Annotated in this window: 47 protein-coding genes (1 of these 47 running past the window's edge); 22 read left to right on the top strand and 25 right to left on the bottom strand. The window is 55.9% G+C overall.

Annotated elements, in window-relative coordinates:
* From ACY692_RS04975 to ACY692_RS04955, 5 genes are all read left to right on the top strand, one after another.
* Nucleotides 1-847, top strand: the 3' portion of a protein-coding gene (locus tag ACY692_RS04975) for a class II glutamine amidotransferase domain-containing protein (RefSeq protein WP_462324241.1). It extends 221 nt beyond the left edge of the window; only the last 847 of its 1,068 coding nucleotides appear in the window; its start codon lies off the left edge, out of view; its stop codon occupies nucleotides 845-847.
* Nucleotides 811-2,445 (top strand): glutamate synthase-related protein, encoded by a 1,635-nt coding sequence (locus ACY692_RS04970; protein ID WP_462324239.1) that lies wholly within the window; start codon nucleotides 811-813, stop codon nucleotides 2,443-2,445. The genes ACY692_RS04975 and ACY692_RS04970 overlap by 37 nt, the downstream gene beginning before the upstream one ends.
* A 359-nt stretch (nucleotides 2,446-2,804) precedes the next feature.
* Complete coding sequence (locus ACY692_RS04965; RefSeq protein WP_462324238.1) at nucleotides 2,805-5,189, top strand: FAD-dependent oxidoreductase; 2,385 nt, start codon at nucleotides 2,805-2,807, stop codon at nucleotides 5,187-5,189.
* Between the two features lie 372 nt (nucleotides 5,190-5,561).
* Entirely contained in the window at nucleotides 5,562-6,845 is a 1,284-nt protein-coding gene (tyrS, locus tag ACY692_RS04960; protein WP_462324237.1) for a tyrosine--tRNA ligase, read from the top strand.
* Between the two features lie 86 nt (nucleotides 6,846-6,931).
* Entirely contained in the window at nucleotides 6,932-7,537 is a 606-nt protein-coding gene (locus tag ACY692_RS04955) for a PAS domain S-box protein (protein WP_462324236.1), read from the top strand.
* Nucleotides 7,538-7,601: 64 nt separating this feature from the next.
* On the opposite strand, the gene fdhF is transcribed toward ACY692_RS04955, so the two are convergent.
* The 11 genes from fdhF to ACY692_RS04900 all read right to left on the bottom strand — a co-directional run bounded on the left by fdhF (nucleotide 7,602) and on the right by ACY692_RS04900 (nucleotide 23,558).
* Nucleotides 7,602-10,376, bottom strand: coding sequence for a formate dehydrogenase subunit alpha (fdhF, locus tag ACY692_RS04950; RefSeq protein ID WP_462324235.1), 2,775 nt, complete (start codon nucleotides 10,374-10,376; stop codon nucleotides 7,602-7,604).
* Complete coding sequence (locus tag ACY692_RS04945) at nucleotides 10,369-12,363, bottom strand: FAD-dependent oxidoreductase (protein ID WP_462324234.1); 1,995 nt, start codon at nucleotides 12,361-12,363, stop codon at nucleotides 10,369-10,371. The genes fdhF and ACY692_RS04945 overlap by 8 nt, the downstream gene beginning before the upstream one ends.
* Before the next feature lie 257 nt (nucleotides 12,364-12,620).
* A complete protein-coding gene (locus ACY692_RS04940; protein ID WP_462324233.1) occupies nucleotides 12,621-13,796 on the bottom strand; it encodes a murein transglycosylase domain-containing protein in 1,176 nt (391 codons plus the stop codon).
* 43 nt (nucleotides 13,797-13,839) lie between these two features.
* On the bottom strand, nucleotides 13,840-14,913 hold the full coding sequence (gene leuB, locus ACY692_RS04935) for a 3-isopropylmalate dehydrogenase (RefSeq protein WP_462324232.1): 1,074 nt from the start codon (nucleotides 14,911-14,913) through the stop codon (nucleotides 13,840-13,842).
* A gap of 133 nt (nucleotides 14,914-15,046) precedes the next feature.
* Entirely contained in the window at nucleotides 15,047-15,541 is a 495-nt protein-coding gene (locus ACY692_RS04930) for a 3-isopropylmalate dehydratase small subunit (protein ID WP_462324231.1), read from the bottom strand.
* A 143-nt stretch (nucleotides 15,542-15,684) separates the two neighbouring features.
* On the bottom strand, nucleotides 15,685-16,944 hold the full coding sequence (leuC, locus tag ACY692_RS04925) for a 3-isopropylmalate dehydratase large subunit (protein ID WP_462324230.1): 1,260 nt from the start codon (nucleotides 16,942-16,944) through the stop codon (nucleotides 15,685-15,687).
* The gene (locus tag ACY692_RS04920; RefSeq protein ID WP_462324229.1) at nucleotides 16,929-18,464 is read right to left on the bottom strand and encodes a 2-isopropylmalate synthase; all 1,536 of its coding nucleotides are present in this window, start codon (nucleotides 18,462-18,464) and stop codon (nucleotides 16,929-16,931) included. The genes leuC and ACY692_RS04920 overlap by 16 nt, the downstream gene beginning before the upstream one ends.
* Before the next feature lie 202 nt (nucleotides 18,465-18,666).
* A complete protein-coding gene (gene pssA, locus ACY692_RS04915) occupies nucleotides 18,667-19,428 on the bottom strand; it encodes a CDP-diacylglycerol--serine O-phosphatidyltransferase (protein WP_462324228.1) in 762 nt (253 codons plus the stop codon).
* 39 nt (nucleotides 19,429-19,467) lie between these two features.
* On the bottom strand, nucleotides 19,468-20,115 hold the full coding sequence (locus tag ACY692_RS04910) for a phosphatidylserine decarboxylase family protein (protein ID WP_462324227.1): 648 nt from the start codon (nucleotides 20,113-20,115) through the stop codon (nucleotides 19,468-19,470).
* A gap of 372 nt (nucleotides 20,116-20,487) precedes the next feature.
* Nucleotides 20,488-21,762, bottom strand: a complete 1,275-nt coding sequence (locus ACY692_RS04905) for a CgeB family protein (RefSeq protein ID WP_462324240.1) — start codon at nucleotides 21,760-21,762, stop codon at nucleotides 20,488-20,490.
* 557 nt (nucleotides 21,763-22,319) lie between these two features.
* Entirely contained in the window at nucleotides 22,320-23,558 is a 1,239-nt protein-coding gene (locus ACY692_RS04900; RefSeq protein WP_462324226.1) for a glycosyltransferase family 9 protein, read from the bottom strand.
* Nucleotides 23,559-23,824: 266 nt separating this feature from the next.
* Between ACY692_RS04900 and ACY692_RS04895 the strand changes: the two genes are divergently transcribed.
* Together ACY692_RS04895 and ACY692_RS04890 are read left to right on the top strand one after the other, a co-directional pair.
* A complete protein-coding gene (locus tag ACY692_RS04895; RefSeq protein WP_462324225.1) occupies nucleotides 23,825-25,156 on the top strand; it encodes a hypothetical protein in 1,332 nt (443 codons plus the stop codon).
* 101 nt (nucleotides 25,157-25,257) lie between these two features.
* Nucleotides 25,258-25,920 carry a DUF2238 domain-containing protein gene (locus ACY692_RS04890; RefSeq protein ID WP_462324224.1) on the top strand — a complete coding sequence of 221 codons (663 nt, stop codon included), beginning with the start codon at nucleotides 25,258-25,260 and terminating at the stop codon, nucleotides 25,918-25,920.
* Between the two features lie 298 nt (nucleotides 25,921-26,218).
* On the opposite strand, the gene ACY692_RS04885 is transcribed toward ACY692_RS04890, so the two are convergent.
* The 7 genes from ACY692_RS04885 to hysB form a co-directional block, all read right to left on the bottom strand.
* Nucleotides 26,219-27,124: a DUF362 domain-containing protein gene (locus tag ACY692_RS04885; protein ID WP_462324223.1), complete on the bottom strand. Its 906-nt coding sequence runs from the start codon at nucleotides 27,122-27,124 to the stop codon at nucleotides 26,219-26,221.
* A gap of 237 nt (nucleotides 27,125-27,361) precedes the next feature.
* Nucleotides 27,362-27,793 (bottom strand): hypothetical protein, encoded by a 432-nt coding sequence (locus ACY692_RS04880; protein WP_462324222.1) that lies wholly within the window; start codon nucleotides 27,791-27,793, stop codon nucleotides 27,362-27,364.
* A 127-nt stretch (nucleotides 27,794-27,920) separates the two neighbouring features.
* Nucleotides 27,921-29,294 (bottom strand): DUF711 family protein, encoded by a 1,374-nt coding sequence (locus ACY692_RS04875; protein ID WP_462324221.1) that lies wholly within the window; start codon nucleotides 29,292-29,294, stop codon nucleotides 27,921-27,923.
* Nucleotides 29,295-29,360: 66 nt separating this feature from the next.
* Nucleotides 29,361-29,909: a glycine cleavage system transcriptional repressor gene (locus tag ACY692_RS04870; protein WP_462324220.1), complete on the bottom strand. Its 549-nt coding sequence runs from the start codon at nucleotides 29,907-29,909 to the stop codon at nucleotides 29,361-29,363.
* 20 nt (nucleotides 29,910-29,929) lie between these two features.
* The gene (hysD, locus tag ACY692_RS04865) at nucleotides 29,930-30,400 is read right to left on the bottom strand and encodes a NiFeSe hydrogenase maturation protease (protein ID WP_462324219.1); all 471 of its coding nucleotides are present in this window, start codon (nucleotides 30,398-30,400) and stop codon (nucleotides 29,930-29,932) included.
* 176 nt (nucleotides 30,401-30,576) lie between these two features.
* Entirely contained in the window at nucleotides 30,577-32,073 is a 1,497-nt protein-coding gene (gene hysA, locus ACY692_RS04860) for a NiFeSe hydrogenase large subunit HysA (RefSeq protein ID WP_462324218.1), read from the bottom strand.
* A gap of 34 nt (nucleotides 32,074-32,107) precedes the next feature.
* Nucleotides 32,108-33,040, bottom strand: a complete 933-nt coding sequence (gene hysB, locus ACY692_RS04855) for a NiFeSe hydrogenase small subunit (protein WP_462324217.1) — start codon at nucleotides 33,038-33,040, stop codon at nucleotides 32,108-32,110.
* A 504-nt stretch (nucleotides 33,041-33,544) separates the two neighbouring features.
* On the opposite strand from hysB, the gene ACY692_RS04850 reads away from it, so the two are divergent.
* On the top strand, nucleotides 33,545-34,903 hold the full coding sequence (locus ACY692_RS04850; RefSeq protein ID WP_462324216.1) for a M23 family metallopeptidase: 1,359 nt from the start codon (nucleotides 33,545-33,547) through the stop codon (nucleotides 34,901-34,903).
* On the top strand, nucleotides 34,900-35,553 hold the full coding sequence (locus tag ACY692_RS04845; RefSeq protein WP_462324215.1) for a YqiA/YcfP family alpha/beta fold hydrolase: 654 nt from the start codon (nucleotides 34,900-34,902) through the stop codon (nucleotides 35,551-35,553). Before ACY692_RS04850 ends, ACY692_RS04845 begins: the two co-directional genes overlap by 4 nt.
* Before the next feature lie 89 nt (nucleotides 35,554-35,642).
* On the opposite strand, the gene ACY692_RS04840 is transcribed toward ACY692_RS04845, so the two are convergent.
* The 4 genes from ACY692_RS04840 to ACY692_RS04825 all read right to left on the bottom strand — a co-directional run bounded on the left by ACY692_RS04840 (nucleotide 35,643) and on the right by ACY692_RS04825 (nucleotide 39,989).
* Nucleotides 35,643-37,037, bottom strand: a complete 1,395-nt coding sequence (locus ACY692_RS04840) for a glutamate decarboxylase (RefSeq protein WP_462324214.1) — start codon at nucleotides 37,035-37,037, stop codon at nucleotides 35,643-35,645.
* Between the two features lie 71 nt (nucleotides 37,038-37,108).
* Nucleotides 37,109-38,569 (bottom strand): amino acid permease, encoded by a 1,461-nt coding sequence (locus tag ACY692_RS04835; protein WP_462324213.1) that lies wholly within the window; start codon nucleotides 38,567-38,569, stop codon nucleotides 37,109-37,111.
* A 329-nt stretch (nucleotides 38,570-38,898) separates the two neighbouring features.
* The gene (locus ACY692_RS04830; protein WP_462324212.1) at nucleotides 38,899-39,513 is read right to left on the bottom strand and encodes a hypothetical protein; all 615 of its coding nucleotides are present in this window, start codon (nucleotides 39,511-39,513) and stop codon (nucleotides 38,899-38,901) included.
* On the bottom strand, nucleotides 39,510-39,989 hold the full coding sequence (locus tag ACY692_RS04825; RefSeq protein WP_462324211.1) for a septal ring lytic transglycosylase RlpA family protein: 480 nt from the start codon (nucleotides 39,987-39,989) through the stop codon (nucleotides 39,510-39,512). The genes ACY692_RS04830 and ACY692_RS04825 overlap by 4 nt, the downstream gene beginning before the upstream one ends.
* 277 nt (nucleotides 39,990-40,266) lie before the next feature.
* On the opposite strand from ACY692_RS04825, the gene mutY reads away from it, so the two are divergent.
* From mutY to ACY692_RS04810, 3 genes are all read left to right on the top strand, one after another.
* Complete coding sequence (gene mutY, locus ACY692_RS04820; RefSeq protein ID WP_462324210.1) at nucleotides 40,267-41,358, top strand: A/G-specific adenine glycosylase; 1,092 nt, start codon at nucleotides 40,267-40,269, stop codon at nucleotides 41,356-41,358.
* Nucleotides 41,359-41,610: 252 nt separating this feature from the next.
* Nucleotides 41,611-42,912 (top strand): ATP-dependent 6-phosphofructokinase, encoded by a 1,302-nt coding sequence (locus ACY692_RS04815; RefSeq protein WP_462324209.1) that lies wholly within the window; start codon nucleotides 41,611-41,613, stop codon nucleotides 42,910-42,912.
* Between the two features lie 62 nt (nucleotides 42,913-42,974).
* A complete protein-coding gene (locus tag ACY692_RS04810) occupies nucleotides 42,975-44,030 on the top strand; it encodes a hypothetical protein (RefSeq protein ID WP_462324208.1) in 1,056 nt (351 codons plus the stop codon).
* A 31-nt stretch (nucleotides 44,031-44,061) separates the two neighbouring features.
* Here ACY692_RS04810 and ACY692_RS04805 read toward each other — a convergent pair whose 3' ends face one another.
* The 3 genes from ACY692_RS04805 to ACY692_RS04795 form a co-directional block, all read right to left on the bottom strand.
* Nucleotides 44,062-44,205, bottom strand: coding sequence for a hypothetical protein (locus tag ACY692_RS04805; protein WP_462324207.1), 144 nt, complete (start codon nucleotides 44,203-44,205; stop codon nucleotides 44,062-44,064).
* Complete coding sequence (locus ACY692_RS04800; RefSeq protein ID WP_462324206.1) at nucleotides 44,202-44,951, bottom strand: SIR2 family NAD-dependent protein deacylase; 750 nt, start codon at nucleotides 44,949-44,951, stop codon at nucleotides 44,202-44,204. Before ACY692_RS04800 ends, ACY692_RS04805 begins: the two co-directional genes overlap by 4 nt.
* A 118-nt stretch (nucleotides 44,952-45,069) precedes the next feature.
* A complete protein-coding gene (locus ACY692_RS04795) occupies nucleotides 45,070-45,651 on the bottom strand; it encodes a DedA family protein (RefSeq protein ID WP_462324205.1) in 582 nt (193 codons plus the stop codon).
* Between the two features lie 254 nt (nucleotides 45,652-45,905).
* Between ACY692_RS04795 and ACY692_RS04790 the strand changes: the two genes are divergently transcribed.
* From ACY692_RS04790 to ACY692_RS04745, 10 genes are all read left to right on the top strand, one after another.
* Entirely contained in the window at nucleotides 45,906-48,341 is a 2,436-nt protein-coding gene (locus ACY692_RS04790; protein ID WP_462324204.1) for a hypothetical protein, read from the top strand.
* A gap of 7 nt (nucleotides 48,342-48,348) precedes the next feature.
* The gene (locus tag ACY692_RS04785; RefSeq protein WP_462324203.1) at nucleotides 48,349-49,290 is read left to right on the top strand and encodes a phosphatidylserine decarboxylase; all 942 of its coding nucleotides are present in this window, start codon (nucleotides 48,349-48,351) and stop codon (nucleotides 49,288-49,290) included.
* Nucleotides 49,291-49,351: 61 nt separating this feature from the next.
* On the top strand, nucleotides 49,352-50,389 hold the full coding sequence (locus ACY692_RS04780; protein ID WP_462324202.1) for a prolipoprotein diacylglyceryl transferase family protein: 1,038 nt from the start codon (nucleotides 49,352-49,354) through the stop codon (nucleotides 50,387-50,389).
* A gap of 450 nt (nucleotides 50,390-50,839) precedes the next feature.
* Nucleotides 50,840-51,325, top strand: coding sequence for a transcription elongation factor GreA (greA, locus tag ACY692_RS04775; protein WP_462324201.1), 486 nt, complete (start codon nucleotides 50,840-50,842; stop codon nucleotides 51,323-51,325).
* A 131-nt stretch (nucleotides 51,326-51,456) separates the two neighbouring features.
* Nucleotides 51,457-52,446 (top strand): Lcl C-terminal domain-containing protein, encoded by a 990-nt coding sequence (locus tag ACY692_RS04770; RefSeq protein WP_462324200.1) that lies wholly within the window; start codon nucleotides 51,457-51,459, stop codon nucleotides 52,444-52,446.
* A 713-nt stretch (nucleotides 52,447-53,159) separates the two neighbouring features.
* The gene (locus ACY692_RS04765; RefSeq protein WP_462324199.1) at nucleotides 53,160-54,566 is read left to right on the top strand and encodes an anthranilate synthase component I family protein; all 1,407 of its coding nucleotides are present in this window, start codon (nucleotides 53,160-53,162) and stop codon (nucleotides 54,564-54,566) included.
* The gene (locus ACY692_RS04760; protein WP_462324198.1) at nucleotides 54,547-55,149 is read left to right on the top strand and encodes an anthranilate synthase component II; all 603 of its coding nucleotides are present in this window, start codon (nucleotides 54,547-54,549) and stop codon (nucleotides 55,147-55,149) included. Before ACY692_RS04765 ends, ACY692_RS04760 begins: the two co-directional genes overlap by 20 nt.
* A gap of 250 nt (nucleotides 55,150-55,399) precedes the next feature.
* Nucleotides 55,400-56,398, top strand: coding sequence for an anthranilate phosphoribosyltransferase (trpD, locus tag ACY692_RS04755; protein WP_462324197.1), 999 nt, complete (start codon nucleotides 55,400-55,402; stop codon nucleotides 56,396-56,398).
* Nucleotides 56,388-57,155: an indole-3-glycerol-phosphate synthase gene (locus ACY692_RS04750; protein ID WP_462324196.1), complete on the top strand. Its 768-nt coding sequence runs from the start codon at nucleotides 56,388-56,390 to the stop codon at nucleotides 57,153-57,155. The genes trpD and ACY692_RS04750 overlap by 11 nt, the downstream gene beginning before the upstream one ends.
* Before the next feature lie 203 nt (nucleotides 57,156-57,358).
* On the top strand, nucleotides 57,359-57,671 hold a 313-nt coding region (locus ACY692_RS04745; protein WP_462324195.1), incomplete at its 3' end, for a phosphoribosylanthranilate isomerase.

The following is a 57,671-nucleotide window of genomic DNA, read 5'->3' as shown; positions in this document are numbered from 1 at the left end:
CCGGGATGTCTATCTTGCCAGGGCCTATGAAAAACCCGAGGCCTGGAAGCATCTCTCACAGGAAAAGCAGGAAGAGGAGATGGTCCGCATCCGGCTCGAACTGCGGCGCATGGGTGAAGAAAACAACGACATGACGGTGTTCAGCTTCTGGCCGGACACGATCATGATCAAGGAACTCGGCGATCCCATGGCCATCGGCAGATATCTGCAACTCGACCGCAAAGAGTTCTACGCACGGGTGATCATGGCCCAGGGCAGGCAAAACACCAACTACGCCATCAACCTGTACGCCTGCCATCCCTTTTTCATCCAGGGCATCTGCACCATGACCAACGGGGAGAATACCGCGTTCGTGCCCATCCGGGAATTTCTGGAATCGAGGAACATCCTCGGCTATGAAGGCTACCAATCCGACTCCGAGGTGTTCACCCATATCCTCCATTTCACCCTCAAACGCCTCGGCCTGGACATCGGCAGTTACAAGCACATCATCACTCCCCTCAAGGACAGTGACATCAGCAACCATCCCGATGGCCCGTTCCTCAAGCAGCTCAAGGAAACCTGCCGCAAGCTGATCATCGACGGCCCCAACTGCATCATCGGGTGTCTGCCCGACAAATCCCTGTTCATGGTCCAGGACAGCAAGAAGCTCCGCCCGGGTGTCGTGGGCGGCAAGCCCGGCATCTACGCCTTTTCCTCGGAGGTCTGCGGACTCGACGCCGTGCTCCCTGACCGGGACGTTTCCAAGGACATCCAGCCCATGCATCTCGATACCGTCATCGTACCCCCAACCCGCCAGGAGATCCGCATATGTCGCCAAACAGACCCATTACACCTTCAACACTAAGCCCCAAGGACCTTCCCTGGCAGATCGACTGGAACAAGTCCAAGTGCACCTTGTGCGGCCAGTGTACCACGGTCTGTCCGGTCAAGGCCATCGAGCTCGGGGTATTCCGCAAGAGAAAGGTCAAGACCCCCATGGGGCTTCTGACCCCGCCCAGGAACGAATATTCCATCTATTACGGGATCCGGCAAAAAACCGATCCGGCCTTTTCGTGCATCGGGTGCGGCATGTGTTCCATGGTCTGTCCCAACGGGGCGATCATGCCCATGCGCAATGATGAAAAAGAAAAACTCAGTTTTCACAAAAACGCCGGGGGCAAGCCCATGACCCGGGGCGGCAGACGCAACGACAACGATTCCGTGCTGGACCGGATCAAGTTCATCCGCATCTCCATGCTCACTGACCCGGCCCTGGACGCGGGACGGCACGAATTCAACCTGCGCACCCTGCTCGGCCGCGTCCTACCGCCCGAGGAAGGTCTGAAAACCTTCCAGGAACAGGGCTGGACCCCGCCTGTCAGGGAGATCTATCCCCTGGTCATCGGCGGCATGTCCTTTGGTGCCCTGTCCCCGAACATGTGGGAAGGGCTGCAGATGGGCGTGGCCTACCTGAACGAGGAGATGGGCATACCCGTACGCATCTGCACGGGTGAGGGTGGATGCCCGCCCAGACTTCTGCGTTCCCGGTTCCTCAAGTACGTCATCCTACAGGTCGCCAGCGGCTATTTCGGCTGGGACGAGATCATCCATGCCATCCCGCACATGAAGGAAGACCCCTGCGCCATCGAGATCAAGTACGGTCAGGGCGCCAAGCCCGGTGACGGCGGGCTGCTCATGTGGCACAAGGTGAACAAACTCATCGCAGCCATCCGCGGGGTACCCACCGGGGTCAGCCTGCCCAGTCCGCCCACCCATCAGACCCAGTATTCCATCGAGGAGTCCGTGGCCAAGATGATCCAGTCCATGAGCATGGCCTGGGGGTTCAGGGTCCCGGTCTATCCCAAGATCTCGGCCTCTTCCACGTCCATGGCCGTTTTGAACAATCTGACCCGCAACCCGTATGCCAGCGGCCTGGCTATTGACGGGGAAGACGGGGGAACCGGTGCGGCCTACAACGTGTCCATGAACCATATGGGCCACCCCATCGCCTCGAACATCCGCGACGCCTACCTGAACCTGGCAAAACTCGGCAAACAGAACGAGATCCCCATCTTTGCCGGAGGTGGAATCGGTAAAAACGGCAACCTGGCCGCCAATGCCGCGGCATTGATCATGCTCGGGGCCAGCGGCATCCAGATCGGCAAATACATCATGCAGGCCGCGGCCGGCTGTCTGGGTTCGGAGTCCGACCGGTGCAACGTGTGCAATACCGGGGTCTGCCCCAAGGGGATCACCTCCCAGGATCCGCGGATCTACCGACGTCTGGACCCGGAAAAGGTGGCCGAACGGGTCGTGGAAACCTATCTGAGTTTCGATACGGAACTCAGAAAGATCATCGCCCCGCTGGGCCGGTCCACCTCCCTGCCCATCGGCATGTCCGACGGTCTGGGCATCAACGACAAGCCCGCGGCGGATCGGCTGGACATCAAATACGTGGTTTAAACGACGGTGTTAGGTTTTAGGTGTTAGGTGGTTAGGAAGGAAGAAGGAGACGGGAGGCGGAAGAAGGGAAAAGTGAATGCTTAGCGAGTTTGCGAGCCTCAGCAGACCTTATGCGGAGCTGACAGGAAAGACAGCTGTTTTTTAGGATTCGACACCCCTGTCTCCGGATGATCCCGGTACAATTTGTTCTGGTTTCGGGCGAACACCGCCTCCCGTCTCCCGTCTCCCTTCTCCTGCCTGCTGTCTCCAGCCTGCTGTCTTCCCGTCCTTCGCCGTTACCTAAAACCTAACGCCTAACACCTAAAACCATCACACCTCCACCGCGAACTTAACAAATTATACATCAACGAGCCCCTACCATGACAAAAACAATACACATATCAGGCCTGCAAAACGGCGAGCGCATCGAATCCCGCATCATGGAGGAACAGATCCAGAACGCCGTGAACACGGGCGCCCGGATTCTCGAAATCGAGGCCCTGGGACAGCACGGCATCGGGGGGAGACTTCCCGTGAGCGAGCAGGAGCCCGTGCACATCACCATTACCGGTTCTTCCGGTCAGCGGACCGGGTCCATGGGCTTTCCAGGAACCTTCATCGATATCCACGGACCGGCCTCGGACGATATCGGCTGGCTGAACGCCGGGGCCGAGATCACGGTCCGGGGCAACGCCTCCAACGGGGCGGCCAACGGCATGGCCCAGGGTAAGATTTTTGTCGCCGGGTCCATTGGTGCCCGGGGCATGACCATGACCAAGCGCAACCCCCGGTTCGATCCGCCCGAACTGTGGATCAAGGGGTCGGCCGGTGACTATTTCGCGGAATTCATGGCCGGGGGCATCGCAGTCGTCTGCGGTATCGACGGACAGACCCCGGACAATATTCTGGGGTATCGCCCGTGCGTGGGCATGGTCGGCGGGAAGATCTATTTCCGCGGCCCCAACCAGGGATTCAGCGAGGCCGATGCCAAGCTCGTGCCCATGGATGACGCAAACTGGGACTGGCTGTCGGCCAACATCAAAATCTTTGCCGACAGGATCGAGCAGCCCGGGATCATCGAGAAACTGACAAACCGGGACGAGTGGCAGATCATCGAGGCCAGGATGCCTTCGGAAAAGGTCCGGAAACGCAGGCGGTCCATGGCCGAATTCCACAGCAGAGTCTGGGACCAGGAACTGGGCCGTGGCGGTCTTGTGGGCGATCTGACCGACCTCGACCGTTCACCCATTCCGCTCATCACCACTGACAGTTTACGCCGATTCATTCCGGTATGGGAAAATCACAAGTACATGGCTCCTTGTCAGGCGAGCTGTCCCACGGGCATCCCGGTCCAGAAACGGTGGCAGCTCATCAGGGAGAACAAACCCGAACAGGCCATCGACATGGCCCTCAGGTACACCCCCTTCCCGGCCACAGTCTGCGGATATCTCTGTCCCAATCTGTGCATGCAGAACTGCACCCGGCAGATCCAGCGCATGTCCCCCATTGACGTCCATGTCCTTGGTCAGAAGTCCATCGAGGCCAGGATGCCCGAACTTCCCTCCCGCACGGACAAGAGGATCGCGGTCATCGGCGGCGGCCCGGCCGGAATATCCGTGGCATGGCAGCTACGCCTGGCCGGGCACAACGTGACCGTGTTCGACCGGGACACGACCCTTGGCGGCAAGATCACCTCGGCCATTCCGGAATCACGCATCCCCACGGAGGTCATGGAGGCAGAGCTCGCCCGGGTCCGGGAAGTCATCGAGCACATCCAGCTCAAAGAGGACATGAACGCTGAAAAATTCGCCGAGCTCCAGGCCGACTCCGATTTCGTGGTCGTGGCCTCGGGAGCATCCTCCCCGAGAACCCTGCCCATCCCGGGCAAGGAACATCTGACCACGGCACTTGATTTCCTGAAAAAGGCCAAGGCCGGAACCATCCAACCCGGCAAGCAGATGGTCATCATCGGCGCGGGCAACGTGGGCTGTGACGTGGCCACCGAGGCGGGACGTCTGGGCTGCAGGGACATCACCCTCATCGACATCCAGGAACCCGCCTCCTTCGGCAAGGAACGTGAAGAAGCTGAAAAATTCGGAGCCACGTTCAAATTCCCCTGCTTCACCAAGGAGATCACCGACAAAGGCGTCGTCCTGACCACAGGCGAGCTGGTGCCCGCTGACATGGTCATCGTATCCATCGGCGACCAGCCCGAACTCTCCTTCCTGCCCAAGACCGTTGCCACACAGCGGGGCTGGATCACGGTGAACGACGTCTTCCAGACCACCGATCCCAAGGTGTTCGCCATCGGTGACATCGTGAAACCCGGTCTCATCACCGACGCCATCGGCGCGGGCAGGCAGGCGGCCATCACTATCGACTCCATGCTCACGGGGAAGCGGCCCGAAGGCGATCCCGCAACCATGCTGGAACACACGGCCACACGCCTCGAGTACATCCAGCAAGACGGGGAACAGTCGGAAATGATCGACTATTCCCGCATGACCCTGGAATACTTCAACCCCAGAGTGACGGACTTCGAATCCCTGGACCGCTGCGCCGAAGAGTGCTCATCCTGCGGATCGTGCAGGGATTGCGGCCTGTGCGAGGCCATCTGTCCCAGAACGGCCATTTCCAGGAATGCTCTGGAAAACGGGGGATTCGAAATGGTTTCCGATCCCAACCGGTGCATCGGATGCGGTTTCTGCGCGGATGCCTGTCCGTGCGGGATATGGAATCTGGTTCCCAATACGCCGATGGGGTAGAACTACGGTTTTAGGTTTTAAGTTTTAAGTTTTAGGTGGTTAGGACGGGGGACGGGAAACGGGAGAAGGGAGACGGGAAAGAACCTACAACCTAACACCTACGCCTAAAACCGCCCTTAATCCGTCCTCTCCTTGACATGTAACCACCCACCGCCTATGCAGGGCATGATTTTATTGATCAAATCTCAACCACACAATTGAACATGCACATCTCCGGCATTTTCTACCCATACTATTATTATTGTATGAACATGATGTCGGGGGTATGCTGACCTGAACCATAAGGCCGCACACCACCTCGTTGCGGTCATACATATCTCAAAAGGCCGTGACGAAAGCACGGCCTTTTTTATTACCAAGGAGAGCGACCAGATGAACGTGCTTGAAGAACTTGAAAAACGGGGATTCATCGAGAACAAGACCCACGACAAGGAACTTGCCGACTACGTCGAAACCGGCAATGCCACCTGCTATGTGGGGTTTGATCCCACGGCATCGAGCCTCCATGTAGGGCATCTCATCCCCATCATGTCCCTGACCCATATGCAGCGTCATGGCCACCGGCCCATCGCTCTGGTGGGCGGGGGAACGGCCCGGATCGGCGATCCCAGCGGACGGACCGAACTCAGGCAGATGATGACCTATGAAACCATCGCGCAGAACGTGGCCGGGATCAAGAAACAGCTGTCCAATTTTCTGGACTTCTCCGAGGACAAGGCCGTCCTGGCCAATAACGCCGACTGGCTGGCCAAGCTGGAATATATCCCCTTTCTACGCGAAATCGGCCGCCACTTCAGCGTCAACCGGATGATCAAATTCGAGAGCTATAAGCAGCGTCTCAATTCTGAGGAAGGGCTCAACTTCATAGAATTCAACTACATGCTCCTTCAGTCCTACGATTTCCTCAACCTCTTTGACACCCACACATGCCGGTTGCAAATGGGTGGTTCCGATCAGTGGGGCAACATTGTTGCCGGGATCGAACTGACCCGCAAGATGCGCCAGGAATCCGTGTTCGGCATGACCTTCCCCCTGATCACCAAGAGCGACGGGTCCAAGATGGGCAAGACGGCCCGGGGCGCGGTCTGGCTCGATCCGAAAAAGACCTCCCCTTACGAATACTTCCAGTTCTGGGTGAACACCCAGGATGCGGACGTGGCCAGGTTCATGAAGCTGTTCACCCTGCTCCCTCTGGAAGAGATCCGGGAGGTGGAATCCATCGAGGACGCAGCCATCAACCGGGCCAAGACCATCCTGGCCTACGAGGCCACCAAACTGGCCCACGGCCAAGAAGAGGCGGACAAGGCCCAGGCCGCGGCCGCATCCATGTTCGGGGCCAAAGAGATTCCCGCCTCCCTGCTGCCGTCGAGCACGGTTCCCCGCAAGGCCATGAAGACCGAGGCGTCGGTGCCCTCTTCAACCATGACTGCCGAAGAACTCGAACCAGGGATCCCCGCGTTCAAGCTCTTTCAGACGACCGGACTCTGCGCATCCGGCGGCGGGGCCAAACGGCTGATCAAGCAGGGCGGAGCGAGCATCAACGGGAACAAGGTCACCAGCTTCGACCAGTCTGTTACCAGTGCGGATATCGAAGCAGGCTGCCTGCTCCTCAAGGCCGGCAAAAAAAGATTTCACAAAATCGAGATAACCGGATAGTTTTCCAATAATTCACGGAAGATGCCGGGAACCTTCCGCCCCGGCATCGCTCCTCTTTCCAAATCAACATCATCCAGCCCACGACAATGACAAACCAGGACATCTACACCAGCCTCTTCCAGAACAGCCACTCGGTCATGCTCATCATCCACCCCGAAACGGGGAGGATCATGGACGCCAATCTCCAGGCATGCCGGTATTACGGGTATACCTGGGAGGAACTGACCGGATTGTCCATCATGGATATCAACATACTCAGCCCGGATCAGGTCAGGGAAGAAATGCAACGGGCCAAGCAGGAGGCCAGGAACCATTTCCTTTTTCCGCACATGCTGGCGAGCGGGGAGGTCAGAGATGTCGAGGTGTTCAGCGGCCCCATCACGGTCAGGGGAGAAAAACTCCTCTACTCCATTGTCTATGACATCACGGAACGGAACAAAAAAGAAAGGGAACGAGAAGAACTGATCGAAAAGCTGGAAAAGGCCCTCAAGGAGATCAAACAGCTCCAAGGGATCATTCCCATCTGCGCGTCCTGCAAAAATATCCGCGACGACCAGGGGGCCTGGAAACAGCTCGAAGAATATATTTCCGACCATTCCGATGCCGAATTCAGCCACGGCATCTGTCCGGAATGCGCCGAGAAACTGTATCCCGGCCTCAACCTCGGCAACCAGGACGACAACAAGGATTGATCCCCAAAAACACCAATGTACATTTTGTAACATACACGTTCCGCAGGGGCAGCCCCACGTGCCTCTACGTCTCCTCTTCACCAATCCTTTCAATCCGCACCGCACATTCCTTGAACGCCGGAATCCCGGAATCCGCATCCGTGATATCGCCGGTCAACCGGTTGATGGGCACCTCCCTGAAATGGAAGGTCGCAAAGACCTGTCCCGGGGCCGAACGATCCGTCAACACGCATCTGGCCGTGACCTCTCCCCGACGCGACACGATTCTGACCACATCTCCATCCACCAGCCCCAACCTTGCCCCGTCATCCGGATGGATCTCTACCCGCTCTTCCCTGGCCATCTGATCGAGCCCCTGTGAACGCCGGGTCATGGTCCCGGTATGATAATGATATCTCGATCTCCCGGTTGTCAGATAAAAAGGATACTCCGCATCGGGCACCTCGCCGGGCTCGTTGTACTCGATGCCGAACATGTTCGCCCTGCCTCTGGGAAATCCTCTGGCATACAGGAACCGGGTCCCCGGATGCTCAACATCCGGACACGGCCATTGCAGACCGCCCTCCTCTTCCAGACGCCCGTAGCTGATCCCCGCATAGGTCGGCACGACCCGCCGGATTTCCTCGAAGACCTCCCAGGCAGAATCATGATTCCAGGCTCCAAGCGCGTCCGGATTGCCCTTGAGACGCAGGACTCTCCCGGCCAGCTCGGCAATGATCTTCCACTCGGCCCGGAATCCGTTTCTGGGGCTGACAGCCCGGCGCACCCGCTGCACCCTGCGTTCCGTATTGGTGAACGTCCCGTTCTTCTCGGCAAAGCTCACACCCGGCAAAACAACATGGGCATGGCTGGCCGTCTCCGTGAGAAAGATATCCTGAACCACGAGAAAATCGAGATTACCGATCCCTTGGACCACATGATCAACGTCGGCCTCGCTCAGGACCGGATTTTCTCCCATGATGTACATGGCCTTGACGTCACCCGAACGGGCTGCACCAAACATCTTGGTTGCCGGCAATCCGGGACGGTCGAGCAATGATGTTTGCATTCCCCAGACATCACCAAACCTTGCGGTGGCCATGCCCGAACCCACAGGCACATACCCCGGCAGAACACCCGGCAGCGCTCCCATATCACAGGCCCCTTGGACATTGTTCTGCCCTCGCAAGGGGTTGATCCCGGTTCCGGGCCGGCCGATCTGGCCGCAGGTCAGGCAGAGATTGGCCAGGCTCTTGACGTTGTCCGTGCCGCGTTCGTGCTGGGTGATGCCCATGGTGTACAGGATCATGGCCCTGGGAGACCGGACATACGCAAGGGCTGCCTTGACGAGGTCATCGGCCGGGATACCGGTCATTCGTTCCACACGGTGCGGGGTGTAGCCGGCAACGACATCTCGGAGTTCATCCAATCCTTCGCAATGTTTTCCGACAAAAGACCGGTCCCACAACCCCTCCTTGAAAATGAAATGGAGCATCCCGTTGATCCATGCCACGTCCGTACCCGGCCGGGGACGTAGCCAGACATGGGCGGAACGGACCAGCTCGACCTTTCTGGGATCAATGACAATGAGTCTGGCCCCCTTGCGTTCCACGGCCCTGCGGATCTTGGCCGCGATCAGGGGATGGGTGGTGGTCGTGTTGCTCCCGGCCACCAGAATGCAATCGGTCTCTTCCAGTTCCGCCATGGAATTGGTCATGGCTCCGCTTCCCAGTGCCGCGGCCAGACCGGCCACGGTGGGGGCGTGTCAGAGCCTGGCGCAATGGTCCACATTGTTGGTCCCGAGAACCGTGCGGAAGAATTTCTGGAACAGATAGTTTTCCTCGTTGGTGCACCGGGCCGAGCTGAGACCTGCCAGAGAATCTGGGCCATGATCGCGCATGATCTCGTGAAATCGCCGAGCCGTCAGGTCCAGAGCCTCATCCCAGGAAGCCTCACGAAAAGATCCGTTTTCCCGGATAAGGGGCGTGGTGAGCCGTTCCCGAGCATGGATAAAATCCAGACCGAACCGCCCCTTGGTGCACAGGGAGCCGTCATTGACCCCGCCCCGGCAGGACGAGGCACCCTGGACACGATCATTGTACACCCGGAGATCCATTTCACACCCGCAGCCGCAATAGGGACACACGGTTCTGACCTTTTTCACCCGTGCCCCGGCCGGAATCTCGTCGAGAACATGGGTCTCGGTCAGCCCATTGACCGGACACACGGCCATGCACTCTCCGCATGACAGACATTCGATTCCAAATCCCTTGTCCTGCGTGATCGGCCCGATGGTAACCCCGGCTCCGCGGCCCACAAAGGAGAGCACCCCCTGCTCGCAGATCTCCTCACAGGCCTTGACGCACCGGCCGCACAAAATGCACCGGTCCGGATGGTAGGTGATAAGGGGCGTTGCCCCATAGGTAACAGGCCCTTTGGGGACCGGACAAAAGCCCATCTGGTCGATCTCTGCCTGGGTGATCCCGTAACACCGGGCCAGATCCTGAACACGACAGTCCCCGTCCAGTTCGCAGGTATCGCACTCCAGACGGTGGTCCATGAGCAGCAGAAGCAGGGTGTCCCGGCGGAGTTTTTCCAGCTTCGGGGTATGGGTCCGGACGACCATACCGGACCTGGCCGGGGTGGTGCATGCGGCAACGGGGGAATCGCTCCCCTCCACCTCCACGATGCACAACCGGCACGACCCGATAGGCTTGAGCCGTTCGTGGTAGCACAGGGTCGGGATGTGGATGCCGTTTGCCCGGGCGACTTCGAGGATGGTCTGGCCGCGGAGTCCCTCGCAGGGGATGGTATTCAGGGTGATGGAGATATCCTTTGTCTTCGTCTGTCTGCTATTCATGAGCACGCTCCTCTTCCCTGCCGATCATCACGATCCTGTAACAGCGCAGACATCGGTCCGCCTCGAGCAGGGCGTCTTCAGGGGGAATGGCCTCTTCAACCTGGTCAAAATCCCTGATCCGTTCACACACCTTGCGCTCACGCATCTTCATCCTGTCGAATCCCCGGGCCGGCCGATCGACGACGTCCTGGTCCAGCCTGGCCAGGAGGTTGTAGAAATACCTGAGTTGTTCGTCCCATTCCATGGCATGGGGGACCCCTCTGATATGCTGATCCATGGCGCGTGCGGCCCGTTCTCCGGCAGCCAGGGCCTCGACCAGGGTGGCCGGTCCCGAGGTACAGTCACCACCGGCAAAAATGCCGGGAACACTGGTTGCCATGGTCAGGGGATCGACCTGGATGGTCTTCCACGGCGTGGTCTTAAGGGCACACGCTTCCTCCATCCAGGACATGTCCATGCTCTGCCCGATGGCCGGGATGACCATATCGCATGGGATGACGAATTCCGAACCGGAAACGGGCTCGGGTCTGCGCCTGCCCTTGTGGTCGGGTTTTCCCGGCTGCATACGCACGCACTCCACACCCTTCACCCCGTCATGATCGCAGAGGATACGCACCGGATTGACCTGGAAATGGTAGTTCACCCCTTCTTCCTCGGCCTCGTGGATCTCCACCTTGTCCGCGGGCATGGCGGACCGATCCCGCCTGTAGACCAGATGAACCCCGTCGAACCCGAGACGCAGGGCCGAGCGGGAGCAGTCCATGGCCACGTTGCCGCCCCCCACCACAAGGGCCTTTCTGCCCCGGCGTATAGGTCTTCCCAGGTTGATCAGACGCAGGAATTCCACGCCGAGGATGTAGCCCGAGGGATGCTCCTCTTCCCCGGGAATACCCATGGGACGACCGTTCTGGGTGCCAATACCCAGGAAGACGGCGTCGAATGTGTCATGCAGTTCCTGCAGGCCGACATCCCTGCCCAAAGCGGTCGAGTACCGGATGGTGGCCCCCATATTTTCGACGCCCCTGATTTCCTCGCGAAGAATCGCACGCGGCAGTCTGTAGTCGGGAATCCCCAGGGCCGCCATGCCGCCGGGTTCCTCCATGGATTCGAACAGGGTGACCCCGTACCCGCGCTGGAGCAGGACATAGGCGGCCATGATCCCGGCGGGACCACTGCCCACGATGGCCACATGACCGGCCCGCGGCGAAACATCGCATGGAACAGGCCCCGGACGTACGGCCGCCTCGAGTTCCACATCGGAGACAAATTGCTTGAGGTGCTTGATGTCCACGGGATTGTCCGAGATGCCCCGCCGACAGGCCTGTTCGCAGAACCGCACACATACCCGGCCGCACACAGCAGGCAGGGGATTATGTTCGCGAATCACGGCCAGAGCCTGGGCATAGCGAGCCGAACGGATGAATTCGATGTATCTGGGAACATCCAGATGCACGGGACAGGCCTCGATACACGGGGCCGTGACCTTGAAGTCATACTTCCCGCGGTCTCTGCGGACCGGATTGACCACCGCGTCCAGAAATCGGTCCCGGAATTCGCTGATCAATTCCCTGACCGTGACAATGGATTGATGCCCCACCTCGCACATGGAACCGGCCCGCACCACATCGATCATCCGCTCGATGGCAGTGAGATCCTGTTCCCGGCCGTACCCGTCGCAGATCCTGGTCAGCAGATCGGCAATGATCCGCGTCCCGGTCCGGCATGGCAGACACTTGCCGCAGGATGTCTCCTGAATCCTGCAGGCATAGGCCCGGGCCATATCCACAGGATCGGCATTCGGACCGATCAAGAAAAAACCCTTCCACCCGGCAAGACAATTCATCTTCCTCCCGGGCACCCCCCTGCTCATCTCACAGAGTTCGAGAAGAATGCTCTGGGTCTCGGCAGGCAACGATTCCATATTCTCACCGCCATACCGGGTACCGTTCCAGTAGCCGAACAGGGTACGCGACCTAACAGGATTCATTGTATCTCACTTCACTCATTATCGTTTTGGAGAAAGTACATTTGAAGTGCGCAGTACGCAGAAAAGATGTAAACAGTGGTTTTATGTTCTAGGTGGTTAGGAAGGAAAAAAGAAGACGGGAGGCGGGAAACAGGAAAGACAACTGATTTTTAGGATTCGACAGCGGCCTGTCTCCGGATGATCCCGGTACAATCCGTTTTGGTTCCGGGCGGACACCGCCTCCTGCCTCCCGTCTCCTTTCAATCCTAAAACCGTCCCTACAACTTCACAAATTCCTTCTTGGCCGAAACAACCTTCTGCACATATCTCCGGGTCTCCAGGGCCGGGAGATCGGCCACCAGGGTCTTGTAGACCTCGCCCGGATGCATGCGGTTGATCTTGGCCGGCGCCCTGTCCCGATTTTTGGAAAAGGTTCTGAGCACGGAACCGGCCCCTCCGTTGTACGCCGCGATGACGCAATATTCCCGGGAGACAGGGTCGGTGATCTTTGCCAGGTATTTGTAATTGAGGATATGCAGGTAGGCTGCCCCGTACCGGATGTTGTTCCCGGGCTCAAACAAAAAATCCCGGGAGGGAACCCCCTGGTTGTCGTCGAGGAACCCGGACACATCCTGGCCGGCCGTTGCCGGAACGATCTGCATCAATCCGTAGGCCGGAACATGGCTGACCGCGAACGGGTTGAAATCGCTCTCCGTCTTCATGATCGCATACATCAGGTTGGGGCTGACATTGTATTTTCCGGCACACTCCAGAACATGGGGTTTGAACTTGCGGGCACGGACCAGAAGATGGTCCTTGACCATGGGGATGGTCACATAATGGATGGTTTTCCTGTGCCCATCGGCGGTGATCTTCCGTGATTCCATCTCCTCGCGGACAAGAACATCGGCAAACCGGTTGGCCCGCCATTCCCAGCGAACAGGCTTACCGTCCCGGTCCAGGACCTCCCCGTACAGAAACGGGCTCTCGCCGAGGACCACGGATTTGTCCGAGTACAGATCCACACCCCGTGGATCACTCGGAGTGAGCAATACGGTGACAAGGGCCTCGTGCAGACTCGAGGCGGGCTGCTTTTTATCCAGGGTTTCCACGGTAACGGTCCCCTTGTCGAAATCCACCCGTGCCCGAGCCATATAATTCTGGGTGTACTTCACATAGGTCTTGGCCGTCGGCTCTCTGGTCTCCTCCTCCCCCCACTCCGGCGTGACCGCCTTGCGGAACCGGTCGAGCATGTCGGCGAATTCCTTCAACCGGGCAGCCACTACCTGTGGATGGGAGACATAATAGACGCCCTTGCGCACGGCCAGTCTTCCGACCGCAGTGACATCCCCGGAAACAGTCGCAGTGGTCACGGAAAGGATCTCTCGGGTGGAGCATGAGGAAATAGACAAAAGATACAAAAAGATGAGGATGTGGATAAGGATTCGTTGCATAGCAATGTCGAGTCCTCCGTTCCCCCCTGTCTCCCTCCCTTTCCTATATCTCCCCAGCAACAAGATCTCCCATCTTCTCACCGCCGACCAGAGTCTGGCCGTCTTCCATGATATCGCCGGTTCGGTATCCGGCCTTGAGGACATTGCGGACGGCAGTCTCTATGGTCTGGGCCTCGTCCTGCATATCAAAGGAGTAACGCAACATCATGGCCAAGGAGAGGATGGTCGCCAGGGGGTTGGCCTTGTCCTCTCCGGCAATGTCCGGGGCCGAGCCGTGGATGGGTTCATAGAGACAGGGACTGCCCGCACCCAGTGAAGCCGAGGGAAGCATACCGATGGACCCGGTGAGCATGGCCGCCTCATCGGAAAGGATGTCCCCAAAAAGATTGCCGGTGACAATGACGTCGAATTGGGACGGATCACGCACCAGCTGCATGGCTGCGTTGTCCACGTACATGTGGGTCAGCTCCACCTCGGGATAATCGGCCGCAATGCGGACCACGGTCTCCCGCCACAACTGGGAGACCTCGAGCACATTGGCCTTGTCCACGTTGCACAGCCGCTTGCCCCGCTTCATGGCCGTCTCGAAACCGATCCGGGCGATGCGTTCTACTTCGGAAAGCTTGTAGACCATGGTGTTCAGGGCAGCCTGCTCCCCGTCACGGGTCTCGAATCCCTTGGGTTCGCCAAAATAGATCCCGCCGGTGAGTTCCCGGATGACCATGATGTCGATCCCCCGGGCCACGATGTCGGGCCTTAGAAACGATGCCTGGGCGAGCTCGGGGAAAAGCATGGCAGGACGCAGGTTGGCGAACAGTCCGAGCTCCTTGCGGATGGCCAGAAGCCCCCGTTCGGGCCGGATATCCCGCTCGATTTCGTCCCATTTGGGACCGCCGACCGCGCCGAGCAGAACCGCGTCGGCCCGCTTGCATGTTTCCACGGTTCCGTCCGGAAGGGGAACGCCCTTGGCATCGATGGCCGCCCCGCCGATGAGGGCGGTCTCGGTAGTCAATGAATGGCCGAACCGTTGGTTCACGGCCTCAAGCACCTTCATGGTCTGGGCAACGATCTCCGGACCGATCCCGTCACCGGGAAGAAGAGATATGTTTTTTTGCATGATGGACCTCGGGGAAAGAAAAAAAGGAGATAAGATATAGGATAGATGGTGCCGTATCTGACACTGGATACGTGGATTCACCCGTCTGGCCTTTGAAAATACGGCATCTGCACATAATCCCGCTACACGTTCCTTACGCAGATTTCTGCCGCTTCACGTATTCGATGAGCCCCCCCCCCTGCAGGAGTCCCTGCATGAACGCGGGGATGGGTTGGAACCGGATTTCGGTTCCCTTGGTCACATTTTTGATGACCCCTTCCTCGACCTGGATATCCAGCCCGTCCCCGTCGTCGATCCCGTCTATCTGATCGCCGACTTCAAGAAGAAGCAGCCCCATGTTGAACCCGTTGCGGTAAAAAATACGGGCAAAGCTGTGGGCCACGACCACGGGCATGCCAGCGCCGAGAATGGCCAGGGGAGCGTGTTCCCGGGAGGAGCCGCACCCGAAATTCTCTCCGGCAACCATGATGTCGCCCTTTTTGACCCGATCGACCCAGCCCGGGGCCAGCCCCTCCATGCACGCGGCCCCGAGTTCCTTGACGTCCGAAGTGACCAAGAACCTGGCCGGAATGATGGCATCCGTATCGATATGGTCACCGACCTTATGTACCTGTCCGGAAAAATGCATTGTTTCTCCTTGGTTGAATACGGTTTTACGTTTTGGTGTTAGGTGTTAGGTGTTCTCCTGCCTCCCGTCTCCGTATCTTCCTCAACCCTTACCCCTTCACATCCTTTCCCTAAAACCTAAATCTTAAAACCTGAAACTGCTGTTTATATCGCCTCAGGATGCACGATCTCCCCGGCAACCGCAGTGGCCGCGGCGACATCGGGACCTGCAAGATAGACCTCGGCCTGCAGGCTGCCCATGCGGCCCTTAAAATTCCTGTTGGTCGTGGCCAGACATTTTTCGCCGCCGGCCAGGATACCCATGTGACCGCCCAGGCAGGGGCCACAGGTGGGGGGGCCAACAATGGCACCAGCGTCCATGAACGTCTCGACAAGCCCCTCCCTGAGGGCCTGTTTGTAGATGCCGGGAGTGGCCGGCAGGACAACAAAGCGGACTCCCTTGGCCACCTTTTTGCCCTTGATGAGTTTGGCTGCCCGGCGCAGATCCGAGATGCGGCCGTTGGTACACGAACCAAGGACCACCTGATCCACCCTGGTATTGCGCACCTCGCTGACCGGTTTGACATTGTCCGGCAGATGGGGACAGGCGATCTGTGGGGCCATGCCGGTCACGTCGATATTGACCACCTGAGCATACGAGGCGTCCGTGTCCGGGGCCAGAGGCCCATCTCCGCCCCGCCCATGGTCACGCGTATAATTCAGGGTGGTCCCGTCCACGGGAAAGAGCCCGACCTTGCCCCCGGCCTCGATGGCCATATTGGCCATGGTCATCCTGCCCTCCACCCCCATGGTGTCGACCACGGAACCGCCAAATTCCAGGGCCCTGTACAGGGCACCGGAAACCCCGATTCTTCCGATCAGATTGAGTACCAGATCCTTGCCCGTAATGAACGGTCCCGGGTCGCCGGTGATCTCCACTCGAATAGTCTCGGGAACCTTGAACCAGGTTTCTCCCAGAGCCATGGCCGCGGCAACATCCGTGCTCCCCAGCCCCGTTGCAAAGGCACCCAGTCCGCCGTAGGTGCAGGTATGGCTGTCGGCCCCGACCACGATGTCGCCCGGCCCGACGATCCCCAATTCCGGAAGCAGGGCGTGCTCGACTCCCACCTCCCCGCCTTCATAGTAGTGAACGATTCCCTGGGCCCGAGCAAATTCCCGAACGAACTTGACCTGTTCGGCCGAGGCAATGTCCTTGTTCGGGGTAAAATGGTCGCAGACCAAAACCACTTTGGAGGTATCAAAAACCCTGTCCACCTCCATGGCCTTCAGGGACTTGATGGCAAGGGGTGCGGTAATATCATTGGCCAGGGCCAGCGAAATTGCGCATTTCACGATCTGGCCCGGACCGGTGATCTTCTCGCTGCAGTGGGCCTGAAGGATTTTTTCAGCTAAGGTCTGGTGCATATGATCTCCTCTTCTTCCTTTTTTGCCAATCGATTGAGTGCATTGATATACGCCTTGGCGCTGGCAATGATGACGTCGGGGTCGGATGCCCTGCCGACCGATGTTTTCTCCCCCTCGCCCAGTTTGACCGTCACCTCGCCCAGGGCATCGGAACCGCCGGTGATGGCATTGACGCTGTATCTGAGCAGATCGGGCTGCGTATCCACAAGCTGACAAATAGCGTTGAATACAGAATCGATGGGCCCTTCTCCGAACCCGGCCAGCTGTTTTTCCTCGCCGTCGATCTCCATTTTGATCACCGCCGTGGGAATAGCCATGTTCCCGGACATGGCGCTGAGATAGATCAGACGATACTTGTCCGGCAACCTGAAGACCTCTTCAAGGACCACCGCCTCGATATCCTCGATAAATACTTCCTTTTTTCTGTCCGCCAGCTTCTTGAAGGCCGCAAAGACGATATCCAGATGCTCTTCGGAGAGTTTGTAGCCCAACCCCTCCAAACGTTCCTTCAGGGCATGCCGTCCTGAATGCTTGCCCAGAACCATATCCGTTGTCGTCCGGCCGATATGCTCGGGGGTCATGATCTCGTAGGTCTGTCGATTCTTGAGAATCCCGTCCTGATGGATACCCGATTCATGGGCAAAGGCGTTGTCTCCGATGATCGACTTATAGGGCGGGATGGGTTGACCGATGATCATGGAAAGGAGGCGGCAGGAAGGATAGATCTGCTCCTTCTTGATCTTGTTGGTCAATCCGTAGACATCGGAACGGACGTCCAGGGCCATGACCAATTCTTCCAGGGCCGCGTTCCCGGCCCGCTCACCGATCCCGCAAAGGGTCACCTCGGCCTGCCTGGCCCCGGCACCGATGGCCGCTACGGTGTTGGCCACCGCCAGACCAAGGTCATTGTGACAATGTACACTGAAGATGGCTTGATCACTGTTGGAAACATTGTTCAAGAGATAGGTGATGAGTTCCCTGAATTCTTCGGGCTGGGCATAGCCAACAGTATCTGGAATATTGATCACCTTGGCCCCGCAGGAGATGGCCAATTCAACGATCCTGGCCAAAAATTCCGGATCGGACCTGGAAGCATCCTCGGCTGAGAACTCTACATTGGAGGTCAAGGAGGCGGCATGTGTCACGGCCTCTCTGGCCATTTCCAGGACCTGGTCCTTGTCCTTGCGCAGCTTGTGCCGCATATGGATGTCCGAGGTGGCGAGAAAGGTATGGATACGCGGATCTGCCGCGGCCCGTATAGCCTCCCAGGCCCTGTCGATATCAGGCTTGATGGCCCGGCAGAGTCCTGCAACCTGGCACTCCCTGACCTCTGCGGCGATAGCCCGAACCGACTCGAAATCTCCGGGACTGGCTGCCGGAAATCCGGCCTCGATGATGTCCACGCCGAGATGTTCCAGCTGACGGGCCAAGCGGATCTTTTCCCGCAGGTTCATGGTGGCTCCGGGAGACTGCTCGCCGTCACGCAATGTGGTGTCGAAAATGAAGATGCTCTCTTCCATGGTTTCCTCCGGCTTGGGTGGTGAGAATAGAGGCATGCGAAGATGATCGTTTTGGATACGACTATGGAATTGTCAGGTGCCCCCTGTCCGAAAACACCTTCTTAACAACGACCGTCCGCATGCTCAAAAAAAAAGACGAGAAGGAATGGTTCCGACTCGTCTCGCTCCAACTATGTTGGTGGTGCAGATGTGCTGAGCTAGTTTATGATAGCTTGGCGGACGGTCTCCGTAGTTTGTAGGACCGTAGTAGGGGTAGAATAATGTAGGAATAAATGGGCCCGGAAAGAATATAGCCAATAAAAAAGACGAACCCGAGCAGCTTCGGTTCCGAAGCCACCAGAACAAAAAGCATGATCACGGTCACCGTGGCGCTGAAACGATGGGCCTTGACCACCTCGAAATCCTTGAAAGAAGCATAGCGGACATTGCTGACCATGAGCAGGGAGAGGACTATAGCCAATCCGACACAGAATGCGGGTAACACGGTCGTTGCCACGTTTTCAGGCAGATAGGGGGCAAAAAGGACAAGACAGGCCAGGGTGCAGGCGGAGGCAGGAATGGGCAGCCCTACAAAAAATTTCTTGGAGACCACGTTCACCTGGACATTGAACCGGGCCAGACGCAACGCCCCGCAAACGATGAGCATAAATGAAGAAACGAGCCCCAAACGGCCAAAAGCGTGGGTCTGCCAAAGGTTGATCATGATCGCCGGGCTGACCCCGAAGGCGACAAGATCGGCCAGAGAATCGAACTGGACCCCGAAATCCGAGGCGGAATTGGTCAGCCGAGCAACCTTTCCATCCAACCCATCAAAAAGACAACTGAACAGAACGGCCAGTGCGCATTTTTCTATCTGCCCGTCAATCGCCCACAATATGCCCAGAAAGGCCGTGAACAGGCTGGCCGTTGTCATGAGGTTGGGCAGGATATAAAATCCTTTGTGGATGGGTTTCTGGCTGGGCATGATCAATATTCGCTCGTGAATGTTCTCTGGAAGATAGGGTTAAACGTGTTTTTTTGAGGCCAGGACGGTCTGCCCGGCAAATACGGTATCGCCGATGCGTATGGTTGGCTCATAGCTACCCGGCAGATAAAGGTCAAGCCTGGATCCGAACTTGATCAGACCGAACCGTTCCCCCCGGGCTATGCTATCGCCGGATTCCGTCCAGCAGATGATCCGCCTGGCAATGAGACCGGCTATCTGGACCACGGTCCAGGACTTGCCGTCCTCGTCCATGATCCTCACGGCGTTGCGCTCATTATCAGTTGAGGCCTTATCGAACGAGGCGTTGAAGAACTTGCCCGGATAATAACGGATCTCGTCGACGGTCCCGTCCACCGGAGCCCTGTTTACGTGGACATTGAACACGTTCATGAACACGCAGATGGTCGTACGCTCCTTGCCCGTAAAGGGATCGCGCATGGTCTCGATCTTGACCACCTTGCCGTCGGCCGGCGAGACGGCCACGCCCTTTTCCTGGGGGGGGACCCGCTCGGGATCGCGGAAAAAATTCATGACAAAAAAGAGGAGCACAAAGGCGAGCAGGGCCGGAATGGCCCACTCGAGCAGGGCAAAGACCAGAGTAAGCAGGGCCGTGAGACCGATGAACGGAAGCCCTTCCAGGCTGAGACCGATGGTTGGTTTTTTCATGATCGTTCCTTGGACACATCCTCAGCAAGGGATGCGGTGAGATGAAATCGTCGATGGATCACGGGTCCATACCCAAGAGGGGTAGGGTTGGCAAATGGAAGGACCGACAAAAAAAATATAACCACGGAGGGCGCGAAGGCACGCGAAGAAAAACCCGGACCCAATCAGAAAGCCGACAAAAATGCCTTTCCCTGGGAACGCCGACCGTCTGGTCGGGCTTTCGAGCAATGTCTGAAGGGTACGCCTGTAGCACCTGAACATGGCGGAAACGCATTGCCGAGCAGACGCTCGGCGTTCCCAGGAGGAAGAAACAGGATCAATCCGTCATTGACTCGATATTTCCCAAGCCGACAAGGGTGATGTTCCACGACTCTACCCTTCTCCACCATACTGCTTCTTCCATTCATCCAGAAACAAGATGGCCGTCTCCACCCGCGAGAGCTTGCCCTGCTGCTGCCTAATGGCCCAGACAACGTCCTTGAAGGACGACCGTAAGGGGAGCTGAAGCCTTTCAAGCAAACATTTAAGTTCGCCACGCAGATCCTCGTCCAGTTCCGTTGCCCAGCCTGCAGAATCATCCCGTTTGGCTGGCCACCCTTCCCGATCGGCTGCAATATGATCGATCAGCGTCTGCATGCGGACGGCATAGGTGTGATCCCTGAGCACCCTGGTTCTGGCACGCTCAGCAAAACATTCACGTTCCTCGGGATGAGCCAGAAAATAGTCGATCTTCTTGAACAGCTCATCCATGGAGCCGAAGGTGGCCATCTCATCTTCGGCAAAAAGCTCGGGCAACAGGGTCCGGCGGTCAACGAGTTGGAAACCACCGCAGCAGGCCAGTTCAAGGGTCCTGGGATTGACGAAATCACCGTCCCCTACCAGGGTATTCCTCTTAATGGACGAGTGCAGATTCAGGTTGATCTTTGCGGCATTGAATATCTTGACGCACTCTTCGGGGGAAATCCTGGCCCCGCCGCGCTGGACGATCTCCTGCAGGGTCGGCTCCCCCTCCCACTCGTTCCCCCAGATTTTAAAATTATATCCCAATAATTCCCGGAAGGCCAACCGTCGGTTCGGGTACCCGGCCCCCAAAAAAGAGAGGTCACTCCCGAATGCCCGTTGTTCGGCCGGGGGAAGTTCCAGGGGCCGGTGAAAATCCGGCTGGGCGGCCATGGGCAGATAGAGATGGTTGGTCACCCCGATCTTTTCCAGCTCATGCTCAAAGGGCTCCTTTTGGATGATGGCGAAATAATCATACAAGGGAGCGAAACCCCGCCAGTACGTAAAGACACTATAGTCTTCCACGAACCACATGGCCGTTGGCACATTGTCCCGGTGCAACCTTTTCAGTGCCTGCCGACTCATGGGGGCCTGGGCCAGGGCCAGGACGAGATCGGGCTCGAATGTTTCCACCTTGGCCAGCACGGCCGTGGACAACAGCTGCAGGTAGCTATTCTGGAGGTACTCCAACCGGTCCATGCCCACACGGAGTTTTTCCAGAGCATTGTAGCCGTCAAAAAATGCGGGGGCCTCGAAGGTTTCAACGATATGCCCCATGGAACGCAGAGCGCTGACGCAATAGCGGCCTATAGGCAGGGAGCCTCCGTAGAAGGGAAGGACAACAAGAACACGGATGGGGGAGGTCATGGTGGTCATGGGGTGCTCGATGGGAATAACGGTTGAATCCTCGGTATGGCTTGGTCTGGACTGAACAGATTGTTTTCCCTCGCCTCCCGGGGCTCGGAAAAACGGGCAATTCCTGAACTGCCCCCTACGGGATAGATGACGGCAACCGGCCAAAATTCGGTTCTAAAAATAACGTAACCATTCAGGTACATTTTTTAAGAATCAGAATTGGAAATTTTAGAAATTTTAGAACGTTAAGAGATTTTTACATCTTCGAGATTGTAGGCGGTTAGCATAGGGGTCTCTCATTTCTTACCTATCTGAAATCCCTAAATTTCTGAAATCTACGGGCCAATAAAAAATTTTAACAATATATTTCAAATAGTTACCTCTTTTCGGATTTTAATCTGAATAGTTGCCTCATTCCCTACATTTCTTACATCCTCCAGTTTCTCATTGTTTTGATCAGCACTCAGTTTCGGTTTTGACGATAAATTTTACCATGTCGTAACAGTAACATTGTGACCTGAATAGCTACAAAGTGGCAACGTTTTTTCAGGGTGCAACAACCAATATTATCACAACATGGTCGTAGATTCTCGAACCATCCAATCTCTTTCGCGATAAAATTCTTTGAGCACCTCGGCTGGAGCAGGATGGTCGACTTCAGCACCAAGGTGTTTGTGCACGGTGACGAGCTCCCGCAGAATCCGGCGCCGTTCCCGGAATGCATCGCGACCTGCCAGGGGATGACAGGCAATCCCCAGCCTGTCGAACGCGGTCGAAAAAAGTGCCAAATCATCGGACCAGTCTTTGATCGATCTGCCGGAGACGTACCGGAGCAACGAACGTGAAGCAAAAGAGGCGGCGCAACGGACCTGATGCTGGCATGCATCTCCCTCTCTACAGGGAGCGCAGGGCTGGACAGATTGAACCACGACATGCCCCTGACCATAGGGTCCGGTCTCGTGACACCATGCTGAGGCCAGAAAAAAGGCCATTACAGGAACACCCAGATGGGCGGCCAAGTGCATGGTGCCCGTGTCGGGGGTGAGCAGCAAATCGAGCTTTTGGACATGGTCCACAAGCTCCTGCCAATCGGTTCTACCGGTCAAATCACGGACCTCTCGGTCCACGGCAGGCCGGAGAAAGGTTCGCAGATCCCTGGCCATGCGTGATTCTGCACGGGTTCCCAGAAGAAGAACAGGGCCATGACCGATCCGTTCCAGGGCAGCAGCGGTCAACAGGGCAAGGGTCCTGGCATCCAGGGAACGTCTGGACTCGCGCCCGGCCAGCACCACGCCTATCCCCCCACCTCCGGCCCGGGCAGCAGGATTGACCTTTTCGGGAGGTATGGTGTCGTCTGCGTATCCTGCCCAGAGATCGACAAGATTGAGGGGAGAAGTCTGCCTGCCGGCTGAAAGTCGAAACCCGGTTTCCGCCCATGCATCCTTGCGCCACTGGCCATGTTCCATTCTGTACCCCCGGACGAGACCGGGATCAAACAGGGAGGCCAAGGCCATGTTCAGCCCTGAAAAATTGAGATTGAAAACCTGATCGGCGTTGGTGTCCCCAAGGTCGGCGCATGCTGCCATCGTTTCCGTCAGAAACGGGCCGTCCTGCATATGTTTCCCGCCATGCGCCCGGACACCATGGACCGTGGCCTTCGGATAGACAAGCTCGGCCAGTTTACACAAGGAATGATCGACTACAAGATGAACGTCACCAGCCCCTTGCCCGACCAAAGAAGCAATGAGTCTTTTGGTCTGCACGAGGTCCCCGAAGCGTGCCAGTTGAATGACCAGAGAGGTGGGCATGGTCTACCTTGGTAAATCAAATAGTTGTCGTTAAAATAGTATGCTTCTGCCGGAGCGATCCCCGTTTGTCAGGTCGGCTTGACCCATCTACCACCAAAGCTGTCCAAAGCCAAACACGCCCCGGCCTGTCATCCACGATCTCTGCTTGGCCTGCCTTGCCAACAGCACCCCGTTCCTCTAAGGCAGACTACCGGTACATAAGGATAAGCACGCATAGATTTCCGTATAGCCCCTTTATCATCCCCAATCCGGCCCAACGCCCACCCATGCCCAAAAACGATACGCTCTCACTCCCGGTCATCTTCACGTTCTGGCTCCCACTGGCCCTGGTCTGGCTGATGATGGGCATCGAACAACCGACCATCGCAGCCGTCATTGCCCGGCTTCCGGAAACAAAGGAAAACCTGGCCGCCTTTGGGCTGACCTTTGCCCTCTCGCTGATCATCGAGGGGCCGATCATCCAGCTCCTCTCGGCCGCCAATGTCCTTGCAAAGAGCCGACAATCCTATAGGAGACTCCTCGGCTTTACCCACATTGCAGGATGGGCCCTCTCCCTCATCCATCTGGCCATCGCCGTCACTCCCCTTTTCGACCTCATCGTCACCGGGATCATCCATGCGCCAGCGGAAATCGTGGAAACGACAAGGTGCGCCTTCCTGATCATGACCCCATGGACCGTGGCCATCGCCTACCGGCGGCTGTGGCAAGGGATCCTCATCGGTTACGGGCACACCTCCATCATCCCCCTGACCATGACCAGTAGACTGGTGGCCATCGCTGCCACGCTGGGAATAGGCTCGTTCTTTTCTGTTTTTTCAGGGGCCTGCCTGGGCGCTCTGGCCCTGAGCTGTGGAGTGGTCACCGGGGCGGTGGTCACCTGGTTCTTTGCCCGCCGGGTAGTCAGGGTGGAGATCCCCGACGATGGGGCAAGCCACCTGACCTGGTCCCGCCTTCTCGGGTTCTATGTCCCCCTGGCCCTGACCTCCATGATCGGCCTGGCCGTCCAGCCGGTCATGTCCATCGGACTGGCCAGGATGGACCATCCCTTGGAATCCCTGGCCATCTGGCCGGTGCTCATGGGATTCACCGCCATGTTCCAGACCCCGTGCTTTTCCTATCAGGAAGCGGTTGTGGCCCTTCTGCCCCGCAAGGGCGGGTACCCTGTATTGGAACGGTTCACCCGGATTCTGGGCACAACGCTGACGTTGTGTTTTTTCGCGGCCGCCATGTCCGAACCGCTCCGTTGGCTCTGGTTCGGCGGGGTCTCGGGGCTCTCGGACCACCTTCTCTCCTTTGTCCGCTCCCCCCTGATCGTCCTTGCCCTGGTCCCTCTACTGACCGTTACCATCGCATGGTTCCGGGGGATCCTGGTCACTAATCGCCACACCACGGCCGTGACCTATGCGGTCCTGGTCAGCGCATCCGTCCTGGTGGGGTCGATGGTTATCCTCCCCCGGTTCATGCACCTTCCCGGGGTGGCCATCGTTGCACTCTGCCTTGTTCTTTCCCTTGCAGCGGAATCTGGCTTTTTGAAATTGTGTGTTGTACGTGATGAAAAAGAAAAACTCCGGACATCAGGCAGATGTACCAACACCTAGATGGTCCGCCCACCAAACCATCCGTATCGGTCAACAACGATATCTGTTCCTCATGATTATCAGTCCGACCTCCCCTCCTTCAAACCGAGCAAGAGAGTACAATGCGCAATGACGACCAGGATCGCTCCACGGCTATTCTCCACTGTCCCTTTGGCATCCCGCATCTCCTTTTGGGAATCTATGGGGTGGTTTTCGTCCTTCTCGGCTATGCCCCCCACGACCGCGGAGTCTGGGTCGCCGAAAACCTACCCATCGTGCTCATCGTCCTCGGTCTGGTGCTCACATTCAGGACACACCGGTTCTCGAACACGGCCTATGGGCTCATGGCCGTCCTGATTTTTCTGCACACCATCGGGGCCCACTATACCTTTTCCCGGGTACCCTTTGGGCTGATCACGGAGACCTTCGGTTCCGCCCGCAACCACTTTGACCGCATCGCCCATTTCAGCGTAGGCTTTTACGCCTTTGCCGCGGCCGAACTCCTCCTGCGCCGACGTTGGGTCGTATCCAAAACCATCCTGACCCTCTTCCCCCTGTTCTTCATCTTCTTCGTAGCCGCCGGCTATGAGATCCTGGAATGGTTCTTCGTCCTGATCATGGCCCCCGATGCGGGCACGGCCTTTCTCGGTATCCAGGGAGATCCCTGGGACGCCCAAAAGGACATGCTCGCCGACGCCTTGGGCGCGGCTGCATCGCTGGTTCTTTTTTGGATGACCAACTACAAAGAAATCATGGAGCTGCCAAAGGCCGATAATAGAGCATAGGGACAAGGCATGCCTTGGTCCTTTTGGGGCCAAAGTCTCGTTGATGGCCGTCGTTCCGGCGAAAACCGGGATCTTGAGGACTCAAAGAGCTTGCCCAAGACATCAGAACAACGCCCAACGGGGAGAAATCCCGGGTCAAGGACAACATGGTGTGCTCCAAGTCCGGAATGACGTGTTCCGTCGTGCTTTCGTGTATTTTCCACGTCCCCCGGAAATCGGTAAAACCTACATCCAGTTATGTCCGTTAGCGTGCAGGGTCTGCCCCTGCGGACATCTGCCGTCCTGCCTTGGATTTTCCCTACCCAAACAGCCGTTTGCACAGGCTGCGCACCAATCGTTTGGGGCCAAAGACCTGGGGCCGGAGTTCCTTCGGGACTTCGAACCCCTCAAATGCAAAGGATTCCTTTGTTTCTAAAGGATAGCTCAAATTCTCGGGGAACGCCCCCGGGATCCCCTGCCGGACACACTCCTGCCAAAGAAACACATCCTTGGGCCCCAAACCGAGCAACGTGTACACGGCAGTATCCAACGCAACGGTATCATGGGCAGCCCCGAGCAATCTCCCGGCAAACTCTTCGCCATGGGTCGGCCCTGTCCTGTGCATGGCCGTGATACCATCCATAAGGGTGATCGTCCTGGGGAGCACGCTCATGAGATGGACAAAAAAGGCCGGAAACCGCGCCTTCCTGTCTCCGTGCCTGAAATGGATCAGCGGCTTTCTAAACCCGCAGACCGTGCCGAAAAGATTTTTCACGCCTGCGGAGACACGCATCTGGCAATGGGCCTTGAGTTTGGGCAGGTTGACCACCAAGGCGGCATCCAGGGCCCATTTGGAGATTCCGGAAGTAAAAGGGCCGAAACACGTTTGTACAGGATGGTCTAGGGTCACGAATCGAAGATCAAGGGTCCGGAGGGCATCGAGCAACCCATAAGATGAGGCAACCTTACGGGCCGAACCAAAGGCGGGAGAATCCCCAACGACCACGGAGCACCCTCTGTCGAGGAAATACCGGGCCACGGACCGGACTATCTGGGGGTGGGTGCAGGAAAGAGAGGCGTTACGAGAGGAGATGAGGTTGGGTTTGATAAGAATATAGCCACCGGACGGAACGGGAACCTGCAATGCATCCAGAAGCCGGAAGACACGCGACTCGACCCGCTTGTAATCATCAGCTCTGGCCAAAAAAACATCTATACCGGTCATGGTTCCATTACGGTTTGGGCCCGTGCTCTCGCTATCGGTGGTAAAACAGCATCAATAGGCGCGGCTGGCAAAGATGGCCATCCCTCCGTCAATTTTGCAGATATACCATCCGACCGGTCGTCCGGGCATACCGTCCCGATGCGTGCGGTCTTTTTGCTCTACCAGTCATGAGCCCTGTTTGTCCTAAAATCCAAAAAAAAATCCCGGAAAATTTTCCGGGATTTCTTTATATACGCATTATTCAGAAGCGGCGGCAAACTCTTGCCGGATCTCTTCAAGAAGCTTTCTTGCCTGCCGGATCTTGGCGGCCTGTTCCTTGGAAGCGGCCTGGCTTCCTAGATAGTCGGCCGTGTTGGCCATTTCCCGGGTCATGGTCCCCATGAGCATATATTTCGTTTTTTGGGGCAAGGTCTTGAGTGAGGCCACGTCCTGCTCCAGGGTAACGACACGGGGCTGCAATCCGTTCAGCGTTTCCACCTTGTGCCTGAGTTCCGTGAGATTCTGTCGAAAACCAAAATAGAACACGACCAATAAGATAATGGACATGATGGAAATGGCGATGGCCACCTTGCCCGAATCCTTGCGCGTATCGATCAGGTCCTTTTGCACTTCTTCGGCATAATTGACCGCCTGGGTTTCCGTCCGCATGTCCTTTTCCTGTGCTTCCATCTGGTTCTCCCTTGTGCACGGCATGGTTGGTACCTTTTCCATATTCATGGAAAAGTAAAATATGATATACAAAATATTTTCTGGAGGCAAGACAGCACGTTCCGGCCTCCCCACGGGCCGTCACGACTTAATTGATCATACTCTGCAGGGGCGCGGGAATGAGCCCTCCCCTGCGGACAAAAACATCTGACCCTCCGGGCGACCGTACGGGCATGATCTCCGCCTCGCCGAGCAAACCACCGAACCGGGCAAAATCCCCGGCCTTTTTGCCGGGTACGGGAATAATCCGCGTGGCCGTGGTCTTTTTGTTGATCATACCGATGGCCATCTCATCGGCGATGATCGCCGAAAGGGTCTCTGCAGGGGTGTCACCGGGCAGGGCAACCATATCCAGCCCCACCGAACAGACCGCGGTCATGGCCTCGAGTTTCTCCAGACAGAGATCACCACAGCTGGCAGCCTCTGCAATATTCAGATCTTCTGTCACCGGAATGAAGGCCCCGCTCAGTCCCCCGACCCGTGAGCTGGCAAAGGCCCCGCCCTTTTTCACGGCATCGTTGAGCATGGCCAGTATGGCGGTGGAGCCGGGCACGCCGATATTTCTCAGACCGATAGCCTGGAAAATCTCACCCACGCTGTCTCCCACATTGGGTGTCGGGGCCAAGGAGAGATCCACGATCCCGAACTGCACGCCCAATTTTTTGGCCACATTCTTGCCGATGAGCTGTCCGGCCCTGGTTACCTTGTAGGCGGTCTGCTTGATGACCTCGGAAATCTCACCGATGGAGGCATCGGGATTGCTTACCAACGCCCGATCAATGGCCTTTTTGACCACACCGGGACCGCTGACCCCCACATTGATCACGGAGGAAGGTTCCCCAACGCCCAGATACGCTCCGGCCATAAAGGGAACATCCTGCGGAATATTGGAGAACACGCATAGTTTGGCACAGGCGAGCCCGTCTTTGTCCGAGGTCATGTCGGCGGCCTGTTTGATGATTTTTCCCATCTTGGCCACGGCGTCCATATTGATCCCTGCACGGGTCGTGGCCACATTCACGGAAGCGCATATCCGGTCGGTCATGGTCAGGGCCTCGGGAATGGACTCGATAAGGGAAACATCCCCCGGAGCCATCCCCTTCTGGACCAAACACCCGAATCCGCCGATGAAGTCGATGTTCACCTCCTTGGCGGCCCGGTCCAGTGTCCTGGCGATAGACACCATCTGGGAAGAAGAAAACGGTGCCCCGACTACACCGATGGGGCTTATGGCAATGCGTTTATTGACAATGGGAATCCCGTAAATATCCCCAATCTCATCGCACACCTTGACCAAATTTGCGGCCAAGCCGGTGATCCGGTTGTAAATTTTGTCCTGAAAACGGTTCAGATCATCCGAGGCACAATCGAACAGATTGATACCCAGGGTGACAGTGCGCACATCCAGGTGCTCGTTCTTGACCATCTCTATGGTCGACAGGACTTCGCGTTCAGTAAGCATGCTCTTTCCTCATTTGTAACAGCCCGGCATCTCCGCTCCGTTACCCGTTATCGATTCTTTCCCTGATTAAATCCGATTGATGGATTCGAAAATTTCCCGGTGCTGCACGGAATAATCGAGCCCGAGTTCCCGACACGTGGTACCAAGGTCGCCCCGAAATGCCCCCTGGTCCGAGGAAACCGGAAAATCGGCCTCGAAAATCATGATGAAAGTGGCATCATCCGTGTCCATATGGCTGACGGCCTTGAGCTCGGTAATATTGCCGCCGGCCCGGTTGATGACCTCGGAAACCCTGGCCACCTGGCCCGAACAATCGGGTCCGCTCGTAGTGACGACAAGGGGATTGCATGTTTTGCATCCATGACCATCGGTCGATGCCGCGGGACGCAGAAAAACGCTCAGATCCAGCGGTTCGAGTGCTTTTACGAGCTCTTTCTCAAGAACATCCAGACAGGACTCCGGGCAATCAACAAGCAAAATTGCCGCGAATTCCGCCTGCAGGATAGTCTGGGTGAGGTCCTCGATATTGCACCCATGAGCATAGAGAATGTTCGAGACAGAGGCCACGATGCCCGGACGATCCTGTCCCAGAACCGATACGACAATTTTTTCCACCTTCGCACTCCTTTGTAAAATCAAAGATTGAGTAGTGCCCGAACTTCCCGACGGACAATATCCATGTACCGGGGAAAAACCTTTTGCAGTGGCGGGGTCAGCTCCATCTTCCACGTGTACAGCTCCAACGGTTCGACACCCAGCACTGTCAACTCGGGCTTGTTCCCCAGCAATTCTGCCATTTTCAGGGAATCGAGCAAATCAATATCATGCAGGGAAAGAGGATGTTCGTCGTTCTCCCGCAGGTCCTTTTCCTTATGGCGATAGATGGTCCCGGGTTCACGACCTCCCCGAACGACATCAAGGACCAGAAGTTTCTCATATTCTTGGAATAGATAGAATATATCCTGGGTAAAGGTCCCCCCATCGATGAAGTCGACCCGATCCAGAGGCCACCCTTCTTCCTTTTGAAGCTCCTGGACCGCGTAAACCCCCATTCCTTCATCCATAAGCAGGAGATTTCCCACCCCCAGGACAAGTAATTCTTTCATCATATATCTCCAAAATTTCATGTGCCTTCATGACGGATACGAAAAAAGGCCGGACAAGATCCGGCCTTTTATGGTCATTGGGTGCTGGTTGTCCAGCATAAGGTTTAGATGCACTCGTAGGTAACGACGTTCTCTTCACCGGTCTCAGCGTGCAGCACGTGCACGGCACAACCCAGTCACGGATCAAAGGAGCGGATCAACCGCCCCACGTTGACGGGACACTTGGGATCGGGAACCGGAACACCGATCAAACATTCCTCGATCGGACCGCGCTGGCCCATGTCGTCCATGGGGTTGGCGTTCCAGATGGTCGCTGAAATGATCTGGTAGTTGCTGATCTTCTGATCCTTGACATCCACATAGTGGAGCAGAGCGCCACGGGGAGCCTCGGTCATACCCAGACCTTCAGCGGTCTCGGGAAGTTCGTATTCCATGTAGGTGGACTCACCGGGAACGATCTGCTTGAGCCACTCGCCCATGGCTTCGGCAACATACAGGGTTTCCTCGGCACGGGCCACGTGGCGGCCCATGATGGAGAAGGCCTTCTCACCCAGGTCACGGACCTTCTTGGCGTTGATGCCGTATTTTTCCTTGAGCATCTTCTTCCCGACATCACTGAGCTCGGGATTGCTGACCCACATGCGGGCAAGAGGACCTGCTTCACAGGGCTTGTCGCCATAACGGGGAGACTTGATGAAGCTGTAGGCGGAAGCCTTGTCAAGATCGGGAACAGTCTCGCCCTCGGAAAAATTGAGCCCGGACTTGCTCTGGTCGAAATAGGAATGACCGACGTATTCCTTGATCTTGGCGGGATCGACTTCTACATCCTTACCATCGACATAGGCACCACGCTTGAGCAGCAGATCCAGAGGATTGCTGTCGCTCAAGGGAAAGACACCCCAGGCCACACAATTCCTGTAGCCGGCACCGGTCTCGAAGAGATCGGGGTACACGGTTCCAAGAGTGTAGATAAGGGGGAGATATTCTTCCCTGACAAAGGCGATGACTTCCTTGAACCGGGCGTAGTACTTGGCGATCTTTTCCTTGGACGGAGCCTCGGAAGTACCACCGGCAACCATTCCCTGGACATGGGGCATCTTGCCGCCGAGAAGGGCGACCATCTCGTGACAGATACGACGGATTTCAAGAGCTTTCAGGTACTGGTCAAGGCCATACTTGTTGACGGCATCGGCCTTTTTGACATCCTTGATCCGGTTGGTGATCAGATCGGGGTTTTCGTACCGAGGAATAAACGGAGCAGCGTCCGGTCCTTTGACATAGTCCAGAGCGGCAAGATGATAGAAGTGGAGGATATGGGACTGAAGGAAGTTAGCACCGAGAATGAGGTTACGGGCTATACGACCGTTGGTCGGGATATTGACATCAAACGCATCGTCAAGGGCCAGAACCGATGCCGTGGCATGAGCCGTGGGGCAGACACCGCAAATACGCTGCGTCAGCTGGGAAGCATCCCGTGGATCACGACCGACCAGTATATTTTCAAAACCACGGTACATACCACCGAAACACCTGGCATCGACAACCTTTCCGTTCTTGACCTCCACCTCGACCTTGAGATGCCCCTCGATCCTGGTCACCGGATCGACGGCAATCTTGATTTTCTTGGAAGAAACTCCTGCAACCGGAGCTTTGCTTGGCTTGCATCCTGACATATATGAACTCCTTCTTCAGAATTTCGATTCGTGGTTAGCCTTCTTGGTAAAGCGGGGACATCCCATCCGGAAATCCCGGCTCGACACAGCCGATACAGATGGCATTTTCGACACACCAGTTCACACCGCCGTTCCAACGCCTCTTAAAACAATCCGCATAGGCGTAAGGTCCCTTACAGCCGAGCATATACCGGCACTTGTCCTTTTCCATAAAATTTTCGGCCAATTCGTCGTTATCGAACTTGTCCAAATAGGGGCAGTTTTCATGGATATTCTCGCCAAAAAACAGGGTCGGGCGGCCGTCACCGTCGAGATCCGGCAGGGGGCCCTTGCCCAAGGCATACTGCCAGGCGGCGAGCAGTGTGCCGATCATCCAATCTGGATGCGGGGGACAGCCTGGGACGTTGACAACCAGCTTGTCACCGAGTCCGTTGGCAGAGAAAACGTCCTTGACGCCCGTGGCACCGGTGAGATTGCCCTGGGCGGCAGGAATACCACCATAGGCGGCACAGGTACCGACAGCAACCGTTGCCAGAGATTTCTTGCCCAAATCCAAAGCGAGATCCTTCATGGTGATCTCGTGACCATCCTTTTCCCCGACGATACAAAACCGACCATCGGCCTTGGTCGGGATGGCACCTTCGACAATGAGAAAAAACTTGCCCTGGAATTTTTCGGCCACTTCGTACATGTGCTCGATGGCCAGATCGCCTTCAGCAGCCATTAAAGTTGGGTGGTACTCGAGACTGATGACCTTGAGAAGAACATCCTTGATCTTGGGATGAACCGAATTGAGCAAAGAAACAGAACAGCCCGTACACCCCTGCCCCTGGATCCAGATCACCGGCGCCTTTTTGGCACCTTCTTCCATGGCCTGGATAACCTTGGGATTGAAAACCTGCGAAATCCCTAGGCCGGCCACGGTTCCGGAACACAGCTTGACAAATTCACGTCTGTTTAAACCCATACCCTCCTCCTTATAGTGATGATTTATACGACACGCATAACTTGGCAAATTGATATAGACTTTCGTTCCTAATCGGCTGGATTATATATGTCAATATCACAATGTGATTTTTGTAACATCCACTGACAACACCGAAGATTCAAAAAAAGAATATTTTTATTCAAAAACGCATATTTTTATTTTTTTTGTTACACAACATCGGTTCTGCGGCAATTATCTCCGTCAAAGCCCCTATAAAAACGGAGTGATCATACAATCGTAACACGAACGATATTCAGGTGTGAATCCGCGTGGTTTTTTTTCAGACATATTTTCCCCCATGCTCTCCTTGCCATTTTGGATGGTTGGTTTTAGGGAATTGCCCATATTTGACAACACATCCCGACGTTCCGATCTTTGGACGGTGTACTCCGGACAATCAGGTTTTTTTATATAACATTCTGTTATTGATCATTTTATTAAAAAAAATCCGATATGTTTTATCGGATTTCCAGGGGTTTCAGCATGAAAATCACATTCAAACCACTTTTCTGGATACTGGTCCTTATCCTTGTCGTTACGGGTATGGTCCTTGGCTACCTCAGATTTTTCGAACCGGGCTTGCCCCAGGTGGGACTGGCCCCGCAAGTCCGCTTTGTCACGAACAAGACCCCGTTCAATCTCAAGGTCCAGGATGTCGGATCCGGACTCGAGATCGTCCAGGTTTCCGTTCAACAAAAAGGAAAAAATGCCATAGTCCTCTCCCAAACATTCGCCCCGGGAACGTCCTCGTGGACCGCGAATTTCAACCTCCAAAACACCAAGCTTGATGAAGGCCCCTTTGAACTGACCGTCTCCTGTACGGACAGATCCTGGAAGCACTTGGGCAAGGGAAACACCAAACGCCTTGAATACGAAGGCGTACTGGACAACATCGCCCCTCGGGTGAACGTCACATCCCGCCAGCACAACATTGCCATCGGGGGGTGCGGCATGGTCGTTTACTCGCTTTCCGAACCGGCGGAACAGACGGGTGTCACCGTCGGAGAGCGGTTCTTTCCCGGCTTCAGACAAGAAGGATCCGACTATTACCTCGCCCTCTTCTCCTTCCCGTACGATGCCGACCAAAAAAAAGACGTTCCCCGGGTCATAGCTAGGGACAAGGCGGGAAACAAGGGGACAAGCGGCATCTATTACCACCTGATACCCAAACGTTTCAAGAAGGACACAATCCGCATTTCGGACCGATTCCTGGAACAAAAAATGCCCCAATTCACCGGCATGTTCCCAGGTCAATCGAGCCTTCTCGAACTATTTCTCAAGGTAAACAATGAGGGCAGGACTAAAAATAGGGCAAAACTCTCCGATTTCGCCAAACAAACCGCTCCAGACATACTTTGGGAAAAAAACTTTATCAGACAACCCGGGGCCAACAGGGCGACCTTTGGGGACAAGCGGACCTATACCTATAATGGAAAAACAATCGACCATCAACGGCATCTCGGCGTTGATCTGGCTTCCATCGCCAGGGACCGGATCAAGGCATGTAACAATGGCAAAGTCGTTTTTGCCGGATTCATGGGGATCTATGGCAATGTCATCATCATCGACCATGGAATGGGCCTACAGAGCCTGTATGCCCATCTCAGTCAATTCCTTGTAGAGGAGGGAGACCAGATCCGGCGCGGGCAGATCATCGGGCGCACCGGAGCGACCGGCCTGGCCGGAGGAGACCATCTCCACCTGGGGATCATCCTGTCAGGACTCCCGGTCAATCCGGTAGAATGGTGGGACAGCCACTGGATCAAGGACAACATATCCTCCAAACGGGAAATTCTCCGCAACGTATCAGCCCCTACGCACGGTTCCGGGGGAGCCCAATGAAACACCCGCAGAACACCCACATCCTTTTTTTGCACGGCTTCACATCCTCGGCCAAATCGGGCAAGGCGATTTTTTTAAAGGAACAATGTGAAAACCTGCAGGATGTGAGGTTCACGATTTTCGATTTCAATCCGACCCCAAGGGATTTCGAATACCTGACCATCACCGGAATGATCAACCGGCTCAGACAATTCCTCATTGGAACCGGATCCGAAAGGATCGTTGTGATCGCCAGCTCCCTGGGTGGTCTCGTAGCCACAATGTATGCGGAAAGATTCGGTGGAGTCGATCGGATGCTGCTCCTTGCCCCGGCACTTTTCTACCATCCATGGGGGACAACGGAAGAAGAGATCACGCTCTGGAAAAAGATGCAGACGGCACCCGTACCACACCACGGTTTCCAGCAGGAGATCCCTCTGAGATACACCTTCCATGAAGACGGTCTCGGGTATACCACCCCTGCCCCCCCCACAGCCGCAACGACCATCATCCATGGCCGTCAGGACCAAACCGTCCCCATCGAGCACAGCCGTGCGTATGCGGCGGCCTATCCCGAAAAGGTCAACCTCCTCGAGATCGATGCGGACCATCGTTTGACGGACAAGAACGGGCTCCTCAGGGAGCAGACATATGCCATGTTAACTGACTGATCCGGCCGTACTAGATATCTGCAAACAATAGAAGGCCCCCGCTAAAAGCGGGGGCCTTCTATTGTTTGCAGAGCCGGCAAGAAACCGGATCACGTATGGGAATACCCGCCGGCCTCTTCCTGGCCGAGGGGAGTACGGACCGGATTGCGGGAAAAATAGTCGATACACCGCTTCAAGTCTTCCACGAGCAACATCCCGAGGTCTCTGCTCACCCCATGCCGGACCAAGGCCCGCATGACCACGAGATCCTCCCTATGTGGGGGCATGGAATAGGCCGGCACCTGCCACCCGCGGGTACGTAACCTGTCGGAAAGATCGTACAGGGTGAAACCGGGATCGACGCCCTCCTTAAGGGACCATGAAAGGGCCGGGATCCCTCCCTGGCCATCATAAATGATCTCGAAGATATCCATCTTGCGCAGTTCATCGGCAATGAATTTAGCCGTATCGTAGCAGGCCTGATGGATTTTTTCGTATCCCTCTCTACCCAGACGGAGAAAGTTGTAATACTGGGAGACGACCTGCCCGCCGGGACGAGAAAAATTCAGGGCAAAAGTGGGGATGTTGCCACCCAGATAATTGACGTCAAATATCAGGTCCTCGGGCAGATCTTCCCTGTCCCGCCAGACAACCCAGCCGGAACCAAGGGGAGCCAGGCCGAACTTATGCCCCGAAGCATTGATGGATTTGACCCGCGGCAAACGAAAATCCCAAACCAGATCAGGATCGACAAATGGGGCCAGGAAACCGCCGCTCGCCCCGTCCACATGGATGGGGATATCCAATCCGGTCTCTTCCTGGAGTTGGTCCAAGGCCTTGCTGACCGCTCCAACGGGTTCGTACTGACATGTAAAGGTCACCCCAAGGGTCGGAACAACACCGATGGTATTCTCATCACACCGAGCAATCACCTCTTCAGGGGTCATGATGAGCCGCCCCCGTTCCATGGGGATTTCCCGGATTTCTATATCCCAGTACCGGGCGAATTTGTGCCAGCAGATCTGGACCGGCCCGGTGATCAGATTCGGTTTATCCGTCGGCTTCCCAAGCTTTTCCATCTTCTCCCGCCACTTCCACTTGAGAGCCATCCCCCCGAGCATGGCCGCCTCGCTCGATCCGGTTGTCGAACATCCGATTGTGTTCACGGCATCCGGGGAATTCCACAGATCGGCCAGCATGTGCACGCACCGGGCCTCGAGTTCTGCGGTCTGGGGATACTCGTCCTTGTCGATCATGTTCTTGTCCACACATTCGTCCATGAGTCGATGCACCTCGGGTTCGACCCAGGTCTGACAAAATGTAGCCAGATTCTGCCGAGAATTTCCATCGAGCATGAGTTCATCGTGTACCACCTGATAGACATGTCTGGCCGCATGTTCCGACTTGGGAAACGTATATTTGGGCATACTCACAGACAGATCCGAGGACGCATAGACATCGTCAGACATTTTTTCCCTGACCGTATTTTTTTCATGAAGCGCCATTTTCCTCTCCTTATTATGTGTGCATACAAAACATCGCTATCCAGAATAATACCGTCGTCATCGCCACCCGATCAGCTGTCGATATCCTGACGCCAGGAGGGCTTTTTCAAAAAACTCATAATCATGGGGATCCCGATAAATACGACCATTCCGGCCATGACCAAGCCGACATAAAGAGCAGGATTGCCCACGGGAAGATTGGACGGCGGGAAAAAACCAACCAGCAGGGCGAAGCTTACACCGAGAAGCCCTGTACCCGCGACCAGAAACATTCCCACCGTTCCCCCGGGCACCTTATAGGGTCTGGGGAGATCGGGCTGGGAGATCCGCAGCTTGATCGCACTCAAATACATAAGGATATAGACAACCAGATACAGGGTTACGGTCATGGCTGAAAGCACGAAAAAGGCCACGCTCACGTTATCCATGACAAAGTACAGGGACGCAAGCAGTGATACGATGGCCCCCTGGATAAAGAGGATATGCGACTGGACCCCCTTTTTGTTGACCCGGGCCATGACCGGTGGGATTTCACCATATTTGGCCGTCTGGAGTAATCCGCGGCTCGGTCCACCCACCCAGGAGAGGACACCGCCAATGGCACCGAAGGCGACGAGGAATCCGATGACCGGTGTCAGAAAGCCGATATGGAATTTATCGAGGAGTTGGCTGAACGCCTGCATCAAACCAGCCGTCAGGCTGATTTTGGAGGCCGGAATAACGGTAGCCACGGCCAGAGAACCCAACAGGAAGAGTACAAAGATGATCCCGGCGGACAGGAACATGCTTGCGGGAAACTGTCTGGCCGGATCATCCATTTCGTTCGCGTGCACGGCATGTATCTCCACCCCGGCGAACAACAGGATAATACCCGCCAGAAAAGCCACGCTCCCGAAACCGTTCAGATATGGGAACAGTCGGGCATGGGGACTCTCTCCGGCCAACTTTTCCGCGGCAATGGTCGCAGCATCGGGGATCAGGAACTGGATGGTGTTCCCCTGGTCGATCCACAAGAGGCCCAGGACGATGATGAAGATACCCGGCAAAAGGGTCCCGAAGATGACACCATACTTGGTCACGGAGCTGGCCACGTTGGACCCGGCCAGAGTGAGGAATGTGGCTGTCCAATAACAAATAAGGATGACCATACCGGTATAGACACCGTTTTGAGCCAATCCCGGATCAAGGAAACAATAGGCCAGGGCACCCGCAGCAAAGCCGAGGACCGTCGGATACCAGACTACGTTCTGGATCCATTGGAGCCAAATGGCTGTAAATCCCCACCGTGACCCAAAGGCCTCCTTGATCCAAGTATAGACACCCCCACCGCGTTGGGCAAAGGCCCCACCGAGTTCTGCAGCCACCAGAGATGCCGGAATGAGAAACATCAATGCCGCGAACAGCACATAAAAAATCATTGACAGGCCTTCCTTGGCCATCATGGGCAATCCCCGTAGACTGACTACCGCTGCAACGGTCATCATGGTCAAAGTAAAAACGGACATCTTTTTGTTCCCTTTTTTTTGGCTCATTCCCCCTCCTGCTGATACATGTTGAAGTTGGTCGGTATATGTCTACTGCGATCCGTCTGCCCTGGGGGTCATTCTTCCGATTCCAAAATTCCGGAGCCAGCGGGTACGCTTACGGTCTGCAAAACATGTAAAAAAAGTGTCCGTCCCCATATCGGGAAGGACACTTTTGTTCTTACGGATCCATGTGAACGGTATTCCAAATAGGCATAATAAATCCAAAGGCTTGCTCCTCTCACGCACGGACATCCGTACAAACATGGCCTATGGGCTCGAAAACTATCGACATAGATGTTTACCGTGTTGGTATGACCACATAGCAGAACCTTTTTTCAGGTCCGTGCTTTGAGTTTCTTACGGGCCCGTTTGAGTTTTTCCATTTTGGTTGTCCCCCTGGGTCCGCTCCGGGAGACAGGTGCGAGGACCAACCCTTCAAGAACCCCCTTCTGCTCCCGGCTTTTCCTCTCCCAGGTAAGGATCACATGCTCATTGACTGCGTGTTCAAAGGTGCCAAAATCGGCATCTCTACCGGGAAAATATGCCAATAACGCTGCGATGATGTCACGGAACAGTCCGGCCAGGGCGACCAGACTCTCCTGAGGGCTCTTTCCATACCATGCCAGCAGGGACTCCATGAAAAGAGATCCGCCCAGGTCCTTTGCGATCCGCTCCTCGGCACCGGCAAGAGAGATCTTTCCATCCTCCAGATCCCGCATCAGGCCATCGATTTTTTTGAGATCGGCCTCCTGGACCGCCGGTCGGGACAAAAGCCGGATCACATGGCCCACGAACCCGTAACGACCATTGGGAAGGGATATGTTTCCCCCACAGACCGGGCATCCGGGGCGGGACTGTCCTTCAAGACGGATGCGTCCATCCAGGGTTCCCCCGAACGCATCGACAAAAGAGGCTCCACAATGGTCACAGACGGATGGGAATGGTATCATTTATGTAATGCCTCCACGAAGACCTTGGACACACCATGCTCGACCAGCCCCAGTTTATTGGCCGCACTCCAGGACAGATCGACGATCCGTCCATCACCATGCTTGAAGGGGCCGCGGTCGTTCACCCGGACGAGTACGGTCTTATTGTTCCCCAGGTTGGTGACCCGCAGGATCGTACCAAAGGGGAGGGTCTTGTGGGCACAGGTCAAGGCCCTGAAATCGTACCGCTCTCCAGAGGCGGTCATCCTCCCTTGGGCCTCTTTCCCGGTCCATGAGGCCAATCCACGTTCCCGGTACCCACGGGCGTGGTCTACGGGGTGGTATTTTTTTCCATACACCGAATACGAACGCTTGTAAGGTGGAACAGGATCGGGCTGGATATTCTTCTTGGCACATCCCGTGACGACCAGGCCCCCAAGAGCCAGGGCCACCACTACCGAACAAATGGATCTACCCGTTATTCTTCTTTCACGCATCGTAATGCAATCCTCTTTCTTGGTGGTATCTCCTCCGATATGTTCCTTCCCGGACAGGAAATCCGAACCCGGACAAATGGAGGGGCGGACAAAATCTGTGCTGGTATACAATATTTCCAGGTTTGTCATCCATCCACGACCAACAACGAATCCCGAACGTTCGATTCTACGTGTTGGATTGCCGGAACACGAATGGACCGATGGTTCCGCCACCGCGAAAATAAAACATCTTGATCCGCACTTGCCTTTTGGACCATTTTCCCGGATGTCTGCGCAGATGGATTCCACACGAACGATCCAAAAAAACATATTGGCCTGGTTTGCCCAAAACCGGCGGGATCTCCCATGGCGACGGGATTACGGACCGTACAAGGTCTGGATTTCAGAGATCATGCTCCAGCAAACCCAAATGGAACGCGGGGTCGATTATTTCAAACGCTGGATAACCCGGTTTCCCACGGTGGAAAGCGTGGCCGACGCGCATGAAGATGACGTCCTCAAGCTATGGGAGGGACTCGGCTATTATCAACGGGCCAGGAACCTGCACAAAACAGCCAAGATCATCACCGACAGATACGGGGGAAGGTTTCCGGACGGGGAAAAAGAACTCGAATCTCTTCCAGGTATTGGGCCTTATACGGCCGCAGCCATTGCCAGCATTGCCTTCAATCGCCCCGTTGCGGTCCTTGATGCCAATGTGACCAGGGTTCTGGCGAGGATTTTCGACATCGACACCCCTGTTTCAAAATCTTCCACACGCGCGGTGCTCGCTTCCAGGGCAACCGCCCTGCTCCCCACGGATCAAGCCAGAAATTTCAATCAGGCCATGATGGAGCTCGGGGCATTGGTATGCACAAAAACCCCCAAGTGCTTGTCCTGTCCCATCATGTCCCAATGTGCGTCCCTTGAAAAGGGTAACATCCTCGAAAGGCCCGTACTGAAAAAACGTCCGGAAACAATCCCCATAACCATGGTTTCCGGGGTGCTCATCCATCGGGAACGGGTGTTCATCCAAAAACGGTGTGACAACGACCTGTGGGCCAACCTTTGGGAATTCCCCGGAGGAAGCGTCATCCCGGGCGAACCCCCCGAGGACGCGGTCGTCCGAGAATTCCTGGAGGAAACCGAAATCCCGGTGGTTCCTTTCGAGAAAGTGGCCGTGATCAACCACAGCTACACCCGCTACAGGGTCTCTCTGCACGCGTTCCTCTGCTCCGCCAAAACGCTCAAAACCCCGGTCCTCCACGCGGCACAGCAATGGACCTGGGCACGGTTCCATGAATTGGACAGCTACGCATTTCCAGCCGGACATAGAAAATTGATCAACATTCTCATGGAAAAAAATCTACTCCAGACACACAAAAATTGAACGGCTCTCCCGTGTTATTGCGAAAAGTGGATATGGACCGCCGTGTTCGGAAAGACCATGGACCTTTGTAAGGTTTCCAGATACGGAATCCTTGATCCGTAACATACCGGGCAGGATATTTTTATTGTCGACATGGTCACTTGTGCACCAATCATGACACCGGCCCGCGTACGAACACGGTTTCGCCGAAACGCTCCCGTTCCTCCAGGGGGCTGCCGAACCACCACCATCTGCCGATAGGAGGTCAGACACATGCCTACACAAATCGACACGGCCATAGAAACCTTGGGAACGCCAAAAATTTCCACCTCCCTTCCTTTCGGGCCATTTTTCGATTCCGAGGAAAAAATCGTCATCCATGTCGGACCGGACGTAATCGAAGAAGCGGGAACCGAACAATTACTCATCCCCTTCGAAGAGGCCGGGCCACGTGAAAAGGTCTATTTCGATCCACCAAAGACCAAATGCGGGCTGGTCACCTGTGGGGGGCTCTGCCCCGGCCTCAACGATGTTATCCGATCCATTGTCATGGAGGCCCACCATCACTACAACGTGGCCGCAACCATAGGCATCAGGTACGGATTGCAGGGGTTCATTCCCGAATATGGACACGACATCATGGAATTGACCCCGGAAAACGTGACAGCGGTCCACGAATTCGGAGGGACCATGCTCGCCTCTTCGCGCGGCCCCCAGTCTCCTGAAGAGATTGTCGACGCATTGGAGAGAATGAACATCAACATCCTGTTCATGATCGGGGGCGACGGGACCATGCAGGCGGCCAAGCTGATCAACCAGACCATCGGCAAAAGACAGTTGAAGATCTCGATTGTCGGCATCCCCAAAACCATCGACAATGACATCCATTTCGTATCCAAATCATTTGGCTTCGATTCGGCCGTGGCCAAAGCGACGGAGGCCATCCGCTGTGCCCATGTAGAGGCCCAGGGAGCCCCTTACGGCATAGGCCTGGTCAAGCTCATGGGCCGGGAGTCGGGATTCATTGCCGCGGAGGCGGCACTGGCCCTCAAGGACGTCAATTTCGTGCTCATCCCGGAAGAGACATTTGGACTCAAGGGGGAAAACGGTTTTCTCCGGGCCCTGGAGAGACGGCTGGTGAAACGCAAACATGCCGTTGTCGTTGTCGCCGAAGGGGCCGGACAGGACCTGTGCAATGTGTCCCAAAAAAAGGACGCCTCAGGCAATCCGGTTCTCGGAGACATATGCGACGTCCTGCGGACCGAGATAAAAAAATATTTCAAAAGAAAACAGATACCGGTCACCATCAAATACATCGACCCGAGCTATATCATCAGGTCCATTCCGGCCAACGCCCACGATCGCGTGTACTGCGGCTTTCTCGGCCAACACGCCGTTCATGCGGGCATGGCCGGTAAAACGAACATGGTCGTCACCAGATTGCAGGATCGGTATGTCTATCTACCGCTGAATCTGGTCACCCAAAAACGTCGTACATTGAACACCCAATCCATGTATTGGCGTTCGGTGCTGGAATCCACGGGACAGCCCCAATCTCTCAAAAACATTGAATAGCTGAAAAAATTTCGTGCAATCCCACTACCAATTTTTGCCCACAAACATCCAATGGGGTGGACATGAACAAAAAAATCCTGATTATTGTCATCTCTCTGTTCCTGGTCGCGGTTGCCACGGCCGTCGTTGTTTTCCTCCAAAAACCCGACCAAAAGGTTTCTTCACCATCCCAGCCCACGGGACAGCAAACGACGCCGGTTGAACAGGAGGAAGAGGAACATTGGCAGATCACGCTCCAGCCGTCCGCGCAAAACGCGACGAAGACTCCCGCCCCCAAGGACAATGGAACGGCACGTTCCTCCGTACAACCACCCGCCCCTGAAGATACCCGCATCACCCCGGGGTTTTTGGATGACCTCGTCGGAATGACCCTGACCCACTACCATCCGGCCAATAGCCTCTCCAATCCCGGTCCACATGGAACGTTCACGTTGAACGTCAAGACGGTGAACACCCGCTATGGTCTTTCCCTGGAGGGATTGACCCACACGGAAAGCAATCTGGATGCGGCCCGTCAAGCCATTCTATCCTACGCGCTTTCTCCGGGAACCATGGGCATACTCTTCGACCTCTATGGGGAAGCGTGTCTGGAACACGCCGAAGACCAGGCTGGAACGGTCCGCAAAAAATTTCCCGGTGCGTCCGGGCAAGACCCGGTTGAAAAGCCCCTTTCTGTGGCCCAAAAAGATGAATATTTCCGTCTCTGTGGTCAGAAGATCAACGACTTGGGAAAAATTGTGGAACGGATCGGTCGCATCAAGGGATTCGCTTCCAAGATGCGTACTTTTCTGGACCTGCGAACAAAATTGAACAATGCGTATTATACTTTTTGGGGACTCAACGATAGCGGTGCCGACCAAGAAAATATCGACGCAGCGGCCAACGCGATCAAACAAGCCATCCTCCAGTTCGACCGGAGCAAAAAATCCTTGGTGGCAAGCATTGTCACCACTGCGCACCCCAAGATGACCGCGGAAGGCGAGATTATCTACATGGCAAAATGGATCTATCGACGGATAACCAAGCAATCCATGACCATGCAGAACATAGAGACCCTGGGGACGGAATTGAGCGCTCTGGGGGATGCATTTGTGACCCGTGGGGAAGCGGCGGGCTAGGCAATGGTCCATGCTCCCCGGCCCCCCACAATCATTCGTCGTCATACAGACACACGCCGGTACGGTCGACAACAATGCCGAGCAGACGACCGGTGTGTCCGGAAAAAAATTCCCCCAACCACGGTGCCGGCGTCGGCGGTGTCATGACACGACATAATGACAAACGTTCGCTCATCCCCCTTTCCCCACCGCATCCACCAATTCCGCGACCGCCTCGGTTGCCTTTCCCTGCAAAAAGACATCCGTGATCACCCCGGTATAGGCGGACGGCTCGGTATTGATCTCCACGATGAAACATCCGTTCTCCTTGGCCATCCGTGGAAGCAGCGACGCGGGCATGACCTCGCCGGTGGTTCCGATGACGAGCATGCAATCCGCCCTTGTCGCCTGATCCATGGAAAACCGGGCCGCTTCTTCGGGGATGGTTTCGCCAAAAAACACGAAGTCCGGTTTCATGATCCGGCCGCAAACCGCACAACACGGGGGCAGGGTTTCCAGATCGGCCAGGTCTGCCTTGATGGTTGTACCGCATCCGGTACAGCTGAGTGTCCTAGTTGTTCCATGATACTCGCAGACCGTTCCACTCCCGGCCTGCTGGTGGAGATTGTCGATGTTCTGAGTGATCACCGATTTAACCATACCCATCTCCTCTAAGCGGGCAATGCCTCTGTGCGCCCTGTTGGGTTCGGCCCGGCCCATGAAATCGTAGAAGATCTCCCGGATGGCCCTCCATGCCTCCAGTGGGTGCGCGTGAAAAAACGAGATGTCCAGACAGGTGGGATCGTACCGGGCCCAAAGCCCCTGATCGCCCCGAAAGGGCGGGATACCGCTTTCAACGGAAACGCCTGCTCCGGTGAACACCACGCAATGATTCGCCTCTCTGATCCGCAAGGCGACATGTTCTATCTGTTTCTTGTCCATCTTCCTCCTCCGGTTGCAGCAAAACCCGTTGGACCGCTCATTCTCCCCTTCTGATCGAACCCTTCCCGGACGGTTTCGGAGGACAAGCCGTTTCACCTGACAGGGCCAACCGTCCGACTCACCTCGCCTCGCGTTGCCGGAGAGAGGCATGTATCCGTTTGCCGGCATACCGCCAGAAGATCCACAGAAAAAGACCCAGAAAAAGGCCTCCCAGGACAACCAACCGATACCGATCGAGCAGATAGGACAGGCCCACGCTCGTAACAAAGATCCTTCCCAAAAACAGGATCCCGAGGGTCCAGACAGACGCAGCGCAGAGATCGAGAAGGACAAACAACGTCGTGTCGATTCGGCTCATCCCCAATGCAACGGGCACCACGCTCCGCATCCCATAGATGAACCTGAACCCCAGAATCACGAAGACACGGTGTTTTTGGAGCAATGTAGCGACGTACAGAACCCTGCTCTCCAGCCGGGGCCACCGTTTCAGCAGAAACCGGCCATGTCTGCGTCCCATCCAGAAACAGAAGAGATCCCCGGTGACGGCCCCAGGATAGGCCGCAATCATCACCTGTGAGGCAGTAAACGTTCCCTTTTCTATGAGGAGTGCGCCAACAAGAAGAACCGCCTCCCCCTCCAGAATCGTGCCCAGATAAACGGCGATCAGTCCCAGAACTCCCAGCGATTGTATTTCGAACATGCATAGCATCCTGTTGTCGTGTCGGCAGGGTGCTATCCGTATCAAGACGATAACGACAATCCGATGACATGTCGCCTACATTTCGCGCACACCACTCGTGGCGGGATACCGCAAATATTCGCGTGTCACGCAAACGTCACCCTGTCATCACGACACGTACATCAAAGCCGCATACATGATTCGCAGGCCGTCGAACATTTGGCCCTCCTTTTTTTGCACCGGTTCTCCCTTTCATGGCGATCCCCGGAGAAATCATGTCCCATCACGATCAAAAAATCGATACCCCGTCGCTGACCAGGATATGCTCCCTTCTGGGCATCGATCCCGCCAATGTGGATGCCCACACCGAACGGCTTCCCTTTGTGTTTGAAGATGTCACTGCAGGATCTGAAAATGAACTCCAGGTAGCTGTCATCGGCACCCGGGATGACGTCGATCTCCCTCTGAGCATCAAGCAATCGAGCTACTACCGCAATATCCGTCGCAGAACGGCCAGAGGGGATACCTCCAGAAAAATCATCACCGATCTGGAGGAATACCTGCGGGACAATCCCGGCAATGTCTGGGAAAACAGCTGGGTTCGATTCCCGCGTCGCCATCTCTCCCGGGAGGCGGACACTATTTTGGAAAACGACCTGGTCAGGGACAAATCCGATCCCGAAAGTCCCCGGCGTCTGGATTACGCCCGATTCGTCTTTGAGCAGGGTGGTGAACCCTGGATTCGAATACCGGTGAGCTATCTGCTCAAACTCGCCCTGGCCGACCTGATCACATTCCGAACGCTCCCTGCCGGGCTGCATGAAGCCGCAACACGATTTCTCAACCATTTCCTGAGTGACAACACCTCGCCCGAAACCTTTTCCCTGTATGTCACGCCCTTGTCAAAACCCTTTGGCAATGCCCGGGCCATTTCCCGTGAAACCGGGCAGCGGTTTCTTTTATGTCAGTGTCTGGTGGCCTATGCCAACAAAAAATTTCATCTCGAGGCCCTGGGACAGCGAGTCGTCGTGTACGCGGCCCCGCACCCGCCCATCCGTCAAAAACGACTGAATACCTGCATTTCCGATTCCTTCTACCGTCAGATTTTCATGAGCCCGTGCCTCTCGGGATGGAACAAGGGCGAAGACAAGCATGCCTACATGGGACTCTGCCACAGGGTTCTCTCCCGCAGCCAGATGAATACCCTGCCCAAGCTCAGGGAGGCGGGAATCATCACCCGGAATCTTGTTGTCCTGCCGAACGCCTCCAATATCAGCCTGGCCAACAACGGCACCCATATCAGCCTGGGAAGCAGCCGCCTGACATCGCTCATGAAAGAGGGCTCCCGGGGACTCACTTTTGCGGACGAAAAATACGTGGGTGATCTGGTCATCAAGATCGTCGAGCACATGCTCCCGCTCTTTGTCGGGACCTACAGCGCGGCCCCATACAGAATGGATTTCAAGGATTTTCATCCGGAAACGGTTCTTGGCTTTCTCCCCCATGAACTCGATTTCACCCATCTGCGCATGATCTGGAGACGATGGAAAAAAAAGGCGAGTCTGCGCTTTTTCGGTCAGCGGATCACCCCTTTTGGCCCTGAACTTCTGGACAATGTCATCAGCATAATCTTTCGCCTTCAGGGAGACCACGTACCGGATTTCAGGCTCATCGACTACCTGGCCTGTCTCATGAGCACCCATACCTGCCCGGGGCTTGACGGAAACTTTGACAACGATATCCGGCTCAAAAAGGATCTGGCCGAACTGGGCATTTTTCACCCTGCCCTTTCGACCTATCTCCTGTACAAGATACGTCATCACAATCAGATGGGTTTTTCAGGGTTCGAGGGACGATACTACAGTCTTTTCCCCTCCCTGAACAAGGACATGACCGAGGCCACAGCCCTCCAGACACTGATCACCGCCCTGGCCTACAAGCTCGTTGTGTCCGGAAAGATCACCCATGCCCATATCCCGGATACCCCGTCAACGGAAAGCGAACGGAGGCAGATCTTCTTTGGTTCGGCCATCGGCATCCCTACTTTCTACGTGCGCAAAAAAACCAAAAACCGCTTTCTTCTGGATCTGATCCGAACGACAAAGGGGCTCAGAACAAGCCGAAGATACAAGGGATATTTCAGGGTGTACAACGCGGCCTATCGTCGCAGCGTCCTGGAAATGATCTCAACCCAGGGACAGGATTTGGTGGAATTGATGGGCCTTGAGCACAGCCTGAAGGATCTGCAAACGCGGATCGACCCACGCACCACCACCTCGGCTGCAGCCAGACTGACAGACGCCGTTCTCGATCGGGCCGGTGCCAAAACCCCTTTGAGAGTCAAGGCCGAGACCTTCAACGCCGCCGCCGAGGCCTATTATCGGGAAGACCTGCGCATCACCTATGTCAGAGAAGGTTTTCACGACCTCCATGACGACCTGAAAAAAGCTCCCCTTCCCCCTTCACTGATTCAAGCGACACAAAACAACCATTTGCACAATGCAAGCGCCTTCATGCTCGATATGGAGTCCAAACTGTGCATGGACAGCATCACCCTCGACGAATTGATCAGTACGACCATGGTACTCGTTCATGTCATTGCCGACCATGCAAAACGGACAAACCGATACAGGAAAGGATATGATGCCGGGATCAACCCACCAATATATCTGCCGACATACCGGGCAGGTAAAGACAGAAAAGCTCTTTAACGACACTTTGATACGAATCATCTATTCGGACATCAGGGAACAGGCCCCCCTGGCTTTCAATCTGCTCACCTCTTCCCGCAGTTCCGCCCTTCTGGGATTTTTGAACTACGACATCCCCTTTGCAAACACCCTGACCGGAGCCCGGAACTTTTTGAAACGCATGGGCATCGACCTGTCCGAATGCGTGCAGCCCGAAGCATACTACTCGACCCATCGCCGCCTCTTTGAGCGACAGATACGCTACTGGGAATGCCGAAAGATGGACGAGGCAGTCGAAGCCATTGTGGCCCCAGCGGATTCCAGAATGCTGCCGGGCTGCCTGGTTACGGGGTCCATGCTCTTTCTCAAGGGAAAATTCTTCGATTTCGAGGAACTCCTCGGTGTGGACAAGGAAGCATGGCTGTCCGCCTTTGCCAAAGGCCGGTTCGCCATCTTCAGGCTCACCCCGGACAAGTACCACTACAACCATTTTCCCGTGAGTGGAGAAGTCAGGGACATGTATGAAATCCATGGTCGATACCATTCCTGCAATCCCAAGGCAGTAGTCGAGATGGTTGCCCCGTATTCCAAGAACAAACGGGTGGTCACGATTATCGACACGGATGTGCCAGGTGGAACCGGATGTGGTCTCGTGGCCATGATCGAGGTCGTGGCCCTGATGATCGGCGGCATCGAGCAATGCTACAGCCATGAGCATTATGACACGCCCCGATCCGTCACGCCGGGGATGTTCGTTCGCAAGGGACAGCCCAAAAGCCTCTACCATCCCGGCAGTTCACTGGATATTCTCCTTTTCGAATACGGCCGGATGCATTTTTGCCAGGACATCCTTGCCAACCGGTTGCGCCCCGGGGTCAAAAGTCGCCTGAGCCACGGGTTCGGCCGTTCTCTGGCGGAAACGGACGTCCAGGTACGATCAACCATCGGGTTCGCCTTGCCTGAAAGCTGATCCACCCCGAAGCGTTCCTCTGTATTATCCAGCCAAAGATTTATCCTTTCGGGAGTCATTCATGAATCTTTTTTTTATTTTCTGCCTCACCCTTCCTCTGATCGTTCTTTTTGTCTGGGGATTCAAACATCTTCCCGAAGCCAGGTGGCAGATGCTCGGAGCCATACCGATGATCCAGAAGGATGCGTTCACATGGCAGGGAATCAATCTCACCTTTTACGGAGTATTCAACGCATTCGCCTATGTAACGGCAACCGCTCTGGCCATTGTCCTTTTCGAGTCCGTGGGTGTCCCCCCCGTTCCTCTGTTCGCCATGATCATCGGGGTCCTTGGTATCTGCATGCCGGCCTCCAAGATCATCGCCGCAGTCGTTGAAAAAAAACCGCACACCTTCAGCGTGGGCGGAGCGACGTTTGTCGGAATCATTGTCAGTCCGTGGCTCATTCAGGGTATCAACCTGTTCACGGTCAATCCCCTACCGGTCATCCCCGTTCTGAGTGTCGTGGCTCTGGTCTCTGCCATGGGAGAAGGGCTCGGCAGAATGGCCTGCATCAGTTTTGGCTGTTGCTACGGCCGCCCTGTGACAGATTTTCCAAGCAGATTCACCAAGCTGTTAACCAGGTACGCATTTGTCTTTCAGGGCAGTACAAAAAAGATTTCCTACGCCCATCACCTGGACGGCCAGCCCGTGATTCCCGTCCAGGGCATGACAGCAGTGCTCTCCTGCGGGTGTGCACTCATCGGCATCTACCTGTTTCTGGAAGGGTATTTTACCCCAGCACTGATCCTGAGCATCTTTGTTACACAAATCTGGCGCTTTCTCTCGGAATTTTTGCGCAACGATTACCGGGGAGGGGGATTTATTTCCGCCTATCAGATCATGGCTCTGGTCGGAGCAGGATATGTTCTCGCTATTACGCTGCTTTTCTCCGAGTCCGCCTTGCCGGCCCCGGACATTGTCGCGGGCCTCGCTTTCCTGTGGTCTCCGGGAATCATTTTAGGGCTGCAGGTCCTGGGGATCATCAGTTTCTTATACACCGGAAAAAGCAACGTGACTGATTCGATTATCGAATTTCGGGTCAGGAAAGAAACGATCTAATGCGGCCAAGCCGCAGTTTTAAGTTTTAGGTTTTAAGTGGTTATCAAATTTTCTTGTTTTTTATAACAGAACATCCTGAGTAAGGTACTCCCCCCCCTCCTGAAATATCACGGCCGTCCTGCCTTGTTCCGGAGGGTTTGTCTGACTCACAGGGTCAGGCATCGCCTATCATGCGATTGCCCGGCTTCTTACTGAAACGTCTTGCTTTTATTGAGCAATATTCAATGGTACAAGGTCGGCAAGAAAATTTCAGACCGACCGGATCGGGGTGAGCCGGCCATGAAAACAAATCGCTCATTCATCGCTTGACCAATGCAAACCAATCACCTATAGCTAGCCGAACATTACCGCAGCATTTTCAAGAATCTGCCGCTCCCTGGCTCTACCGGCCAAGGAGCGGCTCTCTATTTTCATAAATTCAGTAAGGTTCAGAAAACCGAGGAAAAAAACATGGAGAGCATCCCCATTTCTGTTCAAGGACTGGAAAAGGTTCACCAGGAGCTCGAAGAGCTCAAAAAGGAACGTCCCCTTGTTGTTCAGGCTATCAAGGAGGCTCGCGAAGAAGGCGACCTGCGAGAAAATGCGGGGTATGACGCAGCCAAGGAACGCCAAGGAATGCTCGAGGCCAAGATCAACTACATTGAGTCGCGCATTCCGTTTTACAATGTCATTGACATGGATAAGCTCGGCGGAGATGTGATCACCTTCGGGGCCACGGTCACCCTCAAAGACATGGATACCGACGAAGAGAAAACGTACACCCTCATGGGTCCTGACGAATCCGACGTCAACAAGGGTATCATCTCTGTACTCTCCCCTGTGGGCCAGGCCCTCCTGGGCAAGGAGGAGGACGATGAAATCCTGGTGGAGGCCCCTCGGGGCAGGATTGAATACGAAATCATCGCCGTGACCTTCACCGGATCGACCACCCAATAGACTGCAGGCACCAGCTCACAAAGGCCGGATTTCCTGCACGCAGGAAACCCGGCCTTTTTTGTGCTCGTCAACGGATCATACCTGATTCGTGTTCGCTTGACCCATCGTCACGGATAAGCCACTCATACCCTATGCGCAATATTCTTTGGACCGGACAGGATCTTTGTTACGATGCCAATGGCAATCCCCTACAGTGCCTTGGTTCGGGACAGGATGGAGAAATATGGGCCGGACACAACTTCGAAGGCCGTTTCCGTGTGGAAGAATCGGGCCTTGTGCGTGATCGGCTCACCCGTCTTGTGTGGACGAAAACAGCGAATTTCGGTGAGTTCCCCCTGACCTGGACGGGCGCACTCGCCCGTGTCGGGGAGATGAACCAAGAGGGGTACGGTGGCCACCACGACTGGCGTCTTCCCAACCGAAGAGAGCTGCGCAGCCTGATCAGCTATGGGTCCAGAAAACCCGCACTCCCCGCTTCCCACCCCTTTGAAGATGTCTTTCTGGGCTGGTACTGGACCTCGACCACCGCGGCCATATCCATGGCCCATGCCTGGTATGTACATCTCGAGGGGGGGCGCATGTTCTTCGGCAAAAAGGATCAATTCGCCCTGGTTTGGCCGGTGCGCGGAACATCCGTTCATCTCCCCAGAACAGGACAAACATCTTGCTATGACGATGCCGGCAACACGATTGAATGTATGGATTCGGGCCAGGATGGAGGATTGTCCCGGGGTGAACCGTGGCCGGTGCCGCGGTTTTCAGTCCGGCAAGCTGTCGTTCACGACGATCTGACCGGGTTGACCTGGCTGGGTGATGCCAATGTATTCGAACACGCCATGACCTGGGAAGAGGCGCTCGAAGCGGTGGCAGATCTCACCATGGCGGATCGATCCTGGCGACTGCCAACCATCAACGAACTGGAATCCCTGGTGGACGCCTCGACCTGCAGCCCGGCCTTGCCCGAGAATCATCCCTTTACCCGTCCCCGGCAGGCCTATTGGTCCTCGACTTCGAGTTTTTTCGAGCCCGACTGGGCCCATGTACTCTACCTGCACAAGGGTGCCGTGGGCGTGGGGTGGAAGCCAGGGCCTGAATTCCATGTCTGGCCTGTGAGCCGCTGAAAACGGTTGGCTGAGAAATCCTTCCATAGGCGTAACTATTCATGTCGAAAAGTAGCTAGTCGAACAGTCTGATTTTCAAGGATAAATTCATAATTCTGATTTTTTTGAATAGCTACCCGAATAGTTACCCATATGCTTGACAGGATCCACTGGATTACCTAGGGGATAGTTTCACGACATATTTATTTTTTCAGGAGTTCACCCAATGACCCCATCCATCCGCCCTCTTTCCAAGCTTACAGCTTCCAATATCTGGTGGTGGTATGGTTTATTATATGGATCTCCTGTGAGCACGACGACCTGATCGCCGTAATAGCAACCACACACCCAAAAGGGCCGCAGGAGACAATCCAGCGGCCCTTTTTTGTATCCTTCAACATCCACGAATCAACAAACAGACACCAACCATATGACCAGCATCCTCACTTTCCTGTCCCTTGCACCTGTGCATCCCCTTGCTTCCCTGGCCGCAAACCAGGTTGAAGAAATGGTTCTGTCTGTACGCACCTTTTGGATATGGTGGTGGCTTGCTCTTTGTATCAGGGGAGATCCCGCCGCATTGTGACGACTATGAGTTCACTACCATGCAAGCCGCCGGATTTTTCCTAGAAAAATCCGGCGGCTTCTTTTTTGACCCGACCCCAGCCACCCCCTCAATAAACTCTTAACTCTCTTAAATTTCTTACATTTCTCAATTTTCTTCCGGAGAACCAATGATCGATCTTATCCAACACGGCAAATGGATGCAGGCGGATACCCAGACCCCGGTATCCCTTTATGTCAGCCTGGTAGGCAATAATCCGGGCATTCTCCTGGAAAGCACCGAGGTAGACGGCAGACTCGGACGGTACAGTCTGATCGGATGGGATTTTCAACTCATCCTCACCTGCAGTGACGGCAATCTCGATGTAGCGAGTCAGGATGACCGCTTCGCCCCCTTGCAGGCGTTTCACGGCACCCCCTTTCTTGAGAACATCAAGAGGTTGACACGGGAACTGAACATCGTCCCTGCTGCGGAACTCGGAGAACTCCCCCCCATGACCCGATCGCTCTGCGGGTATTTCGGGTACACCATGGGCGGCATCCTCGAGCCCGCACTGGCCAAGGAATTGCCCCCGGCTCAAGGCGAGGTACGCTGTGCCCTGCCCGGAAAAATTCTTCTTTTTGATCATCTTCACTCCAGGTGCTGTTATCTGACCATTACCGACGACCTCGACCCGGGGCCACTTGCTGCACCTCCACAAGAGAAAGAACCCGCATGCGGCGAAATAACGGCCACTCCGGACCGGGCAACCTTCATCAATTCGGTGACTCGGGCCAAGGAGCTGATCACCGAAGGGGAGGCCATCCAGATCGTGCTCTCCTCCAAACGGCAATGTGCGTTTTCCGGATCTTCCTTCACCCTGTACCGCCGACTCAGACAGATCAATCCTTCGCCATACACCTTTTACATCCATTTTCCCGAGATCACTCTGATCGGATCATCCCCGGAGCTTCTGATCAAAAGTACGGACAATGATCTTTTGCTCCGCCCCATAGCAGGCACCCGCCACCGGGGCATGAATGAAGAAGAGGACAATCAGCTGGCCACGGAGATGCTCGAAGACCCCAAGGAACGGGCCGAACACGTCATGCTCGTGGACCTGGGTAGAAACGATCTGGGACGTATCGCCACCACCGGCAGCGTCAACGTGACCCGGTTCATGGACGTGGAACGGTTCTCCCACGTCATGCACCTCACCTCGACCATCACTGCCGAGCTCCTTCCGGAAAAAGACGGTTTCGACGTCCTGGCGGCCACCTTCCCGGCAGGCACAGTGAGCGGAGCGCCCAAGATCAGGGCCATGCAGATCATCGCGGACATGGAATCCCTGGAGCGCGGTCCCTATGCCGGATCCATCGGCTGGATCGGCGTGGGCGACGGCCCCGTCAACCTGGACATGGGTCTGACCATCAGAACCATGTGGGTCAAGGACGGGGTCCTGACCTGGCAGACCGGAGCAGGGATCGTGTTCGATTCCGACCCGGTCAAGGAGTGGGAAGAGTGTCAAAACAAGGCAGGGGCCCTTTTTGCGGCCATAGAGACAAAGGGAGGCGGTGATGATTTTACTCGTGGATAATTTTGATTCCTTTACCTTCAATCTGGTGCAGACCTTCCAGACCAAAGGGTGCAATCCCAGGGTCCTGCGGAACAACGAGCCGGAACTCCTGGATCTGGCCGCAAGCACGGACCTGCAGGGAGTCATCCTTTCTCCCGGTCCCAGCCATCCCATCAATTCCGGACTGTGCATGGAATTCCTCAAAAAACTGCCCACACATATTCCCGTACTGGGCGTATGCCTGGGCCACCAGATCCTGGGGCATGTTGCAGGTGCCCGTGTGGGCAAGGCCGGGCGCATCATGCACGGCAAGACGTCGACCATCGAACATACCAATACCGGCGTATTCAAGGGCATGCCCACGGACATGACCATCGGCCGCTACCATTCCCTGGCCGTGTTTGAAGACGGCAGGAACCTTCCGTTCACGGTCACGGCAAGGACCAAAGGCGGAACCATCCAGGGCCTCGCCTATACCGACCGCCCCTGGATGGGTGTCCAATTCCATCCCGAATCCGTGCTCACCCCGGACGGCCCGGAGCTGCTGAACAATTTCATCAAAATCTGTGAACGGCAGGCAGACGAACAAAAGCATGTGGCGTGAAAAAAAGGGAGACGGGAAAAGTGAATGCTTAGCGAACGCAGTGAGGTTAGCAGATCTTATGCAAAGCTGACGGGAGACGGGAGACCGTACAGACCGTAGACACTCTGTCCGAGGGCAATGATTCATTTTGTCTGTTTTCTGTCATCTGCCATCTGTCATCTGTCCCGTAGGGGCACGGCGCGCCGTGCCCACACATCCACCCCGGGCAACCATTCCTACCATCCACACAATGCACATACAGGAGACCACAATGACCACCATAAATACCATTCTCGACCATTTGAAAAACGGCAACGATCTCACCTCGGCCATGGGCAAACAGGTCTTTGGCTCACTGCTCACGGGTGGACTCGAACCGGCCCAGGCCGGGGCTCTGCTCCTGGGCTTGAGCATGAAGGGAGAGACCGCGGAAGAATTGGGCGAGGCCGTGAACATGGCGCTCGAGCAGGCCAGAATCATTCCGGATCTCACAGAAAAACGCATCGACACCTGCGGCACGGGCGGGGACGGCAAGAACAGCTTCAACTGTTCCACAGCAGTCTCCCTGTTTCTGGCCGACATGGGCTATAAGGTGGTCAAGCACGGGAACAAGGGAGTTTCCAGCAAATGCGGGAGCGCGGATATCGTCAAGGCACTGGGCTTTCCCTTTGTAGGATCCCCGGAAGACGCCCATGCCGAACTCGCCAAACGTAATTTTGTCTTCCTCTTCGCCCCCCAGTTCCATCCTGCCTTCAAGCACGTGGCACCTATCCGTCAGGCCCTGGGCATACGCACCCTGTTCAACCTCGTGGGCCCGCTCATCAATCCGGCTTTGCCGACCCACCAACTCATGGGTGTTCCCGCGCCCGGATTCGCCCCGCTCATGGCAACGGTCCTGGCCAAACGGGGCATCAAGGCAGCCGTTGTCCACGGTGCCGGCGGGTTTGACGAACTGACCCCGTGCGGGGTCTGCCATGTGATCATGGTTGCTGACGGCAAGACCACGACCTCGGAATTCGATCCCCAGCCCCTGGGTTTTGAACGGTGTGTTCCCGAGGCCATGCAGTGCAGGGGCCCGGAAGACGCATTGGAGAAGCAGAAGCTCATCCTGGCCGGAACCGGCCCCAAGGCCATGCAGGACATGGTCGCCCTGAACCTGGGCATGGCCATCCACATCCTGGAAGAGGGCGTGACCATGGCCGAGGCCATGCAACAGGCCCGCACCAAGGTAAAGGAGGGGGTCAGTGAGGTGCTTTCCCATGCCTCTTAGCCGATTCGTCAAGGCCAAACAGGAAGAACTGGCAATGCTTGGGGACCTGGATGGATTCCCCGCCCCCTATCCGGGCCCCAGGCCCGGATTTGCCGAGGCCATCCGGGCACAGAAACAACGAGCCATCATTGCCGAGTACAAGCGGGCCTCCCCCTCCAAAGGGGACATCAATCTCACCATGCCCACGGAGGAAGTGGGCCCCATGTACGCACAGGCAGGAGCATCGGCCATTTCCGTACTCACGGAGGAAACCTATTTCAAGGGTGATCTCTCCTACCTGCACACCATGGCAAAGACCGGCCTGCCCCTGCTGCGCAAGGATTTTATCACCAACCCCCTGCAGGTGGCCATGACCGCGTCCACCCCGGCATCGGCCATTCTGGTCATTGTTCGGCTCTTCCCAACAAACACGGAGCTGGACGCGGTGTTGCGGGCATGCGAAGCATTCAACCTGGAGCCGGTGGTGGAGGCCTTTGACGCTACGGATCTCCAAAGGGCACAAGCCCTCAGGGCCAAAATCATCCAGATCAACAACCGCGATCTGGCCACCCTGGGCATCGATCTCAACCGGTCCCACGATCTCATCGACAGGAAACAACAAGGAGAAACCTGGATCAGTGCCAGCGGCATCACCACACCGGAAACCGGGCAGAACCTGTTCAAGGCGGGGTTCGACGCATTGCTTATCGGAACGGCCCTGATGGAGTCGGACGATCCGGGGGAGATGGTCAAACGATTCACTCAAAACCCATTGTAGGGGCTCCCCTTGCGGGGCTAAAGGACAGATGCCCGAAGTCAGAATACGGACAGCAAACACGTCATCCCGGACTTGATCCGGGATCTCCATGAGTTTGACGTCGGCTTGACGCTTCAGACATAACCCAATTGTTCAAGATCCCGGCCTGCGCCGGGATGACGGGAGTCGGCGGAATATCGGGAATCGGCGAGAATTCGTCAAACATGATTAACAACCAGATAGCGACCATGCACGTATCCAATCAAACCATACCGTCCCTGTTTTCCCGCAAACCCCTCGTCAAGGTTTGCGGCATGACCCGAAACCAGGACATCGCAACCTGCATCGACCTGGGCGTGGACCTTCTGGGATTCATCTTTCATCCCAAAAGCCCGCGAAACACCAGTCCCCAGAGCGTGCCCGACCTTTCCGGATCACCGGTGCGCAAGGTCGGCGTGTTCGTGAATCAGCAACCCGATGAGATCGCCCGGATCATGGAAACGGCCGGCCTGGACCTGGCCCAGCTCCACGGGGACC

This window comes from Desulfoplanes sp., from assembly GCF_054921335.1.
This window is presented reverse-complemented; position numbering and strand designations above follow the sequence as displayed.

Coding starts and splice junctions, on each gene's coding strand:
- ACY692_RS04970 (WP_462324239.1), top strand. CDS start 811: ATGTCGCCAAACAGACCCATTACACCTTCAACACTAAGCCCCAAGGAC.
- ACY692_RS04965 (WP_462324238.1), top strand. CDS start 2,805: ATGACAAAAACAATACACATATCAGGCCTGCAAAACGGCGAGCGCATC.
- tyrS (WP_462324237.1), top strand. CDS start 5,562: ATGAACGTGCTTGAAGAACTTGAAAAACGGGGATTCATCGAGAACAAG.
- ACY692_RS04955 (WP_462324236.1), top strand. CDS start 6,932: ATGACAAACCAGGACATCTACACCAGCCTCTTCCAGAACAGCCACTCG.
- ACY692_RS04945 (WP_462324234.1), bottom strand. CDS start 12,363: ATGAATCCTGTTAGGTCGCGTACCCTGTTCGGCTACTGGAACGGTACC.
- ACY692_RS04940 (WP_462324233.1), bottom strand. CDS start 13,796: ATGCAACGAATCCTTATCCACATCCTCATCTTTTTGTATCTTTTGTCT.
- leuB (WP_462324232.1), bottom strand. CDS start 14,913: ATGCAAAAAAACATATCTCTTCTTCCCGGTGACGGGATCGGTCCGGAG.
- ACY692_RS04930 (WP_462324231.1), bottom strand. CDS start 15,541: ATGCATTTTTCCGGACAGGTACATAAGGTCGGTGACCATATCGATACG.
- leuC (WP_462324230.1), bottom strand. CDS start 16,944: ATGCACCAGACCTTAGCTGAAAAAATCCTTCAGGCCCACTGCAGCGAG.
- ACY692_RS04920 (WP_462324229.1), bottom strand. CDS start 18,464: ATGGAAGAGAGCATCTTCATTTTCGACACCACATTGCGTGACGGCGAG.
- pssA (WP_462324228.1), bottom strand. CDS start 19,428: ATGCCCAGCCAGAAACCCATCCACAAAGGATTTTATATCCTGCCCAAC.
- ACY692_RS04910 (WP_462324227.1), bottom strand. CDS start 20,115: ATGAAAAAACCAACCATCGGTCTCAGCCTGGAAGGGCTTCCGTTCATC.
- ACY692_RS04905 (WP_462324240.1), bottom strand. CDS start 21,762: ATGACCTCCCCCATCCGTGTTCTTGTTGTCCTTCCCTTCTACGGAGGC.
- ACY692_RS04900 (WP_462324226.1), bottom strand. CDS start 23,558: ATGCCCACCTCTCTGGTCATTCAACTGGCACGCTTCGGGGACCTCGTG.
- ACY692_RS04895 (WP_462324225.1), top strand. CDS start 23,825: ATGCCCAAAAACGATACGCTCTCACTCCCGGTCATCTTCACGTTCTGG.
- ACY692_RS04890 (WP_462324224.1), top strand. CDS start 25,258: ATGCGCAATGACGACCAGGATCGCTCCACGGCTATTCTCCACTGTCCC.
- ACY692_RS04885 (WP_462324223.1), bottom strand. CDS start 27,124: ATGACCGGTATAGATGTTTTTTTGGCCAGAGCTGATGATTACAAGCGG.
- ACY692_RS04880 (WP_462324222.1), bottom strand. CDS start 27,793: ATGGAAGCACAGGAAAAGGACATGCGGACGGAAACCCAGGCGGTCAAT.
- ACY692_RS04875 (WP_462324221.1), bottom strand. CDS start 29,294: ATGCTTACTGAACGCGAAGTCCTGTCGACCATAGAGATGGTCAAGAAC.
- hysD (WP_462324219.1), bottom strand. CDS start 30,400: ATGAAAGAATTACTTGTCCTGGGGGTGGGAAATCTCCTGCTTATGGAT.
- hysA (WP_462324218.1), bottom strand. CDS start 32,073: ATGTCAGGATGCAAGCCAAGCAAAGCTCCGGTTGCAGGAGTTTCTTCC.
- hysB (WP_462324217.1), bottom strand. CDS start 33,040: ATGGGTTTAAACAGACGTGAATTTGTCAAGCTGTGTTCCGGAACCGTG.
- ACY692_RS04850 (WP_462324216.1), top strand. CDS start 33,545: ATGAAAATCACATTCAAACCACTTTTCTGGATACTGGTCCTTATCCTT.
- ACY692_RS04845 (WP_462324215.1), top strand. CDS start 34,900: ATGAAACACCCGCAGAACACCCACATCCTTTTTTTGCACGGCTTCACA.
- ACY692_RS04840 (WP_462324214.1), bottom strand. CDS start 37,037: ATGGCGCTTCATGAAAAAAATACGGTCAGGGAAAAAATGTCTGACGAT.
- ACY692_RS04835 (WP_462324213.1), bottom strand. CDS start 38,569: ATGAGCCAAAAAAAAGGGAACAAAAAGATGTCCGTTTTTACTTTGACC.
- ACY692_RS04830 (WP_462324212.1), bottom strand. CDS start 39,513: ATGATACCATTCCCATCCGTCTGTGACCATTGTGGAGCCTCTTTTGTC.
- ACY692_RS04825 (WP_462324211.1), bottom strand. CDS start 39,989: ATGCGTGAAAGAAGAATAACGGGTAGATCCATTTGTTCGGTAGTGGTG.
- mutY (WP_462324210.1), top strand. CDS start 40,267: ATGGATTCCACACGAACGATCCAAAAAAACATATTGGCCTGGTTTGCC.
- ACY692_RS04815 (WP_462324209.1), top strand. CDS start 41,611: ATGCCTACACAAATCGACACGGCCATAGAAACCTTGGGAACGCCAAAA.
- ACY692_RS04810 (WP_462324208.1), top strand. CDS start 42,975: ATGAACAAAAAAATCCTGATTATTGTCATCTCTCTGTTCCTGGTCGCG.
- ACY692_RS04805 (WP_462324207.1), bottom strand. CDS start 44,205: ATGAGCGAACGTTTGTCATTATGTCGTGTCATGACACCGCCGACGCCG.
- ACY692_RS04800 (WP_462324206.1), bottom strand. CDS start 44,951: ATGGACAAGAAACAGATAGAACATGTCGCCTTGCGGATCAGAGAGGCG.
- ACY692_RS04795 (WP_462324205.1), bottom strand. CDS start 45,651: ATGTTCGAAATACAATCGCTGGGAGTTCTGGGACTGATCGCCGTTTAT.
- ACY692_RS04790 (WP_462324204.1), top strand. CDS start 45,906: ATGTCCCATCACGATCAAAAAATCGATACCCCGTCGCTGACCAGGATA.
- ACY692_RS04780 (WP_462324202.1), top strand. CDS start 49,352: ATGAATCTTTTTTTTATTTTCTGCCTCACCCTTCCTCTGATCGTTCTT.
- greA (WP_462324201.1), top strand. CDS start 50,840: ATGGAGAGCATCCCCATTTCTGTTCAAGGACTGGAAAAGGTTCACCAG.
- ACY692_RS04770 (WP_462324200.1), top strand. CDS start 51,457: ATGCGCAATATTCTTTGGACCGGACAGGATCTTTGTTACGATGCCAAT.
- ACY692_RS04765 (WP_462324199.1), top strand. CDS start 53,160: ATGATCGATCTTATCCAACACGGCAAATGGATGCAGGCGGATACCCAG.
- ACY692_RS04760 (WP_462324198.1), top strand. CDS start 54,547: ATGATTTTACTCGTGGATAATTTTGATTCCTTTACCTTCAATCTGGTG.
- trpD (WP_462324197.1), top strand. CDS start 55,400: ATGACCACCATAAATACCATTCTCGACCATTTGAAAAACGGCAACGAT.
- ACY692_RS04750 (WP_462324196.1), top strand. CDS start 56,388: ATGCCTCTTAGCCGATTCGTCAAGGCCAAACAGGAAGAACTGGCAATG.